General features: G+C 70.6%; 52 protein-coding genes and 3 tRNA genes (1 of these 55 cut by a window edge). 39 read left to right on the top strand and 16 right to left on the bottom strand.

What is annotated here, in order from left to right; genetic code table 11:
- From ssb to ACIWQI_RS09150, 4 genes are all read left to right on the top strand, one after another.
- On the top strand, window positions 1–496 hold the 3' portion of the coding sequence (gene ssb, locus ACIWQI_RS09165; RefSeq protein ID WP_396656850.1) for a single-stranded DNA-binding protein. The gene continues 50 nt to the left of window position 1, outside the view; only the last 496 of its 546 coding nucleotides appear in the window; its start codon lies beyond the left edge, outside the window; it ends in the stop codon at window positions 494–496.
- A gap of 50 nt (window positions 497–546) precedes the next feature.
- The gene (locus ACIWQI_RS09160) at window positions 547–1032 is read left to right on the top strand and encodes a DUF6993 domain-containing protein (protein ID WP_396656849.1); all 486 of its coding nucleotides are present in this window, start codon (window positions 547–549) and stop codon (window positions 1030–1032) included.
- 66 nt (window positions 1033–1098) lie between these two features.
- Entirely contained in the window at window positions 1099–2781 is a 1683-nt protein-coding gene (gene ettA, locus ACIWQI_RS09155) for an energy-dependent translational throttle protein EttA (RefSeq protein WP_396656847.1), read from the top strand.
- Between the two features lie 5 nt (window positions 2782–2786).
- The gene (locus ACIWQI_RS09150; RefSeq protein ID WP_396656846.1) at window positions 2787–3269 is read left to right on the top strand and encodes an acyl-CoA thioesterase; all 483 of its coding nucleotides are present in this window, start codon (window positions 2787–2789) and stop codon (window positions 3267–3269) included.
- Here ACIWQI_RS09150 and ACIWQI_RS09145 read toward each other — a convergent pair.
- Complete coding sequence (locus ACIWQI_RS09145) at window positions 3262–4134, bottom strand: acyl-CoA thioesterase (RefSeq protein WP_396656975.1); 873 nt, start codon at window positions 4132–4134, stop codon at window positions 3262–3264. The two genes, ACIWQI_RS09150 and ACIWQI_RS09145, sit on opposite strands and share 8 nt — an antisense overlap.
- A 45-nt stretch (window positions 4135–4179) precedes the next feature.
- Between ACIWQI_RS09145 and ACIWQI_RS09140 the strand changes: the two genes are divergently transcribed.
- The gene (locus ACIWQI_RS09140) at window positions 4180–4854 is read left to right on the top strand and encodes a hypothetical protein (RefSeq protein WP_396656845.1); all 675 of its coding nucleotides are present in this window, start codon (window positions 4180–4182) and stop codon (window positions 4852–4854) included.
- A 6-nt stretch (window positions 4855–4860) separates the two neighbouring features.
- On the opposite strand, the gene ACIWQI_RS09135 is transcribed toward ACIWQI_RS09140, so the two are convergent.
- From ACIWQI_RS09135 to ACIWQI_RS09110, 6 genes are all read right to left on the bottom strand, one after another.
- Window positions 4861–6525: an FAD-binding dehydrogenase gene (locus tag ACIWQI_RS09135; RefSeq protein WP_396656843.1), complete on the bottom strand. Its 1665-nt coding sequence runs from the start codon at window positions 6523–6525 to the stop codon at window positions 4861–4863.
- 19 nt (window positions 6526–6544) lie between these two features.
- A complete protein-coding gene (locus ACIWQI_RS09130; RefSeq protein WP_396656841.1) occupies window positions 6545–6955 on the bottom strand; it encodes a globin in 411 nt (136 codons plus the stop codon).
- Window positions 6952–8001: a mechanosensitive ion channel family protein gene (locus ACIWQI_RS09125; protein WP_396656840.1), complete on the bottom strand. Its 1050-nt coding sequence runs from the start codon at window positions 7999–8001 to the stop codon at window positions 6952–6954. The genes ACIWQI_RS09130 and ACIWQI_RS09125 overlap by 4 nt, the downstream gene beginning before the upstream one ends.
- Window positions 8002–8038: 37 nt before the next feature.
- Window positions 8039–10606 (bottom strand): aminopeptidase N, encoded by a 2568-nt coding sequence (pepN, locus tag ACIWQI_RS09120; protein ID WP_396656839.1) that lies wholly within the window; start codon window positions 10604–10606, stop codon window positions 8039–8041.
- A gap of 67 nt (window positions 10607–10673) precedes the next feature.
- A complete protein-coding gene (locus ACIWQI_RS09115) occupies window positions 10674–12347 on the bottom strand; it encodes a SulP family inorganic anion transporter (RefSeq protein ID WP_396656838.1) in 1674 nt (557 codons plus the stop codon).
- Window positions 12344–12703 carry an ArsR/SmtB family transcription factor gene (locus ACIWQI_RS09110; RefSeq protein ID WP_396656837.1) on the bottom strand — a complete coding sequence of 120 codons (360 nt, stop codon included), beginning with the start codon at window positions 12701–12703 and terminating at the stop codon, window positions 12344–12346. The genes ACIWQI_RS09115 and ACIWQI_RS09110 overlap by 4 nt, the downstream gene beginning before the upstream one ends.
- Window positions 12704–12752: 49 nt before the next feature.
- On the opposite strand from ACIWQI_RS09110, the gene ACIWQI_RS09105 reads away from it, so the two are divergent.
- Genes ACIWQI_RS09105 through ACIWQI_RS09090 form a run of 4 tightly spaced genes read left to right on the top strand, consistent with a single transcriptional unit; the run spans window position 12753 to window position 16412 of the window.
- Window positions 12753–13241, top strand: a complete 489-nt coding sequence (locus tag ACIWQI_RS09105; protein ID WP_396656836.1) for a ribose-5-phosphate isomerase — start codon at window positions 12753–12755, stop codon at window positions 13239–13241.
- Window positions 13241–14236 (top strand): Fpg/Nei family DNA glycosylase, encoded by a 996-nt coding sequence (locus ACIWQI_RS09100; RefSeq protein WP_396656835.1) that lies wholly within the window; start codon window positions 13241–13243, stop codon window positions 14234–14236. The genes ACIWQI_RS09105 and ACIWQI_RS09100 overlap by 1 nt, the downstream gene beginning before the upstream one ends.
- A 20-nt stretch (window positions 14237–14256) precedes the next feature.
- Window positions 14257–14907: an FMN-binding negative transcriptional regulator gene (locus ACIWQI_RS09095; RefSeq protein ID WP_396656834.1), complete on the top strand. Its 651-nt coding sequence runs from the start codon at window positions 14257–14259 to the stop codon at window positions 14905–14907.
- Window positions 14904–16412, top strand: coding sequence for an amidohydrolase family protein (locus ACIWQI_RS09090; protein WP_396656833.1), 1509 nt, complete (start codon window positions 14904–14906; stop codon window positions 16410–16412). Before ACIWQI_RS09095 ends, ACIWQI_RS09090 begins: the two co-directional genes overlap by 4 nt.
- Before the next feature lie 17 nt (window positions 16413–16429).
- Here the strand turns inward: ACIWQI_RS09090 and ACIWQI_RS09085 are convergent, their stop codons facing one another.
- A complete protein-coding gene (locus ACIWQI_RS09085) occupies window positions 16430–16912 on the bottom strand; it encodes a Dps family protein (RefSeq protein ID WP_396656832.1) in 483 nt (160 codons plus the stop codon).
- A gap of 117 nt (window positions 16913–17029) precedes the next feature.
- Here ACIWQI_RS09085 and ACIWQI_RS09080 point away from each other — a divergent pair, with 117 nt between their 5' ends.
- From ACIWQI_RS09080 to ACIWQI_RS09065, 4 genes are read left to right on the top strand one after another with little or no spacing between them, the layout of a single operon-like run.
- Window positions 17030–19165, top strand: coding sequence for an acyltransferase family protein (locus tag ACIWQI_RS09080; protein WP_396656831.1), 2136 nt, complete (start codon window positions 17030–17032; stop codon window positions 19163–19165).
- Between the two features lie 10 nt (window positions 19166–19175).
- Complete coding sequence (locus ACIWQI_RS09075; RefSeq protein ID WP_396656830.1) at window positions 19176–19715, top strand: gamma carbonic anhydrase family protein; 540 nt, start codon at window positions 19176–19178, stop codon at window positions 19713–19715.
- Window positions 19712–20089 (top strand): hypothetical protein, encoded by a 378-nt coding sequence (locus ACIWQI_RS09070; protein ID WP_396656829.1) that lies wholly within the window; start codon window positions 19712–19714, stop codon window positions 20087–20089. The genes ACIWQI_RS09075 and ACIWQI_RS09070 overlap by 4 nt, the downstream gene beginning before the upstream one ends.
- A 1-nt stretch (window position 20090) precedes the next feature.
- On the top strand, window positions 20091–20363 hold the full coding sequence (locus ACIWQI_RS09065) for a hypothetical protein (RefSeq protein ID WP_396656828.1): 273 nt from the start codon (window positions 20091–20093) through the stop codon (window positions 20361–20363).
- Window positions 20364–20401: 38 nt separating this feature from the next.
- On the opposite strand, the gene ACIWQI_RS09060 is transcribed toward ACIWQI_RS09065, so the two are convergent.
- Window positions 20402–20475 (bottom strand) — tRNA-Gly (locus ACIWQI_RS09060).
- Window positions 20476–20569: 94 nt separating this feature from the next.
- On the opposite strand from ACIWQI_RS09060, the gene ACIWQI_RS09055 reads away from it, so the two are divergent.
- The 7 genes from ACIWQI_RS09055 to ACIWQI_RS09025 all read left to right on the top strand — a co-directional run bounded on the left by ACIWQI_RS09055 (window position 20570) and on the right by ACIWQI_RS09025 (window position 26468).
- Window positions 20570–20980: a nuclear transport factor 2 family protein gene (locus ACIWQI_RS09055; protein WP_396656827.1), complete on the top strand. Its 411-nt coding sequence runs from the start codon at window positions 20570–20572 to the stop codon at window positions 20978–20980.
- 49 nt (window positions 20981–21029) lie between these two features.
- Window positions 21030–21103, top strand: a tRNA-Pro gene (locus ACIWQI_RS09050).
- A 72-nt stretch (window positions 21104–21175) separates the two neighbouring features.
- Entirely contained in the window at window positions 21176–22540 is a 1365-nt protein-coding gene (tig, locus tag ACIWQI_RS09045; RefSeq protein ID WP_396656826.1) for a trigger factor, read from the top strand.
- Window positions 22541–22692: 152 nt separating this feature from the next.
- Window positions 22693–23277, top strand: coding sequence for an ATP-dependent Clp protease proteolytic subunit (locus ACIWQI_RS09040; protein WP_396656825.1), 585 nt, complete (start codon window positions 22693–22695; stop codon window positions 23275–23277).
- A 28-nt stretch (window positions 23278–23305) separates the two neighbouring features.
- Complete coding sequence (locus tag ACIWQI_RS09035; protein ID WP_396656824.1) at window positions 23306–23980, top strand: ATP-dependent Clp protease proteolytic subunit; 675 nt, start codon at window positions 23306–23308, stop codon at window positions 23978–23980.
- 84 nt (window positions 23981–24064) lie between these two features.
- Window positions 24065–25333 (top strand): ATP-dependent Clp protease ATP-binding subunit ClpX, encoded by a 1269-nt coding sequence (clpX, locus tag ACIWQI_RS09030; RefSeq protein ID WP_396656823.1) that lies wholly within the window; start codon window positions 24065–24067, stop codon window positions 25331–25333.
- Window positions 25334–25361: 28 nt separating this feature from the next.
- Window positions 25362–26468: an epoxide hydrolase family protein gene (locus ACIWQI_RS09025; RefSeq protein WP_396656822.1), complete on the top strand. Its 1107-nt coding sequence runs from the start codon at window positions 25362–25364 to the stop codon at window positions 26466–26468.
- Here ACIWQI_RS09025 and ACIWQI_RS09020 read toward each other — a convergent pair whose 3' ends face one another.
- On the bottom strand, window positions 26469–28523 hold the full coding sequence (locus ACIWQI_RS09020) for a M3 family metallopeptidase (RefSeq protein WP_396656821.1): 2055 nt from the start codon (window positions 28521–28523) through the stop codon (window positions 26469–26471).
- A 93-nt stretch (window positions 28524–28616) separates the two neighbouring features.
- Here ACIWQI_RS09020 and ACIWQI_RS09015 point away from each other — a divergent pair, with 93 nt between their 5' ends.
- Genes ACIWQI_RS09015 through ACIWQI_RS09005 form a run of 3 tightly spaced genes read left to right on the top strand, consistent with a single transcriptional unit; the run spans window position 28617 to window position 30762 of the window.
- Window positions 28617–29228 (top strand): helix-turn-helix domain-containing protein, encoded by a 612-nt coding sequence (locus ACIWQI_RS09015; protein WP_396656820.1) that lies wholly within the window; start codon window positions 28617–28619, stop codon window positions 29226–29228.
- Window positions 29225–29440, top strand: coding sequence for a hypothetical protein (locus tag ACIWQI_RS09010; RefSeq protein ID WP_396656819.1), 216 nt, complete (start codon window positions 29225–29227; stop codon window positions 29438–29440). The genes ACIWQI_RS09015 and ACIWQI_RS09010 overlap by 4 nt, the downstream gene beginning before the upstream one ends.
- Window positions 29437–30762 carry an MFS transporter gene (locus ACIWQI_RS09005; protein ID WP_396656818.1) on the top strand — a complete coding sequence of 442 codons (1326 nt, stop codon included), beginning with the start codon at window positions 29437–29439 and terminating at the stop codon, window positions 30760–30762. The genes ACIWQI_RS09010 and ACIWQI_RS09005 overlap by 4 nt, the downstream gene beginning before the upstream one ends.
- A 21-nt stretch (window positions 30763–30783) precedes the next feature.
- Here ACIWQI_RS09005 and ACIWQI_RS09000 read toward each other — a convergent pair whose 3' ends face one another.
- Window positions 30784–33252, bottom strand: coding sequence for an ATP-binding protein (locus ACIWQI_RS09000; protein WP_396656817.1), 2469 nt, complete (start codon window positions 33250–33252; stop codon window positions 30784–30786).
- A gap of 156 nt (window positions 33253–33408) precedes the next feature.
- On the opposite strand from ACIWQI_RS09000, the gene ACIWQI_RS08995 reads away from it, so the two are divergent.
- Complete coding sequence (locus tag ACIWQI_RS08995) at window positions 33409–34821, top strand: FAD-binding oxidoreductase (RefSeq protein WP_396656816.1); 1413 nt, start codon at window positions 33409–33411, stop codon at window positions 34819–34821.
- Between the two features lie 17 nt (window positions 34822–34838).
- On the opposite strand, the gene ACIWQI_RS08990 is transcribed toward ACIWQI_RS08995, so the two are convergent.
- Together ACIWQI_RS08990 and valS are read right to left on the bottom strand one after the other, a co-directional pair.
- The gene (locus tag ACIWQI_RS08990; RefSeq protein WP_396656815.1) at window positions 34839–35078 is read right to left on the bottom strand and encodes a hypothetical protein; all 240 of its coding nucleotides are present in this window, start codon (window positions 35076–35078) and stop codon (window positions 34839–34841) included.
- Window positions 35078–37654: a valine--tRNA ligase gene (gene valS, locus ACIWQI_RS08985; protein ID WP_396656814.1), complete on the bottom strand. Its 2577-nt coding sequence runs from the start codon at window positions 37652–37654 to the stop codon at window positions 35078–35080. The genes ACIWQI_RS08990 and valS overlap by 1 nt, the downstream gene beginning before the upstream one ends.
- 325 nt (window positions 37655–37979) lie before the next feature.
- Between valS and ileS the strand changes: the two genes are divergently transcribed.
- From ileS to ndk, 4 genes are read left to right on the top strand one after another with little or no spacing between them, the layout of a single operon-like run.
- Complete coding sequence (ileS, locus tag ACIWQI_RS08980; protein ID WP_396656813.1) at window positions 37980–41363, top strand: isoleucine--tRNA ligase; 3384 nt, start codon at window positions 37980–37982, stop codon at window positions 41361–41363.
- Window positions 41360–42697: a bifunctional folylpolyglutamate synthase/dihydrofolate synthase gene (locus ACIWQI_RS08975; RefSeq protein ID WP_396656812.1), complete on the top strand. Its 1338-nt coding sequence runs from the start codon at window positions 41360–41362 to the stop codon at window positions 42695–42697. Before ileS ends, ACIWQI_RS08975 begins: the two co-directional genes overlap by 4 nt.
- Complete coding sequence (locus ACIWQI_RS08970; RefSeq protein WP_396656811.1) at window positions 42697–43122, top strand: DUF4233 domain-containing protein; 426 nt, start codon at window positions 42697–42699, stop codon at window positions 43120–43122. The genes ACIWQI_RS08975 and ACIWQI_RS08970 overlap by 1 nt, the downstream gene beginning before the upstream one ends.
- 1 nt (window position 43123) lies before the next feature.
- Window positions 43124–43540 carry a nucleoside-diphosphate kinase gene (gene ndk, locus ACIWQI_RS08965; protein ID WP_396656810.1) on the top strand — a complete coding sequence of 139 codons (417 nt, stop codon included), beginning with the start codon at window positions 43124–43126 and terminating at the stop codon, window positions 43538–43540.
- Here the strand turns inward: ndk and ACIWQI_RS08960 are convergent, their stop codons facing one another.
- The gene (locus ACIWQI_RS08960; protein ID WP_396656809.1) at window positions 43541–44314 is read right to left on the bottom strand and encodes a hypothetical protein; all 774 of its coding nucleotides are present in this window, start codon (window positions 44312–44314) and stop codon (window positions 43541–43543) included. It abuts the gene before it with no gap.
- Between the two features lie 27 nt (window positions 44315–44341).
- Entirely contained in the window at window positions 44342–44965 is a 624-nt protein-coding gene (locus tag ACIWQI_RS08955; RefSeq protein WP_396656808.1) for a vitamin K epoxide reductase family protein, read from the bottom strand.
- A gap of 318 nt (window positions 44966–45283) precedes the next feature.
- Here ACIWQI_RS08955 and ACIWQI_RS08950 point away from each other — a divergent pair, with 318 nt between their 5' ends.
- The gene (locus ACIWQI_RS08950) at window positions 45284–47572 is read left to right on the top strand and encodes an Rne/Rng family ribonuclease (RefSeq protein ID WP_396656807.1); all 2289 of its coding nucleotides are present in this window, start codon (window positions 45284–45286) and stop codon (window positions 47570–47572) included.
- On the opposite strand, the gene ACIWQI_RS08945 is transcribed toward ACIWQI_RS08950, so the two are convergent.
- On the bottom strand, window positions 47569–47847 hold the full coding sequence (locus ACIWQI_RS08945; RefSeq protein ID WP_396656806.1) for a DUF4031 domain-containing protein: 279 nt from the start codon (window positions 47845–47847) through the stop codon (window positions 47569–47571). The two genes, ACIWQI_RS08950 and ACIWQI_RS08945, sit on opposite strands and share 4 nt — an antisense overlap.
- Before the next feature lie 183 nt (window positions 47848–48030).
- Here ACIWQI_RS08945 and rplU point away from each other — a divergent pair, with 183 nt between their 5' ends.
- The 10 genes from rplU to ACIWQI_RS08895 all read left to right on the top strand — a co-directional run bounded on the left by rplU (window position 48031) and on the right by ACIWQI_RS08895 (window position 54688).
- On the top strand, window positions 48031–48339 hold the full coding sequence (gene rplU, locus ACIWQI_RS08940) for a 50S ribosomal protein L21 (protein ID WP_396656805.1): 309 nt from the start codon (window positions 48031–48033) through the stop codon (window positions 48337–48339).
- A gap of 19 nt (window positions 48340–48358) precedes the next feature.
- On the top strand, window positions 48359–48616 hold the full coding sequence (rpmA, locus tag ACIWQI_RS08935) for a 50S ribosomal protein L27 (RefSeq protein WP_396656804.1): 258 nt from the start codon (window positions 48359–48361) through the stop codon (window positions 48614–48616).
- Window positions 48617–48700: 84 nt separating this feature from the next.
- Window positions 48701–50209 carry a GTPase ObgE gene (obgE, locus tag ACIWQI_RS08930; RefSeq protein ID WP_396656803.1) on the top strand — a complete coding sequence of 503 codons (1509 nt, stop codon included), beginning with the start codon at window positions 48701–48703 and terminating at the stop codon, window positions 50207–50209.
- On the top strand, window positions 50206–51018 hold the full coding sequence (gene proB / locus ACIWQI_RS08925; protein ID WP_396656802.1) for a glutamate 5-kinase: 813 nt from the start codon (window positions 50206–50208) through the stop codon (window positions 51016–51018). Before obgE ends, proB begins: the two co-directional genes overlap by 4 nt.
- Before the next feature lie 2 nt (window positions 51019–51020).
- Window positions 51021–52280 carry a glutamate-5-semialdehyde dehydrogenase gene (locus ACIWQI_RS08920; protein WP_396656801.1) on the top strand — a complete coding sequence of 420 codons (1260 nt, stop codon included), beginning with the start codon at window positions 51021–51023 and terminating at the stop codon, window positions 52278–52280.
- A gap of 61 nt (window positions 52281–52341) precedes the next feature.
- Window positions 52342–52569: a hypothetical protein gene (locus ACIWQI_RS08915; protein WP_396656800.1), complete on the top strand. Its 228-nt coding sequence runs from the start codon at window positions 52342–52344 to the stop codon at window positions 52567–52569.
- Between the two features lie 9 nt (window positions 52570–52578).
- Window positions 52579–53178: a nicotinate-nucleotide adenylyltransferase gene (nadD, locus tag ACIWQI_RS08910; RefSeq protein WP_396656799.1), complete on the top strand. Its 600-nt coding sequence runs from the start codon at window positions 52579–52581 to the stop codon at window positions 53176–53178.
- On the top strand, window positions 53175–54173 hold the full coding sequence (locus ACIWQI_RS08905; protein WP_396656798.1) for a hypothetical protein: 999 nt from the start codon (window positions 53175–53177) through the stop codon (window positions 54171–54173). Before nadD ends, ACIWQI_RS08905 begins: the two co-directional genes overlap by 4 nt.
- A gap of 23 nt (window positions 54174–54196) precedes the next feature.
- Entirely contained in the window at window positions 54197–54547 is a 351-nt protein-coding gene (gene rsfS / locus ACIWQI_RS08900; RefSeq protein WP_396656973.1) for a ribosome silencing factor, read from the top strand.
- 65 nt (window positions 54548–54612) lie between these two features.
- A tRNA-Ala gene (locus ACIWQI_RS08895) sits at window positions 54613–54688 on the top strand.

Genomic DNA, 54688 nt, shown 5'->3' with positions numbered 1-54688 from the left:
GATCACGCCCAACGGCGTGGAGATCCTCAACTTCCGCATCGCCAGCACCCAGCGGCGGTACGACAGGGAAGAGGAGAAGTGGACCGACGGCGCGACGAGCTGGTACAGCGTCTCGGCGTTCCGCCGGCTCGCAGCCCATGCCCACCGGTCGCTCCGGAAGGGCGACCGGGTCATGGTCACCGGCCGGCTGCGCCTGCGCGACTGGGAGACGCCTGTCAAGAAGGGCGTGACGGCCGAGATCGACGCCGACGCAGTCGGACACGATCTCCTGTGGGGCACGACCACCTTCCACCGCGACGGCGCGCAGGGCCGGCAGAATGCGCCCGACGGGTCCAGCAGCCCGTGGGGGACCGCAGCCGCCGGGGACGAAGCACCGGTGTCCGCGTGGCCGGCCGCCGCCCCGGCGAGCGAGGGCGATCAGGATGACGACGGCCGGGACGGAGCCGGCGAGGCGGCGGATCAGCGCGAACCGGTCGAGGCAGGCTCGCCGTTCTGAGCGGGCGTGCGGCACGGGGAGCGCAGAGTGCCCTGGCCTAGACTCTCCCCGTGCCGACCCGCCCATCCCATCGCCGCAGCGGGATGGCGGTGTGGGCGGCGGGAGCCGCGCTCAGCGTGCTCGTCCTCGCCGGATGCACCCCGGCGCCCGCGCCGACCGAAGCGGTGCCGAGCAGCCCCGTCACGCCGGCGCCGACGCAGACCCGCGGCGCTGTGCACCCCGACGGCTCCGCGGCCGACAACCTCGGACTGTTCACCGCGGTGACGCTCGAGGTGTGGGGGTCGGCGGACAGGGCGCGGGGCCGCGCATACATCGACGCGCTCGCTGCGGCGGGGTTCGATCGGTCCGCGATGCAGGTCACCGCCGACGCCTCCACCGTCGGCAACGCGGCGGAGAGCCTGCAGTTCTCGGTGCGCTGGGGCGACGAGTGCCTCGTCGGGCAGGTGGGCGCCGCCACCGGCGAACCGGTCACCGCCGTCCTGCCGGGGCTCGCCGACGGGGCCTGTCTGGTCGGCCGCACCCAGCCGATCGACTGACCCGGCGCCCGACGAAGGTAGGCTGGTTGGCTGACGTCGTCACGCAGAGGAGAGCGTTCAAGATCTATGGCTGAGTACATCTATCAGATGGTCCGTGCCCGCAAGGCCGTGGGTGACAAGGTGATCCTCGACGACGTGACGATGGCGTTCCTGCCGGGCGCCAAGATCGGCGTCGTCGGTCCGAACGGCGCGGGCAAGTCCACGATCCTGAAGATCATGGCGGGCCTGGACCAGCCCTCGAACGGAGAGGCGAAGCTCTCGCCGGGCTACAGCGTCGGCATCCTCATGCAGGAGCCCGAGCTCGACGAGGACAAGACCGTGCTCGAGAACGTCGAGCAGGGCGTCGGACCGATCAAGGGCAAGCTCGACCGCTTCAACGAGATCTCCGGTCTGATGGCCGATCCGGACGCGGATTTCGACACCCTGCTGGCCGAGATGGGCACCCTGCAGGAGGAGATCGACGCCGCCGACGCGTGGGACCTCGACTCCCAGCTCGAGCAGGCGATGGACGCGCTGCGCACGCCACCCTCCGATGCCCTCGTGGCCAACCTCTCCGGCGGCGAGAAGCGCCGGGTCGCGCTGTGCAAGCTCCTGCTGCAGAAGCCCGACCTGCTGCTGCTGGACGAGCCCACGAACCACCTGGACGCCGAGAGCGTCCTCTGGCTCGAGCAGCACCTGGCGAAGTACCCCGGGGCCGTGCTCGCCGTCACCCACGACCGGTACTTCCTCGACCACGTCGCGGAGTGGATCTGCGAGGTGGACCGCGGCCGGCTGTACCCCTACGAGGGGAACTACTCGACCTACCTGGAGAAGAAGCAGGAGCGCCTGCAGATCCAGGGCAAGAAGGATGCCAAGCTCGCCAAGCGCCTCGCATCCGAACTGGAATGGGTGCGCAGCAACCAGAAGGGGCGCCAGGCCAAGTCCAAGGCGCGTCTGGCCCGCTACGAGGAGATGGCTGCCGAGGCCGAGCGCACGCGCAAGCTCGACTTCGAGGAGATCCAGATCCCGCCCGGGCCGCGCCTGGGCCAGCTGGTCATCGAGGCGAAGAACCTGCAGAAGGGCTTCGACGGCCGCAGCCTCATCTCCGGCCTGAGCTTCTCGCTGCCGCGCAACGGCATCGTCGGCATCATCGGGCCCAACGGCGTGGGCAAGACGACCCTGTTCAAGACGATCGTGGGACTTGAGCCCTTGGACGGGGGCGAGCTCAAGATCGGCGAGACCGTCAAGATCTCGTACGTCGACCAGTCGCGCGCCGGGATCGACCCGAACAAGACCCTGTGGGAGGTGGTCTCCGACGGCCTCGACTTCATCCAGGTGGGGAAGGTCGAGATCCCTTCGCGGGCCTACGTGTCGCAGTTCGGCTTCAAGGGCCCCGACCAGCAGAAGAAGGCCGGCGTGCTCTCCGGAGGAGAGCGCAACCGCCTGAACCTGGCACTGACCCTCAAGCAGGGCGGCAACCTGCTGCTGCTGGACGAGCCGACGAACGACCTCGACGTCGAGACGCTGGGATCGCTCGAGAACGCGCTGCTCGAATTCCCCGGGTGCGCGGTGGTCATCACGCACGACCGGTGGTTCCTCGATCGCATCGCCACGCACATCCTCGCGTGGGAGGGCACCGACGACAAGCCCGACCAGTGGTACTGGTTCGAGGGCAACTTCCAGGCCTACGAGGAGAACAAGATCGAGCGGCTCGGACCCGACGCCGCGAAGCCGCATCGCTCCACATACCGCAAGCTCACCCGCGACTGACCGCCATGCGGCTGCACGTTCCGATTCCGCTGCGATGGGGTGACCTCGACGCGTTCAACCACGTCAACAACACCGCCATGCTCAAGCTCCTCGAGGAGGCGCGCGTCCGCGCGTTCTGGATCCCGGATGCCGGCGAGCCGGCGCCGGACACGGCGGTCCTCGAGTCCAGCGTGCGCAGCGGCGTGCTCACGCTGATCGCGCGGCAGGAGATCGAGTACCTCGCTCCCGTGCCGTACCAGCGGCATCCACTGGACATCCAGCTCTGGTTCAGCGCGCTCGGCGGCTCCAGCATCGAGGTGTGCTACGAGGTATGCAGTCCCGTAGAGGCGGGCGAGCAGACGGTCTACGCGCGCGCCGCGACGACCGTGGTCAAGGTGGATGCCGCCAGCGGCCGCCCGCTGCGACTGAGCGCGCGGGAGCGGGCCGCCTGGACTCCCTACCTGGGTCATCCGGTGCGGTTCTCCCGCGGTCGGCGAGTCGTCAGCTAGAGTCGCGCGCGCCGTCCGGCACCCGGACCATCACCTCCTGCGCGACGCTGGCCAGCAGGCGTCCGTCGCGTGCGTAGATGCGTCCGAGGCCGAGTCCTCTTCCCCCGATCGCGTTGGGCGACTGCTGCGCGTAGAGCACCCACTCGTCCACGCGACCGAACCGATGCCACCACATGGCATGGTCGAGGCTCGCGACCTTGATCCCGGGTGTCGCCCAGGGCACGCCGTGGGCGCGCAGGATCGGCTCCTGGATGGTCAGGTCGCTCATGTACGCCAGCGCCGCCCGGTGCAGCGCGGGGTCATCGGGAAGGCGCCCCCGCGTGCGCATCCACACCGCCTGGTGCGGCTGCCGTCGGGCCACCTCGAGGTACACCGGGCCGGGGACGTGACGCAGGTCGACCGGTCGGTCGGCGAACTGCCGCCGGCTCATCGGGTGCAGGCCAGGCAGGTGGTCCTCCGCGTCGGGGAGATCCTCCGGCTCGGGGATGTCGCCGGGCATCGGCTCCTGGTGATCCAGACCCGGGTCCTCGTCCTGGAAGGAGGAGATCATCGAGAAGATCGGCTCGCCATCCTGATAGGCCTGCGTGCGGCGGGTGGAGAAGGAGCGGCCGTCGTGGATGCGATCCACCGCGAACGTGATCCCCTTGGAGGAGTCTCCCGGACGCAGGAAGTAGCCGTGCATGGAGTGCACGATGCGATCCGGCGGCAGAGTCCGCGACGCGGCGACGATGGATTGGGCGAGGACCTGGCCGCCGTACACGCGGCCCAGCGGCATCGTCTGCGAGACCCCGGTGAAGATGTCCTCCCGGGTGCGGGCGTCTGATCCGGCCAGTTCGAGCACCGCCAGCAGCCCGTCGATGTGCATTCCGTCGCCGGAGGTCCGATCCGTCACCCTTGGTAGCTTAGGGCCGTGCCCGAGCCCCTGCTGTTCGCCGATGCCCAGTTCGCCGCGGATGCGCTGACCTTCGCCGGCCGCGCTTCGCGGCTCGGCGAGGATGCGGTGCGCCTGCAGGCCCGAGGCGGCGTGCTGGCCATGACGGCGGCGGCGCTCGCCCCGCGCGGGCTCGGCGACGCGACGCCGACCGTGCTCGGGATGCGCGCGCTCTCGGTCGATCCCGACCTGATCTGCGACCTCGTCGTCACGGCATCCTCGCTGCGGCTCGATGAGGAGGACTCGCGGGCGGTCGTCCTGCCCGAGACGGCGGTGTCGGCGGCGTGGTCGGGCATCGCACCGCCACGGACGGGCTGGGCCGCGGTCGAGGGCATCGAGGCGGCGACGCTGGCTGAGAAGGCGCACGGCGGCATGGCACGGGTCGCGCGTGCAGTGCCGACGGATGCCGGCGAGGAGGCGGTGCGGGCGGTGCGGGCGACGATCTGGGGCGCACCGGAGCCGGAGCTGGGCGACCTGCCCCTGGGGGCCGCGTTCGCGGCGGTGAGCTTCGGCTTCATCAGCGGCGAGGAGACCGTGCGCGTGTTCACCGCGCCGCGGTGGACGCGGCTGTCGCTGCGACGCGGGCACGTGCTGGTGCGGGGGCCGGTGGCATCCGGTCTCACGGCCGTGCGGACGACCGGCGCCCGCGACTGAGCCGGATCAGACCGCGCCCGCGGCGGCGCGACCGGCGGCGCGGCCGGAGAACAGGCAGCCGCCGAGGAACGTCCCCTCCAGCGCCCGGTACCCGTGCACGCCACCTCCGCCGAACCCGCTGGCCTCACCCGCCGCGTACAGGCCGGGCACCGGCGCGCCGTCGGCGCCGAGGGCCCGCGCCTGCAGGTCGGTCTCGATGCCGCCCAGGGACTTGCGGGTGAGCACATGCAGCTTGACGGCGATGAGAGGGCCGTTCGCCGGATCGAGGATGCGGTGCGGCGTCGCCGTGCGCACGAGCCGGTCGCCGCGGAACGACCGCGCCGATCGCAGCATGGCGATCTGCGCGTCCTTCGTGAAGTCGTTGTCCATCTCGCGATCGCGCGCTTCGACCTCGCGCACCACCCGATCCGGCTCGAGGACGTCGCCGCCCGGCAGCGCCTGCATGGCCGCGACGAGATCGCCCAGGGTCTCGCGGACCACGAAGTCCGCGCCGTGATCGAGGAACGCCTGGACCGGCCCCGCCGCTCCCTTCCCGAGCCGGGACTTCACGAGCAGCTTGACGTCCTTGCCGGTGAGATCGGGATTCTGCTCGCTGCCCGAGAGGGTGAACTCCTTCTCGACGATCTTGTACGAGAGCACGAACCACGAGTGGTCGTGTCCGGTGCGACGAAGGTGGGCGAGCGTGCCCAGCGTGTCGAAGCCGGGGAACAGCGGAACGGGCAGGCGGGCCCCGGTGGCGTCCAGCCAGATCGACGACGGCCCGGGGAGGATGCGGATGCCGTGGTTCGGCCAGACCGGATTCCAGTTCTGGATGCCTTCGACGTAGTGCCACATGCGGTCGCCGTTGATCAGGCGCGCGCCGGCGGCGGCCGCCACCGGCTGCATCGAGCCGTCGACGTAGGCGGGCACGCCGCTGACCATCGTGCGCGGCGGGGAGCCGAGGCGCTGCGGCCACTGCGCACGGACGAGCTCGTGGTTGCCTCCGATGCCCCCCGACGAGACGATCGTGGCGCCGGCGCTGATCTCGAAAGTTCCGACCGCCTCCCGCGAGCTCGCCACCCCACGGGCCGCACCGGAGGGGGCGAGGATGTCTCCGACGACGCCGACGACGGCGTCGCCGGAGCGCAGGAGCCCGGTGACGCGGTGGCGCGGCAGGATCGTCGCGCGCCCGTCCGCTTCGGCCTTCTCGACGAGCGCCTGGAACGGAGCGACGATTCCCGGACCGGTGCCCCAGGTGATGTGGAAGCGGGGGACGGAGTTGCCCGGGCCGATCGCGGTGTACCCGCCCCGCTCCGCCCAGCCCACGATCGGGAAGAAGCCCACCCCCAGCTGTCGCAGCCACGCCCGCTTCTCGCCGGCCGCGAAGTCGAGGTACGCCTCGGCCCAGCGCCGGGGCCAGGCATCCTCGTCCCGGTCGAAGCCCGCATTGCCGAACCAGTCCTGCCCCGCGAGGTCGCGCGAGTCGGTGATCCCCATGCGGCGCTGCTCGGGCGAGTCGACGAAGAACAGGCCGCCGAACGACCACCAGGCCTGCCCGCCGAGATTGGTCCGCGGCTCCTGGTCGACGATGGTCACCCGCTTGCCGGCGGTGAGCGCCTCGGCCGCCGCAACCAGTCCGGAAAGGCCCCACCCGACGACGAGCACATCGGTGGAGTGGGTGGATGCGGTCATGTCGGCTCCTTCGTCGGGATCAGCGGGTCGTGGGATCCGGCGTGGGCTCGAACGTGTTCACCATGGCGTGCGCCGCCCTGTCGAGATAGTCCCACAGGGTCGCCGCGTGCAGCTCGGACAGGTCCAGCGCATCGACCGCGGTGCGCATGTGGGCGAGCCAGCGATCGCGGGCCTCGGGATTGACGTGGAAGGCGACGTGCCGCATGCGCAGGCGCGGATGGCCGCGGCGCTCGCTGTAAGTGGACGGGCCGCCCCAGTACTGCTCGAGGAACATCCGCAGCCGCTCGGCGGCGGGGCCCAGATCCTCCTCCGGGTACATGGGCCGCAGCACGGGGTCGTCGGCGACACCGCGGTAGAAGACCTCGACGAGCCGCACGAAGGTGTCGTGCCCGCCGATCTGGTCGTAGAAGCTCACCGGCGCGTCGCTCATTCCGCATCCTTCTCCCGGTCGCCCTTGCCCTTGCGCGGTCTCCAGGACGGGCGCTCCGGCGGCGGCGTGACCGGCTGCGGCTTGGTCTTCGGCGGGTTCGCCCCGCGCACGCGCCGAGCACCCTCGATCCCGGTCGGGGTGACGGTGGCGAGGGCAGGCAGCGGCACTCCCAGCGAGTCGGCTGTCCTCTTGATGCGCATGCGCAGCTCACGTGCGACGTCGTCCCGGGCGTTGGCACGCGTCTTCATCACGAGACGGATGATGAGCGCGTCGCCGTCGATCGACTCCAGCCCCCACACCTCGGGCTTCTCGAGGATGCGGCTGCGCCACTTCGGGTCGTTCTGCAGCTCGACGGCTGTGGCCAGCAGCGCCGCCTCCACCTCGTCGACGTCGACCTCGACCGGCAGGGAGAGATCGACGATCACGCGCGACCAGCCCTGCGACATGTTGCCGATCCGGGTGATCTCGCCGTTGCGGACGTACCAGAGCGTTCCGTTCACGTCGCGGACGTGGGTGATCCGGATGCTGACGTACTCGACGATGCCGGTGGCAAGGCCCACGTCCACGACGTCGCCGATGCCGACCTGGTCCTCGGCGACGATGAAGATCCCGTTGAGGACGTCCTTGACGATGTTCTGCGCGCCGAAGCCGAGCCCCGCACCCACGGCGGCGGTGAGCAGCGTCAGCGAGCCCAGGACGCTCGGGGCGAACACGTTCACGATGAGCACGATCGCGATCACCACGAGCGCCACGTTCGTGATGTTCTGAAGGATCGTGCCCAGCGTCCGGGTGCGCTGGATGATGCGCACCTTCGCGAGCGGCGACGCGTCGATCGCCCGCGTGTCGTCGACGTTCGCCTTGCTCTTGGCCCCCGAGACGATCCGGTTGACCACGCGACGGATCACGAAGCGCAGCAGCCACGCCAGCAGGAGGCAGACGACGATGATCACCGCCGTCCAGATCAGCTTGCCGCCGGCGTCCGCCACGATCTGGCCGACGCGCTCCCAGAAGGACGGATCGGCGGCGCTCAGGGGACGAATGGACATCGAACCGATCCTAACGACGGAACCGCGGATGCCGGGCTCAGCTCATCGCGTCGCGCTCCTGGGCGCTCAGGGCCCGCTCCACTCCGGCGAGGTTCTCGCTGACCAGCCGGCGCAGCGCGGGGATGTCTCGGTGTGCATCCAGCCACGCCAGGGTCGCGTCGCGCAGCGCGGCGTCGGCCAGCGAAGCCGGGTAGAGGCCGGTGATGAGGTACTGGGCGATCTGGTAGGTCCGGGTCTTCCAGATCGGCTCGAGCGCGGCGAAATAGGGCTCGATGAACCCGGCGGCAAGGTCCCGGCCGGTGGGATGCTGCAGTCCCAGCGTCGTGGCGCGCACGATCGTGTTCGGCAGGTCGTCGCTGTCGACCACGGAGTCCCACGCCGCCTGCTTCGCCTCGGCCGTCGGGATCGCCGCCTTCGCGGTCGCGGCGGCCTCGGCGCCCTTGGCGGTGTTGTCGGATTCCAGGGCGGCGTCGATGTCGGCGACCGTCGCCGCGCCGCCGGCGGCGAGGCCGATGAGCAGCTGCCAGGACAGATCCGTGTCGATCTCGAGTCCGTCGAGGGTCAGCTCGCCGTCGCGCAGCCGCCGCAGCGTCTCGGCGTGCTCGGGCGTGGCCACGGCCTGTGCGAACGCGGTCACGAACTGGAACTGGCTGTCGCTTCCGGCGGGCGCCTCCTGGGCGAGCTGCCAGAGGCCGTCGGCGACCTTCCGCCGTGCGGCGTCGCGCCGGTCGGGAGCGACGTACGAGTTGGCGGCGAGCTGAAGCTGGGCGAGCGTGGTGCGCACGGTGGTGGACTCGGTCTCGCGGGCGATGTTCCCCAGCACCAGGTCGATGTAGTCCGAGGCGGAGGCTTCGGCATCCCGTGTCTGATCCCAGGCCGCTCCCCACACGAGCGAGCGGGCGAGGGGGTCGGAGATGTCGGCGAGGTGGGCGATCGCGGTCGCGAGCGAGCGGTCGTCGAGGCGGATCTTCGCATAGGCGAGGTCGTCGTCGTTGAGCAGGACCAGGTCGGGCCGGGGCAGGCCCTTCAGCTCGGGCACCTCGGTGCGGTCGCCGTCCACGTCGAGCTCCACGCGGTGCACGCGCTCCAGCGCGCCGTCCTCGAGGCTGTAGAAGCCCACCGCCAGGCGGTGCGGCCGGATGGTCGGATAGTCGGCGGGAGCGGTCTGCACGATGGCGAACCGCGTGATCTGGCCGTCCACGTCGGTGTCGATGAGCGGGGTGAGCGTGTTGACGCCGGCGGTCTCGAGCCACTTCTTCGACCAGGTCGACAGGTCGCGGCCGCTGGTCTTCTCCAGCTCGGCGAGCAGATCCGTCAGTTCGGTGTTCTGCCACTCGTGCGCGCGGAAGTACGCGCCCACGCCGGCGAAGAACGCGTCGATGCCCACCCAGGCGGCGAGCTGCTTGAGCACCGAGCCGCCCTTCGCGTAGGTGATGCCGTCGAAGTTGACCTGGACGTCTTCGAGGTCGTTGATCTCGGCGACGACCGGGTGGGTCGAAGGCAGCTGGTCCTGGCGGTAGGCCCAGGTCTTCTCCATGGCGTTGAACGTGGTCCACGCTTCGGTCCACTCGGTGGCCTCGGCGGTGGCGATGGTGGACGCCCACTCGGCGAACGACTCGTTGAGCCACAGGTCGTTCCACCACTTCATGGTGACGAGGTCGCCGAACCACATGTGGGCGAGCTCATGGAGGATCGTGACGACGCGACGCTCCTTGATGGCGTCGGTCACCTTGCCGCGGAAGACGTAGGTCTCGGTGAAGGTCACCGCCCCGGCGTTCTCCATGGCGCCCGCGTTGAACTCGGGAACGAAGAGCTGATCGTACTTGGCGAAGGGGTAGGGGTAGCCGAACTTCTCCTCGAAGTAGGCGAAGCCCTTGCGCGTGATGTCGAAGATGTAATCCGCGTCCAGGTGCTGCCACAGGCTCTTCCGAGCGTAGATCCCCAGGGGGATGACCCGGCCCGACGAGCTGGTGAGCTCGGAGAAGACCGACTCGTAGGGCCCGGCCACCAGGGCCGTGATGTACGAGGAGATGCGCGGCGTCGGCTCGAAGGCCCAGGTCGCCTTGCCGGGACCGGCCGGGGTCGGCTCCGGGGTGGGCGAGTTGGAGACGACGCTCCACTGCTCGGGTGCGGTCACGGTGAATTCGAACGTCGCCTTCAGATCGGGCTGCTCGAACACCGCGAACATGCGCCGCGAGTCGGGCACCTCGAACTGGCTGTAGAGGTAGACCTCGCCGTCGACGGGGTCGACGAAGCGGTGCAGACCCTCGCCGGTGTTCGTGTAGAGGCAGTCGGCGTCGATGAGCAGCTCGTTCTCGGCGGCGAGGTCGTCGAGGCGGATGCGCGAGTCGGCGAAAGCGGTGCCGGGATCGACGGTGCGGCCGTTGAGCGTGATGGCGTGGACCGTGCGGGCGATCAGATCGATGAAGGTCGACGCACCTTCGACCGCCCGGAAGCGGACCAGGGTGCGTGAGCCGAACACCTCCGGTCCCTTGGTGAGGTCGAGCTCGACCGCATAGCGCAGCCCGCCCTCCGGGCGGGCCTCGGGGGTGATGATGGCGCGGCGCTCCTGCGCCTCGGCACGCGTGAGGTTCTCTCCAGGCACTGCAAATGCTCCCGTGGGTGAGGGTCCATGCCGCAGGAAGGCGCTGCTGGCGCCGGCGACAACCCTCCTAGCCTACGTGACCGGACCGCTCCCGCCGCACGTGCGTGCGGGCGTGCTCGATGGCGGAGGGGAGGTCGGCGAACAGGTGGTTCTGGTGCCGGAGCGAGGCGAGCACGCCGACGCTGCGGAACAGCTCCTCGTGCCCGGGCTGCACGCCCTTGATGAGGACGGTGACCCCGCGCCGCTCGAGCGACTGCACGATCTCGCTGAGCACGCGCGCACCGGTCGCATCGACGAGCTCGAGCTGCGACATCCGCAGGATGACGACGGACACCTCCCTGGTGCGCATCACCGTCTCGAAGACGCGGTCGGCGGCCGCGAAGAACAGGGGCCCGTCGAAGCGGATGATCGCGATGCGGTCGTCTCCGGGCTCGGTGTCGCCCAGGATCTCCTCGCGGCGCACCCCGGTCGAGCGGGAGAGGCTGCGCAGGGCGAACACCCCCGCCACCAGGACGCCGATGCCGACGGCGACGATGAGGTCGAACGACACCGTGATGACCGCCGTGATCACATAGGCGGCGGCGTCGGCGCGGGTGGAGCGCATGATCGAGCGCATCGTGGCGCGGTGCACCATGCGGACCGCGGTCACCATCAGCACGCCGGCGAGGGCGGCGAGCGGGATGGCGCCGACCGGACCGGATGCCACGAGCACGACCAGCAGCAGAACGACCGCGTGCGTCACCGAGGCGAGGCGGGTGCGCCCGCCGGAGCGGAGGTTCACGGCCGTGCGGGCGATGGCGCCGGTGGCCGGCATCCCGCCGAACAGCCCCGAGCCGAGCGAGGCCAGGCCCTGACCGACGAGTTCGCGGTCGGGGTCGTAGGGACCGGTGTCTGCCAGGGATGCGGCGACCCGCGCCGACAGCAGGGACTCGATGGCGGCGAGGGCCGCCACGGTGAGCGCGGGGAGGGCGAGCTCGGCGAGCGTCGCCGCATCGATCTGGGGAAGAGCCGGGGCAGGCAGCGAGGCCGGCAGCACACCGATGGTCGCCAGCGGCGTGGGCAGGACGACCGCGAGGACGGTGACGATCACGATCCCGATGAGGGAGCCGGGAAGCGACCGGTGGATGCGCGGCGCCAGCAGCATCGACCCACTCACGATCGCGACCGCACCCAGCGCCCAGGGCACGTAGGACCAGTCCGCTGCGCTGATGGCCTGGATCGCGGCGACGACCGCGTTGGGGCTGTGCTCGTCGGCGGCGGCCAGGTGCGCAGAGGTGAGGGAGGGGATCTGCTGCAGGAAGATGATGATCGCGATCCCGAGGGTGAAGCCTTCGATCACCGGCCACGGGATGAACGACACCGCGCGACCGAGCTTGAGCGCGCCGGCGGCCAGGACGATGATGCCGGCGAGCACGCTGACGGCGGCGACCGCACCGACGCCGTGGCTGGCGACGATGGGCAGCAGCACGACGACCATCGCGCCGGTCGGGCCGGAGACCTGGACGTTCGATCCGCCGAAGACGGCCGCGATCATGCCGGCGACGATGGCGGTGACAAGGCCCGCCTCGGCGGATACCCCGGAGCTGACCCCGAAGCCCAGGGCGAGAGGCAGGGCGACGATGCCGACGGTGACGCCCGCCAGCAGATCGCCGCGCCAGGTCCGGGGGAGGGCCCGGTAGTCGGCGAGTGAGGGGACCAGTCCCCGCAGGTACGCCGCGACGCGGCCGGGAGCGTGCCTCACGAGCCCAGCGAGGGGAGGCTGCGCGCGTCGGCGAGCAGCTCCCGGTCTGCCTGCAGGACGTTCACCAGCAGCCGCCGGGCGACGGCCAGGAGCTCGGCGATCGCGGGGTCGGCCAGCCGGTAGAAGACGTGGCTGCCGCGCCGCTCGGACTCCACCAGGCGATGCCGGCGCAGCACCGACAGATGCTGGGACAGATGCGAGGCCTCCAGTCCCGTCTCCTGCTGCAGCTCGGCGACGCTCACCTCGGCGGCGCCGGACAGCAGCTCGAGGACGCGGATCCGGAGCGGATGCGAAAGGCCCTTGAACAGGCCGGCCTTCACCTCGTACAGGGGGCCTTCTCGGGTAGTCAATGGCATGATGAAACCATCATATCAAGGGCTTCCTGTGAGTTCCTAGGATTGGGTCATGCGCATCCACATCGGAACAGACCACGCGGGCCTCGACTTCTCGACGCGCCTGCAGCAGCACCTCGCGGCGCAGGGTCACGAGGTCGTCGACCACGGCCCCGTCTCGTACGACCCGCTCGACGACTATCCCGCCTTCTGCATCCGGGCGGCGCAGGCGGTGGTGCGCGATCAGGCCGACGGAGTGGAGACCCTCGGCGTCGTCTTCGGCGGCTCGGGCAACGGTGAGCAGATCTCCGCGAACAAGGTGGCGGGCGTGCGCGCCGCGCTGGTGTGGAACGAGTCGACGGCGGAGCTGGCACGTCAGCACAACGACGCCAACGTCATCGCGATCGGTGCCCGTCAGCACACGTTCGAAGAGGCTGCGGCATTCATCGACCGGTTCATCGCGACCCCGTTCTCGGGGGAGGAGCGCCATGCCCGGCGCATCGCGCAGATCGCGGCCTTCGAGCGCGACGGATCGCTCCAGCCCGACCCACGGGCCTCCTGATGCCCGAGGGCCACTCCGTCCACCGCATCGCGCGCCAGTTCGACGCGAACTATGTCGGGCGCGTCGTCGCCGCCTCCAGCCCTCAGGGCCGTTTCGCCGAGGGCGCGGCCGTCATCTCCGGCCGCACGGCGACCCGGGTGCGCGCGCAGGGCAAGCAGATGTTCCTCGAGTTCGACGACGAACTCTGGCTGCGCGTCCACCTCGGCATCTACGGTGCGTGGGACTTCTCCGGCGAGATCGTGGTCGATCCGACGATCGCCTCCGCCAACGGACGGATGGGCCAGACGAACCAGCGCGGCACCGACCTCGAGCAGGTGTTCGACGATGCGGGCGAGAACTCGCTCGGATCGATCGGGGCCCCGCGACGCGCACGTGCGCACGTGCGCATGTCCGAGCAGACCACCGGACTCGCCGACGAAGGCGACCAGTGGCCGCCGCCGGTCGTCGGGCAGGTGCGGCTGCGCCTGCTGACCGAGGTGACCTGTGCCGACCTGCGCGGACCGACCGCGTGCGAGCTGCAGACTCCGGACGAGATGCTGGCGACCTTGGCACGGCTCGGTCCCGACCCGATGGTGGACGACCTCGCCGAGGGCGAGGAGCGCTTCGTGGAGGTCGTGCGCCGAAAGCCCACGCCGATCGCGCTGCTGCTGATGGACCAGTCGGTCGTGGGCGGGATCGGCAACGTCTATCGCGCGGAGCTGCTGTTCCGGGCGCGCCTGAATCCGCACACGCCCGGCCGGGACGTACCGGAGGAGCTGGTGCGCGAGCTCTGGCGGGACTGGGTTCACCTGCTGCGCATCGGCGTGGAGACCGGTCAGATGATGACGATGGACGACCTGTCGCCCGATGCCTGGCGACGGGCGATGGCCAGCCGCGACGACCGGCACTGGGTGTATCGCCGGGCGGGACTGCCCTGCCGGGTCTGCGGAACCGAGATCGTCCTCGAGGAGCTCGGCGCGCGCAAGCTCTACTGGTGCCCGTCCTGCCAGCGCTGACCCGCCCCTAGGCTGGTCCCATGCGCCAGAACCCGAGCTTCGCGGTGACCGACGTCGCCGAGCTGCGCCGCCTCATCGACCGCCACCCATGGGTGACGCTGGTCAGCCACACCGATGACGGGCTGGTCGCCTCGCACTACGCGGTGCTGCTGGACGAGACCCGCGACGACCTCACGATCGTCGGACACGTCGGGCGCCCCGACGACCTGATCCACGGCCTCGGCGAGCGCGAGCTCCTGGTCGTGGTGCAGGGCCCGCACGGGTACGTCTCGCCGGGCTGGTACGGCGATGTCGAAGCCGTGCCGACCTGGAACTTCGTCTCCGCCCACCTCACCGGCGTGCCCGAGCTGCTTTCGCCCGAGGAGAATCTGGCGGTGCTCGACCGACTGGTGGAGCGCTTCGAGAGCCGCCTGCCCGACCCTCGCCTGATGTGGCGTCCGCCGAATACGCCGGAGTTCGTCGCGAAGCTGGCGACGGGGACGATCGGCTTCCGGCTGACCCCCACACGCGTCGTGGCCAAGCGCAAGCTCAGTCAGAACAAGCCCGCCGAGATCGTCGAGACCGTCATCGCCGAGCTGTCCGGAAGCGGACCGTTCGCGCAGCCCGAACTGGCGGCCGAGATGCGTCGGGCGCACGATCAGCGCGCCGCCGCCCGCGGCGCCCGATCGTGACGCCCGCGCGCGGCGAGGGCATCGCGGTCATCGCCGATGCCCGCCTGACCGGCCGGCACCGATCCGACCCGTTCGGCGGCGGACTGGTCGATCTGCACATCGTGGACGGGATGATCGCCGACATCGCCCCTGCCGGCGCACTGCACCGGCGGGGCGCGGTGCTCGATGCAGGAGGGGGCTTCGCGATACCGGGGCTGTGGGACCATCACGTGCACACCGTGCAGTGGGCGCTCGCTGCGCAGCGACACCCCCTGGACTCAGCCGCGTCTGCGGTCGAGGCCGCGCACCTGATGTCGTCCGCGCCCGTGCTCGCAGACGGACGCCGCGTCGGCACGGGCTACCGCGACGCCCCCTGGTCCGACCGCCCGGACCTCGCCGTCCTCGACGCGGCGACCGGCGACATCCCGACCTACCTCATCAACGCCGACCTGCACAGCGTGTGGCTCAACACCGCGGCGCTGCGTCGCGAAGGTCACGAACCGGACGGCGTCGGCATCCTGCGCGAGGCGCCGGCGTTCGAGATCTCGCGGCGGCTCAACGACGTCGGGCCGCGTGTCGCGGACCTGGCCGTGGCGCAGATGGCGGATGCCGCGGCGGCGAAGGGGGTCGTCGGGATCGTGGACCTCGACATGGCGTGGAACGAGGGTGCCTGGGCGCGCCGTCTCGCCGGCGGCTTCGACGCGCTCCGAGTCGAGTTCGGCGTCTACCCGGCGGACCTTCCACGCGCCCTCGCGGAAGGCCTGCGCAGCGGAGACCGGGTGCGCGGAACGGACTCCGACCTGGTTCGCGTCGGTCCGCTCAAGGCCATCACGGACGGTTCGCTCGGCACCCGCACCGCCGCGTGCTCGCACGACTACGCCGGCGAGGCGGGCAATCGCGGGGTGCTCACCATCCCGTACGTCGAACTGGTCGAGCTGATGACGGCGGCTGCCGGCGGAGGACTGCGCTGCGCCATCCACGCGATCGGCGACGTCGCGAACAGCTTCGCGCTGGACGCCTTCGGTGCGACCGGCGCCTGGGGCACGATCGAACACGCCCAGCTCGTGGCACATGCGGACATCCCCCGCTTCGCCCGGCTGGGTGTCGCCGCCAGCGTCCAGCCCGAGCATGCGATGGACGATCGCGACATCACCGACACCGTGTGGAGCACCCAGACGGCGATCGCCTACCCCCTGGGCGCCCTCGCGGAGGCGGGTGCCACGCTGCTGTTCGGGTCGGATGCGCCGGTCGCGGCCCTGGACCCATGGGCGGCCATCGCCGCCGCGGTGTGGCGCACCCGCGACGGGCGGGAGCCCTGGCGCCCCGAACAGCGTCTGCCGGCCGCCACAGCGCTGGCGGCGTCGACGCATGCGGGCTCCGGCTCGGATGCCGCCGTCGTCGAGCCCGGCTCGCCCGCCGACCTCACGGTGTGCGAGCACGATCCGCTGCGCGCGGATGAGCCGACCCTGCGCGGCATGCGCGTCGCCGCGACGATGATCGCGGGACGTCTCACGCACGTGGCGTGAGAGGATCGGCCGCCTGCCTACTCGGCGAGGTGGGCGACGAGGAACCAGCGGTCCTTCTCGAGGCCCTCCTTGATGGCGATCGCGATGTCCTGGCTGGTCAGGTCGACCTCGTCGAGCCCGTCGATCGCGGTCTGCAGGTCGGCGACGATGGGGTCGATGTCGGCGATGACGTCGCGGACCATCTGCTCCCACTGCACGAATCCGGCCTGCACCTGCGAGCTGGTCTTGCCGGCGACGGTGCTCACCCGAGCGTCGACGGGCAGCCCCAGGGCGACGATGCGCTCCGCCGCCTCGTCGGCCCAGCCCTGCGCGTGGGACACGACCGAGTCGAGCAGTTCGTGGATGGCGATGAAGTTCGCGCCGCGCACGTTCCAGTGGGCCTGCTTGCCGTTGACCGCCAGGGCCTGCAGCTTCAGCACGACGGGGGAGAGGAATTGAGCGCTGGCGGCGGCGACCGTGGGGTCTACTGCGGCCGTGGGAGTGCTCTGCGTCTTGGTCATGTTCTCGCCTCCGTTCGGGCGATCGCGGACGGATCATGCCCTGTCCACGACAACGCTACTCAGCGCAGAACATTCCGCAAGCAAGCCCAGCCTAGGCTCACACGGTAGGTTCTATGGGTGCCGTCCGCCGATCACGACCTGGGACCTCAGGATCTCGACCAGCCCCGTCGACTGCGGCGACACCTGCCGGCGGACCGGTCGCCGGAGCACGCCGAGCCCTCGCGGTTCATCCCGCACGTGCAGGGGCTGCGCGCGATCGCGGTCATCTTCGTCGTGCTCTATCACTTCTGGCCGGGCCGGCTGCCGGGCGGCTACGTCGGCGTCGACGTGTTCTTCGTCATCTCGGGATTCCTCATCACGGGGCACCTCATGCGTGAGCTGACCGCCACCGGCGGCGTCCGCCTGGCGCAGTTCTGGGCGCGCCGCGCGCGACGGCTGCTGCCGGCATCCCTCCTGGTGCTGCTGTTCTGCGCACTGTGCGTCATGTCGCCCTACCTGATGCCGACCTCGGCGCTGCCGGGTGAGGTGCAGGAGATCATCGCCTCCACGTTCTATGTGGAGAACTGGTACCTCGCCCTCACCTCCGCCGACTATCTCAATCACGGCGGCGACCCGACCACCGTGCAGCACTACTGGTCGCTGTCGCTCGAGGAGCAGTTCTACGTCATGTGGCCGCTGCTCATGCTCCTGGCGGCATGGATCGCGGTGAAGTGGCTGTCGGGGCGGGCCCGCACCGCCGTGGTCGCGACGCTGGGTGTCGTCACCGTGGTGTCCTTCGCCTTCTGTGTCGTCTTCACGCTCACCGACCCGGCGCCCGCCTACTTCGTCACCTTCGGTCGCATGTGGCAGTTCGGGGTGGGGGCGCTCATCGCGCTCGTGCCGCTGCTGCGGATCCGGCAGCCCGGTGCGAGCTTCGTGCTCGGCTGGGGCGGCGTCCTGCTGCTCGTGTACGTCGCCTTCACGTTCGACGCCCTCACCCCGTTCCCCGGCTACGCCGCACTCCTTCCGACGCTCGGCGCCGCGGCCATCATCGCCGCGTCGAACACCGACCGGTGGTGGTATCCGACGCGCGTGCTCGCGCTGCGCCCGGCACAGTTCGTCGGCGACATCTCGTACTCCCTCTACCTGTGGCATTGGCCGCTCATCGTCATCGCGCCCTCGGTGCCGTTCTGGGGTCTGACGATCTACCACCGGCTCGCTCTCCTCGTGCTCTGCTTCGTGCTGGCGTGGCTGACCAAGCGCTTCGTCGAGGATCCGATGCGCCGGTGGAAGGGGCTCACCGCGCGTCGCCCGCGGGTCACGCTGTGGGCGTCGCTGGTGGCGATGGTGCTGGTGGGTGCCACCGCCGGTGCGGCCTGGGCGGTCAACGCTCCCGCGTACCGGGACGGCGTGCAGGCGATCCAGGAGCTGCGCGAGAATCCGCCGGACTGCTTCGGTGCGGCGTTCGTGCTGGAGGAGGCGTGTGCCCAGACCGCCTGGGGCGACGCGATCCTCCCCGCCCCCGGGTTCGCCGGGGTCGACCAGCCCTCCGACGAGCAGTGCTTCATGCAGCTCAACGACGCCCGGCCCGTCTCGTGCGAGTTCGGATCGGACGATCCCGGGGCGCCCCGCATCGCGCTCATCGGCGACAGCCACGCGTATCAGCTGCTGCCCACGTTCCAGCGGATGGCGGACGAGAACGGCTGGAGGCTGGTGACGTTCTTCAAGGGCGCCTGCCCGTGGAGCACGACGCCGATCTCGGCGGCGGGCGCCTTCGGCCAGGCCTGCGGGCAGTGGCGGGACGCGGTGCGGCCGAAGCTGGCGGACATGGAGCTGGATGCCGTCTTCACCGCCTCGCTGGCCACGACCCCGTTCTCGTCGGCGGGCTACGACTCGTCGTTCGACGCCGCCGTGGCCGGGTATCAGCAGGCCTGGGCGGAGCTCGTCGAGCGCGGCATCCCCGTGATCACGGTGGCGGACAATCCGACCTGGGAGACCGACCCCAACAAGTGTCTGCGCACCCGCACGCAGGCCGAATGCGTCGGCGCGCGGGCGGCAGTGCTCCACGAGGACCCCGTCGTCGCGGCGGCTGCCGGCGCGGGCGGGGTGACGCTGCTCGACTTCACCGACGTGTTCTGCGATGAGACCGCCTGCTTCCCGGTGGTCGGCGGCGCGAACCTCTACCGCGACCAGGATCACCTGACGGTGACCTTCGTCGACACGCTCGCGCCCTGGTACACGGCGGCCATCGAGGAGGCGCTCGCCACCGGTTAGGGTCGATGGCATGACGATCGCCGATGGTGCCTCGATTCTCTCGGTCGCGGGAAGGACCCCCCAGCTCGCCCCCGACTCGTTCGTCGCCTCCGGTGCGCGGGTGATCGGCGGCGTGACCCTCGGGCCCGGCGCCAGCGTCTGGTACAACGCCGTGCTGCGCGCCGACGGCGACACCATCACCGTCGGCGCCGGCAGCAACCTCCAGGACAACGTGTCGGTGCATGTGGATGCCGGAAAGCCCGTGGTCATCGGCGAGAACGTGTCGGTCGGCCACAACGCGGTCGTCCACGGCTGCACGATCGGGGACGGTTCGCTGATCGGCATGGGAGCGGTCGTCCTCAACGGCGCGCGCATCGGAGCGGGGTGCCTCGTCGCCGGCGGAGCGGTGGTGCTCGAGGGCGCCGACATCCCGCCGGGCTCGCTCGTGGCCGGTGTCCCGGGCAAGGTCCGTCGCGAGCTCACCGACCAGGAGCGCGCCGGACTCCTGCAGAACGCCGCCGTGTACCGCGAGCAGCACCTCGGCGAACATGTGGAGGCGACGCCGGCGTGACGCGGTACGACTCCCTGGCGCCCGGCGAGGTCTTCGTCTTCGGGTCCAACGCGCACGGCGCCCACGGCGGCGGGGCCGCGCGGCAGGCGCACCGGCAGTTCGGCGCGGTCTGGGGGCGGTCCGAGGGGCTGCAGGGGCAGTCGTACGGCATCGACTCGATGTCGGGGCTGGGTGTGCTGCAGGAGCAGGCCGCGCGCTTCATCGCCTTCGCCGCCCGGCATCCCGAGCTGCGCTTCCTTCTGACCGAGGTCGGCTGCGGGATCGCAGGGCACACGCCGGAGCAGGTGGCGCCGTTCTTCCGCGGGGCGCCCGAGAACGTCGTCCTGCCGGAGCGCTTCCGGCAGGTGCTGGCCGACAGCGACGAGGAGGACTGAGATGCGGATCGACGAGATGATCGCGGCGGACGACCTGCGCACGCTCGCAGCCGAGTTCCACGAGCGGTTCGGGATGTACCTCGTGCTCGACGACCACCTCGCCCTGACCAACCCGCGGCGGATCGCAGCCGGGCTGCGCGAGCTCGCGGGGCTGCTCCAGCTCGCCGAGCTCGAGGAGCAGATCGATCCGGCGGCGATCGACGCGCCGGCGATACCGCCGGGCACCGCTCAGGAGCTGCGGCAGATCGAGGCGCTGTCCAAAGCGCTGCGGTGACGCGAAACGGCCCGGCGATGTCGCGCCGGGCCGTCGCATGGAGGGGATGACGGGAATCGAACCCGCGTTGCCAGTTTGGAAGACTGGGGCTCTACCATTGAGCTACATCCCCGTGCGCCCTCTGACGAGCACCGACCAATCGTAGTACACCGCTGACGACATTCCTTTCATGCCAGTTCGCGTGCGGACTCACGAAGGGGTATGACATGTCGGGCAGGGACACCGTGGAAGCACTCGTCGCGACGCTCAACGCGGGCGATGTGAAGGGAATGGACGACGTCTTCCATGAGGACGCCGTGATGGAGTGGCCGCAGTCGGGCGAGCGGATCGTCGGCGGCGACAACCGCCGCGCGGTCTACGGCTCGTTTCCGCAGCTGCCGACCGTGACGCCGCGCCGGATCGTCGGGGAGGGAGACCTGTGGGTCGCCGAGGCGGACCTCGACTACGGCGACGGCGACCCCTACCAGGCGGTCTTCATCTTCGAGCTGCGAGACGGCAGGATCGCCAAGGAGACGGCCTACTGGACCAAGCCGTTCCCGGCGCCGGAATGGCGCGCGCAGTGGGTCGAGGCCATGCGGCCGGAGCACGGCCACGATGGCCCGGGCGGCGTCGGCTAGACTTGCCGAGGTCGTTTCGGCGTCTGCGCGCATGCGCGGCTCCGGCATCCGGGGCGTAGCTCAGCTTGGCAGAGCGCCCGCTTTGGGAGCGGGAGGCCGCAGGTTCAAATCCTGTCGCCCCGACGACGATCCCCAGACAGACCTTCACCCGCGGCGCGCTCGTGCGCGCGGCACATCTCGAGGAGAACGAACGCAATGGTGAACAGCACCGTCGAGCAGCTCAGCCCCACCCGCGTGAAGCTGCACATCACGGTCACGCCGGACGAGCTCAAGCCGAGCATCACCCACGCCTACGAGCACATCGCGCAGGACGTCCAGGTCCCGGGCTTCCGCAAGGGGAAGGTGCCGGCGCCGATCATCGACCAGCGGATCGGCCGCGGTGCGGTGATCGAGCACGCCGTCAACGAGGGGCTGGACCGCTTCTACCGCGAGGCCGTCGCCGCGCACGGCGTGAAGGTGCTCGGCCGGCCCAGCGCCGACATCGCCGAGTGGCCGAGCGACAAGGACTTCTCGGGCGACCTCGTCGTCGACATCGAGGTCGACGTGCGCCCGGACTTCGAGCTGCCCGACTACGAGGGCATCACGATCACCGTCGACGCCGTCGAGGTCGACGACGCGTCCGTCGATGCCGAGCTGGACCGCCTGCGCGCCCGCTTCGGCACGCTCGTGACCGTCGACCGCCCCGCGTCCACGGGCGACTTCGTCGAGCTCGACCTGGTCGCGACCATCGACGGCGCCGAGATCGACCGCGCCGAGGGCGTGTCGTACGAGGTCGGCTCCGGTGAGCTGCTGGACGGGATCGACGAGGCCGTCGAGTCGCTGACGGCGGGCGAGCAGACGACCTTCCGCTCGACGCTGGTCGGCGGCGACCACGCCGGCGAGGAGGCCGAGGTCTCGCTGACCGTGAAGAGCGTCAAGGAGCGCGAGCTGCCCGAGGCGGACGACGACTTCGCACAGATCGCCAGCGAGTTCGACACCATCGACGAGCTGCGCGCGAGCCTCAGCGAGACCGTGGTCCAGCAGTCGACCTTCACCCAGGGTGCCGCCGCGCGCGACAAGCTCGTCGAGCACCTGCTCGAGTCGGTGGAGATCCCGGTGCCGCCGGCGCTCATCGAGGACGAGGTGCATCGCCACCTCGAGGCCGAGGGGCGCCTGGAGGACGACGAGCACCGTGCCGAGGTGACGGAGGCGAGCGAGAAGCAGTTCCGCACGCAGATCCTCCTCGACGCGGTGGCGGAGAGCGCCGACGTGGACGTGTCGCAGGACGAGCTCACCCAGTACCTCATCCAGTCCGCCGCCCAGTACGGCATGTCGCCGAACGAGTTCGTCGAGATCATCCAGCAGAACAACCAGCTGCCCGTGCTCGTCGGCGAGGTCGCACGCAACAAGGCCCTGGCCGTCGCGCTGGGGCGTGTCACGGTGGTCGACACCAACGGCGCCCCGGTCGACCTCACCGGGTTCATCGCCGACGACACCGAGGCCGAAGCCGAGGCCGAGGTCGTCGAGGAGGCCGAGGAGATCGCCGATGCCGCGGCCGACGCGGAGGACGCCGGCAGGTAGGCGGCACCGACCCGCGATCGGATGCCTCGGCAGCACGTGTGCGCCGAGGCATCCGTCGTCTGACCGGCCCGGCTCTGCCCAGGGCGAACACGCGCGAACCGCCGAATGCGCGCCGGTAGATTCGAAGCCACGCAACCCATTCAGGAGTGAACATGGCCGAACCCCTTGTCGCGCAGAGCGTCTTCGATCGCCTGCTGAAGGACCGCATCATCTGGCTCGGGTCGGAGGTGCGCGACGAGAACGCGAACGAGATCTGCGCCAAGATCCTGCTTCTGGCCGCAGAGGACTCGCAGAAGGACATCTACCTGTACGTCAACTCGCCGGGCGGCTCCATCACCGCAGGCATGGCGATCTACGACACGATGCAGTTCGTGCCCAACGACATCGTCACCGTCGGCATCGGCATGGCGGCGTCGATGGGGCAGCTGCTGCTGACCGCCGGGACCAAGGGCAAGCGCTACATCACGCCCAACGCGCGCGTGCTGCTGCACCAGCCCCACGGCGGCTTCGGCGGCACGGCCAGCGACATCCAGACGCAGGCCCAGCTGATCCTCGACATGAAGAAGCGCCTCGCCGAGATCACCGCGGCCCAGACCGGCAAGACGGTCGAGCAGATCAACGCCGACGGCGACCGGGACCGGTGGTTCACGGCCGAGGAGGCGCTCGAGTACGGCTTCGTCGACCACATCCGCGAGTCCGCCTCCGACGTCATCGGCGGCGGCGGCACGGCGAACTGACCGAAGGCGAAAGAGAGAGACACCCGCAATGATCACCCCCACCTTCGGCACCCCGAGCGCCCCGCAGGGGCTGCAGGTCCCCGGCAGCCGCTACATCCTCCCTCAGTTCGAGGAGCGGACCGCCTACGGCTACAAGCGCCAGGATCCGTACAACAAGCTCTTCGAGGATCGCGTGATCTTCCTCGGCGTGCAGGTGGACGACGCCTCCGCCGACGATGTGATGGCCCAGCTGCTCGTGCTGGAGTCGCAGGATCCCGACCGCGACATCATCATGTACATCAACTCGCCCGGCGGCTCGTTCACCGCGATGACGGCCATCTACGACACGATGCAGTACGTGTCGCCGCAGATCCAGACCGTCGTGCTCGGCCAGGCGGCCTCCGCCGCCGCGGTGCTGCTGGCCGCCGGCGCACCCGGCAAGCGGCTCGCGCTGCCGAATGCGCGCATCCTCATCCACCAGCCCGCGATGGGCGAGGCCGGTCACGGCCAGGCCTCCGACATCGAGATCCAGGCGAACGAGATCCTGCGCATGCGCACGTGGCTGGAGGAGACGCTGGCGAAGCACTCGAACAAGACGGTCGAGGAGGTCAACAGGGACATCGACCGCGACAAGATCCTCTCCGCCGCGGACGCCGTCGAATACGGTCTGGTCGACCAGGTGCTGACCACGCGCAAGCGAGGGCAGCAGGCGATCTCGAGCTGACGCGCGCGCAATGCACGCCGATGTCCCCGCCAGCGATTAGGCTCGGAACGTCCGGCACCGGGCATCCGCATCAGAGGAGGCACGATGGCTCGCATCGGTGAGAGCGCCGACCTGTTCAAGTGCTCGTTCTGCGGAAAGAGCCAGAAGCAGGTGCAGCAGCTGATCGCGGGCCCCGGCGTGTACATCTGCGACGAGTGCGTCGAACTGTGCAACGAGATCATCGACGAGCGGGCCGCCGAGCAGGGGGCCGGCGTCGTCTCGGATTTCGACCTGCCCAAGCCGCGTGAGATCTTCGCGTTCCTCGAGGAGTACGTCGTCGGGCAGGACGACGCCAAACGCGCCCTGTCGGTGGCGGTCTACAACCACTACAAGCGGGTCCGCGCCCACGGGACCCTGCAGACGGCCGAGCAGAAGGCCGAAGAGGTCGAGATCGCCAAGAGCAACATCCTCCTGCTCGGCCCCACCGGGTGCGGCAAGACGTACCTGGCGCAGACCCTCGCGAAGCGGCTGAACGTGCCCTTCGCGGTCGCCGACGCGACGGCGCTCACCGAGGCCGGGTACGTCGGAGAAGACGTCGAGAACATCCTTCTGAAGCTCCTGCAGGCGGCCGACTTCGACACCAAGCGCGCCGAGACCGGCATCATCTACATCGACGAGGTCGACAAGATCGCGCGCAAGGCCGAGAACCCGTCGATCACCCGGGATGTCTCGGGCGAGGGCGTGCAGCAGGCGCTCCTGAAGATCCTCGAGGGCACGGTCGCCTCCGTCCCGCCCCAGGGCGGACGCAAGCATCCCCACCAGGAGTTCATCCAGATCGACACGACGAATGTCCTGTTCATCGTGGCGGGAGCCTTCGCGGGCCTGGAGGACATCATCTCCGCGCGGGTGGGCAGGCACGGCGTCGGGTTCGGAGCATCCCTCCACCGCAAGGACGAAGACCTGAACCTCTTCGGCGAGGTGCGCCCCGAAGACCTGCACAAGTTCGGGCTCATCCCCGAGTTCATCGGTCGTCTTCCCGTCGTCGCGTCCGTCTCGCCGCTGGATCAGGCGGCCCTGATGGAGATCCTCACTGAGCCCAAGAACGCCCTGGTCAAGCAGTATCAGCGGATGTTCGAGCTCGACGGCGTCGCCCTCGAATTCGAGGAGGGCGCGCTCGAGGCGATCGCCGACCTGGCCGTGGCGCGCAAGACCGGCGCCCGTGGCCTGCGGGCGATCCTCGAGGACGTCCTGGGCCCGATCATGTTCGAGATCCCCTCCACCGAGGACGTGGACAAGGCCATCGTGACCCGCGCCTCCGTGGAGGAGGGCGCCGCACCCACCCTCGTGCTGCGGCAGAAGCGCAAGAGCGCCTGACGTCTGAGGGCGCCGCTACCGTGAGCGGGTGCCGCCTCGCCCCTTCCGCATCGACCTTCCCGACCCCGTCCTCGACGACCTGCGCGCTCGCCTGTCGCGGGCTCGTCTCCTCCCGGACTCGCCGAGGCGGCCGGTGTCGGGGATGGACGCCGAGTATCTGCGCGAACTGGTGTCGTCTTGGATCGACTTCGATTGGCGCTCGCGCGAGAGGTGGCTGAACGATCATCCCCAGTTCCTCGCCGAGGTCGGCGACGCGACGATCCACTTCGTGCATCGGCGGGCGGAGCGCGCGAACGCTCCCGCGCTGCTGCTGATGCACGGCTGGCCGCACACCTTCTCCCTCCAGCTGGACTTCGCCGACCTGCTGCCCGACTTCCACGTGGTGGCGCCGAGCCTGCCGGGCTTCGGATTCTCGCCGCCGCTGGGCGATCCGCTGACCGAAGAGCGGATGGCACAGCTGATGCACGCCCTGATGACGGACGTGCTCGGCTACGAGCGCTGGCTGACCTACGGTGAGGACGTCACCGCCAACGTGGGCGACCTCATCGCGGCCAGGCACCCCCGAGCCGTCGCCGGGATCATCGTCACCCACGCCCACTTCCTGCCGAAGGCCGAGCGCGATGCCGCCGACGCGGACGCCCACGCCTTCTACCGGAGGCTGAAGGAGGGGTGGTACGACCAGGCCGGGTACGCCCATGTGCAGGGCACGAGGCCCGACACGCTGGCGGCGGCGCTGAACGACTCGCCGACGGGACTGGTCGCCTGGCTCACCGAGAAGCTCGTGGAATGGAGTGACACGCCGGAGGGTCGGCCACGCGAGGTGGAGCGACGGATCGCGCGCGAGCGGATCCTCACCGAGGCGACCATCTACTGGGCGACGCAGAGCATCGCGACATCCTTCCGCCCCTATTTCGACGGAAAGGACGCGGTCGTGCCGCCTGTGGAGGTGCCCGCGGCAGTCTTCATCCAGCGGCACGAGCACGACAACCCCGAATCGGTCGTGCGCGCCTTCTACCGCGACCTGCGGATGTTCGAGCGGCTCGCCGAGGGTGGTCACTTCACGGTCGCCGAGGTGCCGGCGGCCATGGCTGACCGGACGCGCGCCTTCGCGCGCGAACTCGGCCTGCTGCCGTGATCAGGCCGCGAGGCCGCGCCGTTTCAGGAGCGGATCGATCTCGGCATCCCGGCCTCGGAAGTCGCGATATGCCTCGAGCGGGTCCTTCGAGCCGCCCACGCCGAGCAGCCGCGCGCGGAAGCGGTCCCCGTTGGCACGCTCCAGGCCGCCGTTCTCGCGGAACCACTCGACCGCGTCGGCATCGAGCACCTCGCTCCAGATGTACGAGTAGTAGCCCGCGCTGTACCCGCCCGAGAACACGTGCGCGAAGTAGGTCGACGAGTAGCGCGGGGGCACCGCCGGGTTGTCGAGGCCGATGTCGGCCAGAGCGGATGCCTCGAACGCGGCGACGTCGATGTCGGCCTCCGCCTCCTCCGCGGTCAGCGAGTGCCAGGCCTGATCCAGCCAGGCGGCGGCCAGGTACTCGCTGGTGGCGAAGCCCTGGTTGAACGTCTCGGAGTCGCGGAGTCGGTCGACCACGTCAGCCGGCAGCGGCTCCCCGGTGTCGATGTGCTTCGCGTAGTTGGCGAGCACATCGGGCCAGAAGATCCACATCTCGTTGACCTGGCTCGGGAACTCCACGAAGTCGCGGAAGACCGCGGTGCCGCCGAAGTGCGGGTAGGTGACGGTGGCGAACAGGCCATGCAGGGCATGCCCGAACTCGTGGAACAGGGTGGTCACCTCGTCGAGGGTCAGCAGCGTGGGCTGCCCCGGCGCGGGCTTGGGCACGTTCAGGTTGTTCACGACCACCGGGGCCGTCCCGCGCAGCTCCGACTGGGTCACGATCGAGTTCATCCACGCGCCGCCGCGCTTGGTGTCGCGCGTGTACAGGTCGAGCACGTACAGCCCGAGCGCGGATCCGTCGGCGTTGCGGACCTCGAACACGCGTGCGTCCGGGTGGTACGCCGGCAGCTCGGTCCGCTCGGTGAAGGTGATGCCGTACAGCTGGGTCGCCGCGTGGAACACTCCGTCCTGCAGCACCGACCCGGCCTCGAACCAGGGCCGCAGCGACGCGGTGTCGATGTCGTAGGTCGCGGTGCGAACCTTCTCGGTCACGAACGCCCAATCGTGCGCCTCGAGGGTGAAGGGCTCCGGCTGCTCGTCGATGAGGCGCTGCAGCGCCTCCTGCTCGCGACGCGCGTTGGCGGCCGCCGGGACTGCGAGACGGCGGAGCATGGCGTGCACGGCCTCGGGACTGCCCGCGGTCTGGTCTGAGGTGACGTACTCGGCGTGCGTGGCGTATCCGAGCAGTCGCGCACGCTGGGCACGCAGGCGGACGATCTCCAGCAGCGTCTCTCGGTTGTCGTTCGCGCCGCCGCGCGAGCCGCGTGCGCGGGAGGCATCCATGATCCGCCGCCGGCTCTCGCGATCGGTGAGGCTCGCCAGGTGGGGGTGACCTGTGAACAGGGTGAGCGTCACGGCGTACCTGCCTTCCAGGCCCCGGTCAGCGGCCGCCTGCGCGGCCGCCGAGAGTTCGGCTTCGCTCAGACCGCTCAGCTCGTCGACGCTGTCGAAGACGACCGCAAGCTCGTTCGTGTCGGCGAGCAGGTGCTTCTCGAACGTCGTCGTCAAGGAGGCGAGGCGCTGATTGAGGTCGACGAGCGTCCGCTTCTGGTCCTCGTCGAGCGCGGCGCCCGCATGCGTCATCTCGCGGTGGTGCCGCTCGACGAGGTATCGCTGCTCCGGGCTGAGGTCGAGGCCGTCGAGCTGTTCATGCAGCGTCCGGATCCTCCAGTACAGCTGCGCGTCGAGGCGGATGGCGTCCTCGTGCGCGGACATGAGGGGCGCCAGCGTCTCCTCGATCTCCTGGATCGCCGGCGTCGCGTCGGCGGAGCTGACCGTGTAGAAGGTGCGTGCGACCCGGTCGAGCAGCCCGCCCGCCGCCTCCAGCGGAACCATCGTGTTCTCGAAGGTCGGCATGGACCGCACCCGCGTGATGGCGGCGATCTCCTGCAGGTGCTCGGCGAAGGCCCGCTCGAACGCCGGCAGGTAGTGCTCGGGCCGGATCAGATCGTAGCGGGGGAGGCCATAGGGCAGGTCGCTGGGAGCGAGCAGCGGGTTCTCGGCGTCGGTCATGGCCACCAGCGTAATGGGCGTCGATCGTGCTGCAAAGAAACACTTGCAAAGAAATCCTTGCAAAGGACAAGATGCAAAGGTATCTTTGCAGTCATGGCGGAGAAGAAGCCGGGAGCATCCCACGAAGAGAACGTCCGCGTCCTCGACGCGGGGGCCCTGCGCGCACTGGCCCACCCGCTCCGGGTGCAGATCTACGACATCCTCAGCCAGTACGGCGCGCAGACCGCCAGCACGCTCGCCGAGCGGACGGGGGAGTCGACCGGCGCCACGAGCTACCACCTTCGCGCACTTGCGAAGCATGACCTCATCCGCGAGGTGGAGGGACGAGGCAGCGCGCGGGAGCGCTGGTGGGAGCGTCCGGTCGGTCCGGTCAGCTTCGGCAACCCGGAAGCGCTGAAGACGCCCTCCGGGCGTGCGGCGACCCAGGTCGTGATCACCGAGTACATGAACCGCCGGCACCAGCAGCTGCTGCGATACCTCAGCGAGGGTCTGCGCGGCGCCGACGACGAATGGCGCGAAGTCTCCATGCTCTCCACCGCGACAGCACGTCTGACGCCCGAGCAGCTGAGCGAGCTCACGCAGCGCATCCAGGCGATCATCGACGAGACCGTCGACGCCTATCGACACCAGGACGCAGACAACGTCCGTCCGGTCACCATCCGAGCAGACATCTTCCCGCTTCCGACGGAAGGGAACCTGACATGACCGTCTACATGGACGCGTCGCGCGTGCGCTGCGCCGCCCCCAGCTCCACCGAGCGACTTCTGCTGCGCACGGCCCGCGGCATCGAGGCCTACGCGATCTCGCACCTCGCGCGTCGCGCCTCGGCGACGACGACGGCCGCAGCGCAGACCCGTTCCACCGAGCGTCGGCGCGACGCGCAGGCCCTCGGCGCCGTGGGCATCCTCCCGCGATGAGCGATGCCCCACCGGTGCCCCCGGTGCGCGACGGCGGCCCGTCCGCTGTGCAGGAGGGCTCTCGTCGCGCACCGCTGGGCCGGGCCTTCGGCAAGCTCTGGACCGCAGCCGCCTTCAGCAACCTCGCCGACGGAGTCGGCCGGACGGCGGTGCCGCTGATCGCCACGACGCTGACGCGCGATCCGATGGCGATCGCGGTCCTGGGGGCACTCGCGTTCCTCCCTTGGCTGGTGTTCGGGCTTCCGGCGGGGATGCTCGTGGACCGCTTCGATCGCCGCCGCATCATGGCTCTGGCCAACGGGATCCGCTGCGCGGTGGCCCTCGTGCTCGCCGTCCTCACCGTGACCGGGCAGCTGAGCATCTGGTGGCTGTTCGCCGGCGTGCTGGTGTTCGGGCTCGGCGAGACGCTGTTCGACAATGCGTCCAGCGCCGCAATCCCGAATCTCGTGACCCGCGCGCAGCTGGACCGCGCCAACGGGCGGATGCAGGCGGCGCAGGTGACGATCGACAGCTTCATCGCGACGCCGATCGCGGGCGTCCTGTTCGCGGTGTCGCTGGCCCTGCCGCTGTGGGTCGGGGCGGTGGGCTATGTCGTGCCGGTCGCGCTCGCGCTGCTGCTTCCGCTGAGCGCGGCCCGCCCACTGCGAAACCCCGACTCGGTGCCGGAGGTCGCCGCCGCCGGTGCCGCCCCTGCGCGCGAGGCGCTGCGTTTCCTGTGGCGGCACCGCTACCTGCGCGCGATGGTGATCTTCACCTCCTTCATCGGCAGCGTGTTCGCCTTCGCCCAGGCTGCGAGCATCCTGCTGTTCCTCGACACGTTCGGCATCCCCGAGGTCGCCATCGGCTTCGTCACTGCAGGCATCGGTCTGGGTGCCCTGATCGGCTCGCTGATCGCGGCGAGTCTGGTGTCGCGTTTCGGGCGTGCGCGGGTCATGTTCAGCGCGCATCTGATCGCCGGGGTGGGGCTGCTGCTGACGGGCGTCGCACCCGGTGCCATCACCGGGGTGCTCGCCTACGCACTGCTGGCCTGCGCGATCTCGGTGTGGAACGTGCCCTGGGGCGCGCTGCGACAGCAGCTGGTGCCCGGGCCCCTGTTCGGCCGCGTGCTCGGCATCATCCGAACCGTCACCTGGGGCCTGTTCCCGGTCGCCGCCATCATCGGAGGATTCGTCGCCCGCGTGGATCTGCGCCTGCCCTTCCTCGTCGCGGGCGTGCTGTCGCTGGCCGCCACGGCGGCTGCCGCGCACCTGCTGCTGGTGGGCACCCGCCGCGCGGGTGCGGACGCCGAAGAGAGCCGTCGCGAGAAGACGCCGTCGCGGTGACGTCGTCGCGGGGCGCCTCGATCAGCGGTCGTCGATCGCGTCGACGGCCTGGGCGGCCTCGCGCAGGGCGTCGTCACGGGACAACTGCTCGCCCTCGGCCCAGGCGTGCCGCAGCTCCTCGGCGCGAAGCGCCTGCCCGAGCGCATCCTGGTCGGGCGGCGGGGCCGGCGCGCGGCCCCGCCGCCCGGCACCCCGCAGTGCGTGGGCGGCGCCTGCGAGGCGCGCCGCGCGGTGCGGCTCGCCGCTGCGCAGGAGCACCTCGGCGAGGTCGTCGAGCCCGGTGGGGATCGCACGCTCCACTCGGGCCTCTGCCGCCGCCTCCAGCGCCTCGATCAAGCGCCGCCCGGCCGAGGACAGCATCCCCTCGGCCTCGTCTGCCTTTCCGAGTGCCGTGAGCGCTGCCGCGACACCCCACGCGTCGCGGGTCTGCCGGTGCAGCCGGAGTCCCTCGTGCGCCAGCGATCGCGCCGCCTCGATGTCGTGGTCGCGGACGAGCTGGTCGGCGAGATAGATCGACACCCAAGCCGTGTGCCAGAGGTCGCCCTCCGCGCGGAAGAGCGCGAGGCTCTCCTCGAGGCATGATCGTGCGGTCGCCGAGTCGTCGAGCCGGCCCGCCGCCAGACCGAGGCTGATGAGCGCGATGGCGCTGCCGTGCTGATCGCCCGCACGGCGGAACAGCTCGAGGCTCTCCTGGCACAGCGTCCTCGTGCGCACGGCGTTGCCCTGGTCCCGCGCGATCACGCCGAGGTTGTTGAGGGACACCGCGACCTCCCGCACGAGACCGAGGTTGCGCCGGATCCGGTAGCACTCCTCGTGGTACGCGGTGGCCCGTTCATAGTCGGCGGCATCCCGGGCCAGGTTGCCGGCCGCAGTCAGCGCGTTCGCCCGCATCGTCGGCGCCAGCCCATCCGTCCTGGCGAGAGCCGTCGCGAGCCGGGCGAGCCCCTCGTCGACGAGCCAGCGCATCTCCCAGAATCGCCACAGCGCCGTGGCGAGCCGGAGCCCCGTGGCCGCCCCGTCCGGCGTGCGCTCGGTCCAGTCCAGGGCCGCCCGAAGATCGTCCAGCTCTCGCTCGAGCCGATCCGCCCAGAGGGCCTGATCGGATCTGCCCTCCAGCTCCTGCGCGGCCCGCTCGGCGAGGTCGCAGAAGTAGCGGGCGTGGCGCCGGCGGGTGGATTCGTCTTCGGCGGCGTGCGCCAGCCGCTCCCGGGCGAACTGCCGGATCGGCTCGAGCATTCCGTAGCGCGTCGCGTCACCGCCCCGGCTCACCGTGATCAGGGACTGCCCTGCCAGCGCCTCGAGCAGCTCGAGGACCTCCTCCGCCGCGGGCGGATCATCGTCGCTGACGGCGGCGACCGCTTCCAGCGTCGCCCCCGAGGCGAACACGGACATCCGCCGGAACAGGGCGCCCTCCTCGGGGGCGAGCAGCTCTTCGCTCCAGGCGATGGCGGCGCGCATGGTGCGCTGCCGCTCCGGCAGGTCCCTGGCTCCGCCCACGAGCAGCGGCATGAGGTTGTCGAGGCGCCCGAGCAGCTCTTCCGGCTCCAGGAGCCTGGTGCGCGCGGCGACCAGCTCGAGCGCGAGCGGCAGGCCGTCCAGGCGGCGGCAGATCGCGCCGATGGCCGCCGCCCGATCAGCGGTGAGCGCGAAGTCCGGATTCCGCTGTCGCGCCTGCCAGACGAACAGCTGCACCGCCGCATAGTCCACCGGGTCGCCCTCGAGGGCCCGGGGGTCGGCCGGCGGCACCGCGAGCGGGGGCACCGGGAACTCGCGCTCCCCGCGCACCCCGAGCGGGGATCTGCTGGTGGCCACGGACTGCAGGCCGGGGCAGGCGTCCAGGAGGCGGAGAAGGCCCGGAACGGCGTCGAGGACGTGCTCCACGTTGTCGAGCACCAGCAGCGAGCGCCGGTTGCGGAACCACGAGCCCAGCACGGCCTCGCCGGCATCGGGGCCCGAGGCATCCAGCCCCACGGCGCGCGCGATCGTCGCGATGACCAGGCCGGGGTCGGCAACCGGGGCCAGCTCGACCCAGACCACGTCGTCCGGCTGCTCGGCCGCCGTCAGGTGGGCAAGACGCAGCGCCAGCCGGGTCTTGCCTGCTCCGCCCGGTCCGACAAGCGTCAGGATGCGCGAGCCGGGCTCGCGCAGCAGCTCCCGCAGCTGCGCGATCTCACCGTCCCTGCCGATCAGCGGCGTGGGCTCGCCGGGCAGGACGGCGCGGGCGGGCGCGCTCGCGCCGCGGTCCTGCTCGCGGTCGCCGTCCCGGACGGCGTGGGCCAGCTCCGTGCGCTGGGCATCGTCGAGCCCCAGAGCGTCGGCGAGACGCCGGACGGTGTCGGGGTAGGGCCGGGTCCGCTCGCCGCGCTCCAACGCCCCGACGGCGTTCGCCGAGATGCCGGCGCGCTCGGCCAGGCGCTCCTGCGAGAGCCCCGCGGCCTCGCGGTGGCGTCGCAGCCGTGCGCCGAAGCCGTTCTGCGTTCCGGCCTCCATGGACACACGATAGACGGCGCACGCCGCCGTGTGTTGGTCAAGGTGTGGGCAGGTGTGGGGGACATGTGGGTGGGATGCCGCGGCGCCCGGAAGAACACTGAGAACACCGGCGCTCACGCACCGGTTTCAGACCCGCACCTGATCGGAGCACTCCACATGTTCGACACCGCCACCTCGCTCGCAGACCCCCGGCGCACGACCCATCCGGACCGGTTCGCCGGCCTGCGATCGCAGCTCAGAGGCACGGTCCTCACCATCGGCGACCCCGAGTACGACGTCGCACGACGGACCGTCTCGCTGCGCTCGAACCGCTTCCCCGCCGCGATCGTGCGCGCCGAAGACGCCCAGGACGTCGCGGCGGCCGTCACGTTCGCGCGGACTCATGACCTGCCGATCGCCGTGCGCAGCGGCGGTCACAGCATCCCGCTCCTCAGTGTGGTCGACGATGCGCTGGTCATCGACCTGTCGCAGATGAAGCGCATCCAGATCGACCCCGACACGCGGATCGCTCGGGTCGAGCCCGGGGCGACCTCCGGCGACCTCGCCGGCCCTGCCCACGAGCACGGTCTTGCCCTGACCACCGGGGACACCCAGTCCGTCGGCATCGGGGGACTGACCACGGGCGGCGGCATCGGGTACCTCGTGCGCAAGTACGGCCTCACGATCGACAGCCTCCTCTCGGCGCAGGTGGTCACCGCCGACGGGCGGATCGTCACGGCCGACCCGACCGAGCACGAGGACCTGTTCTGGGCGATCCGGGGCGGGGGCGGCAACCTCGGCATCGTCACGGAGTTCACGTACCGCCTCGCGCCGGTCAGCCACATCCTCGGCGGCCTGCTCGTGCTTCCGGCCACGCACGAGGTGGTCCGCGGCTACCTCGATCACGTGGTGGCCGCTCCCGACGAGCTCACGACGCTCGCCGACCTCACCACCGCCCCGGAGCTGCCGTTCGTGCCCCCCGAGTGGGTGGGAAAGCCTGTCCTCATGGTGCTCGTCGCCTGGTGCGGCACCGCCGAGGACGGCGAGCTGGCGCTGGCCCCGCTGCGGGCGCTGGCGACGCCGATCGCCGACCTCGTGAGCTGGATCCCGTACCCGGCGATCTACGAGTTCACGGCGCATCTGGCCGAACCGCATGCCGCGTCGATCCGGATGATGTTCGCCGACGAGCTCAGCGACGATGCGATCGACGCGATGATCGCCGGCGCCGAGAGCGGGCCGTCCCCGTTCAACCTGATCCACCTGCGCGGCCTCGGCGGCGCCTTCGGGCGGGTCGCACCCGATGCCACCGCGTTCGCGCACCGGCAGCGGCGGTACTTCGTGGCGGCCATCGCTGTGTGGCTCGACGCCGACGAGGATCCGGCACCGCACGAGGCGTGGACCATGGCGATGTGGGACATCCTGCGCACGGAGGGGTCAGGCGTCTACGTCAACTTCCTCGAGAACGAGGGAGCCGACCGGGTGCGGGATGCCTATCCGGGCACGACGTACGACCGCCTCGCAGCGATCAAGGGCCGGTACGACCCGGAGAACGTCTTCCGGTTCAACCAGAACATCCCGCCGGCCGGATGATCCGACCCGCCAGATGCTCAGGCGAACCCGTCGTCCGGGTCGGACCGGACGACGGGTTCGCCGTCGTCGTCCAGCGTGACGATGACACCGGTGTCGAGCTCGGCGATCGGCCTGCCCTCGAGCCAGGTCAGGGTCCAGCGTGGCACCGGGTCGCCCGCCGGGAGGGTCGCCTCGACGGCGGCGAGCTGCGCGTGCAGTCGCTCGGGCACGGCCGACGGGGGAGGTGTGCGCGCGGTCCAGCGCGTCCCCAGGCGCATCAGCCCTCCTCCGCCGGGGCGAGCACGATCTCGCTCACCGCGAGCTCCTCACCGCTGAGATAGACGATCTGCTCGATGCGACCCACCGCCCGAAGATCGCCCTCGGCGAGCCGCAGCGCCGTGATCACGCTCTCGGGCGCGGTGATCGACGCGGTCGTCACCATCGTCTTCTGCGAGACCTTCGCCTCGGTCTTGGCCCGGCGGATGCCCACGAGCGCCGCGCTGACGGCGCTCAGCACGTCGGGGTCGCCGTCGATCTCCAGGGGCGTGGGCCATGCGGCGGTGTGCACCGAGCCCTCCTCGAACCACGACCACGCCTCCTCGGCCGCGAAGGCGAGCACCGGGGCGAGCAGGCGCAGCAGGGTGGAAAGCGCGAGCCGCAGCGCCAGGGCTGCGGACGCCTGGCCGACATCGGCCTGGTTGTAGGCGCGCTCCTTGACGAGCTCGAGGTAGTCGTCGCAGAAGGTCCAGAAGAACGACTCGGTGACCTCCAGCGCCCGGGCGTGGTCGTACGCGTCCAGGGCCCTCGTGGCCTCGCGCACCACGTCGTCGAGCGTGGCCAGCATGCTCGCGTCCAGCGCGTGCGTGATCCGGGCCCCCTCGGGCACGGGGAACGAGAGCACGAACTTCGCCGCGTTGAGCACCTTGATCGCCAGACGGCGACCGATCTTGACCTGGGTCGGGTTCTGCGGGTCGAAGGCCGCGTCCGCACCCAGCCGGCTGGAGGCCGCCCAGTAGCGCACCGCGTCCGTCCCGTGCTGGGCCAGGATGTCGGCCGGTGTCACGACGTTGCCCTTCGACTTGGACATCTTCTTGCGGTCCGGGTCCACGATGAAGCCGGAGATCGCGGCATCCGTCCACGGCGCGCGGTCGTCCTCGAGCGCGCTGCGCACCATGGTCGAGAACAGCCACGTCCGGATGATGTCCTGACCCTGCGGGCGCACGTCGAAGGGCGCCACGAGGTCCCACAGCTCCTCGTCGCGCTGCCAGCCGCCGGCCAGCTGCGGTGTCAGCGACGAGGTCGCCCACGTGTCGAAGATGTCCGACTCGCCGTCGAAGCCGCCCGGCACGCCGCGCTGCTCCTCGGTGAAGCCGGGCGGCACGTCGATGGTGGGGTCCACCGGCAGGCTCGCCGGGTCCGGCGTGAGGACACGGTCGTAATCGCGCTCGCCGTTCTCGTCGAGCGCGTACCAGACCGGAATCGGCACGCCGAAGAAGCGCTGCCGGCTGACCAGCCAGTCACCGGTGAGCCCATTGGTCCAGTTCTCGTAGCGCACGCGCATGAAGTCCGGATGCCACGACATCGATCGGCCCAGTTCGATGAGCCGGTCGCGCAGCGCCTCGTCGCGGGCGCCGTTGCGGATGTACCACTGGCGTGTCGAGACGATCTCGAGCGGGCGGTCGCCCTTCTCGTAGAACTTCACGGCGTGCGTGAACGGCTTGGGCTCGCCGTCCAGCTCCCCGGAGGCGCGGAGCAGCTCGACGGTGGTCTTCTTGGCGCTGAAGACGGTCTTGCCGGCGAGCTGCGCGTACGCCTCCTTGGCGCCGTCGGTGACGATGACGTCCGGCGCCTCCGCCATGATCCGTCCGTCGTGCCCGAGGATCGTGCGGTTGGGGAGGTTCAGCTCCCGCCACCACACGATGTCGGTGACGTCGCCGAACGTGCAGATCATCGCGATGCCGGTGCCCTTGTCGGGCTGCGCCAGCGGGTGGGCGAGCACCGGCACCTCGACGTCGAACAGCGGCGTGCGCACCGTCGTGCCGAACAGCGCCTGGTGCCGCTCGTCGTCGGGGTGCGCGACCAGCGCCACGCACGCGGCGAGAAGCTCCGGGCGCGTCGTCTCGATGAACACGTCTCCCGAGCCGTCCGTGCGGTGGAACGCGACCCGGTGGAACGCGGCCGGCTGCTCGCGGTCCTCGAGCTCGGCCTGCGCGATGCCGGTGCGGAAGTCGATGTCCCACAGGGTGGGGGAGAGGGCCTGATACGCCTCGCCGCGCTCGAGGTTGCGAAGGAACGCGAACTGACTGGTGCGGAGCGTCTCGTCCGAGATCGTGCGGTACGTCTGGGTCCAGTCCACGCTCAGTCCGAGCAGCCGGAACAGCTCCTCGAAGTGCCGCTCGTCTTCGACCGTCAGGCGCTCGCACAGCTCGATGAAGTTGCGGCGGCTGATCGGCTTCTGGTCGGCAGCGCGGCTGCTCTTGTTGTCGCCGCCCTCGTAGGGAGGGGTGAACTCGGGGTCGTAGGGCAGCGACGGATCGCAGCGCACCCCGTAGTAGTTCTGCACGCGCCGCTCGGTGGGAAGCCCGTTGTCGTCCCACCCCATCGGGTAGAAGACGCACTTGCCCCGCATCCGCTCGTACCGCACCTTCAGATCGGTGTGGGTGAACGAGAACACATGGCCGATGTGCAGCGAGCCCGACGCGGTGGGCGGGGGCGTGTCGACCGAGTACACGCCGGCGCGGCCCTTCGCCTTCGCCGCCTCGCGGTCGAACAGGTACGTGCCGTCGGCCTGCCAGACCGCATCCCACTTCTTCTCGAGACCTTCGAGGGCGGGCTTGTCCGGGATCGTGGCCATGAGGGTCTCCTTGTGCGATATGTGCGGCACTGTGTGAGCGTGCCTGAGTGTGGGATGTGCCGCTCATTCTAGCCGGGAGCGCTCCACGGCCCGCGTGCGTGGCCATGAGGGGGCGCAGCGGGCGGCTACAATCGTGGGGGAAAGCATCGATCCGGCCATCACCGGGGAGCTCTCGGAAGAACGGCGCAAGCTCACTAGAACCGAGCGGGTCAGGCCCGTCACAGCCGCAGTGAAAGAGGGTGGATGCCGCGGGCATCCGTCAAGCGGGGTGGTACCGCGGTCGCACGATCGTCCTCGCAGGAGCACACGACCCTGCGAGAGACACATGACCTACCCCCTCAACGCGGACGAGCCGGTCTCGCCCAGCCCGCGCTTCCCCGAGATCGAGCTCGAGACGCTCGCGTTCTGGAAGCGCGACGACACATTCCGCGCATCGATCGCGAATCGCGAGGGCGCGCCCGAGTGGGTCTTCTACGACGGGCCGCCGTTCGCCAACGGCCTGCCCCACTACGGGCACCTGCTGACCGGCTACGCGAAGGACCTCTTCCCGCGCTTCCAGACGATGCGGGGCCACAAGGTCGATCGCGTCTTCGGCTGGGACACCCACGGTCTTCCGGCCGAGCTCGAGGCCATGAAGCAGCTGGGCATCACCGAGAAGGACGAGATCGAGCGCATGGGCGTGGCCGCCTTCAACGAGAAGGCGCGCGCGTCCGTGCTCGAGTACACGCGGGAGTGGGAGGAGTACGTCACCCGCCAGGCGCGCTGGGTCGACTTCGAGCGCGGCTACAAGACCCTCGACGCGGGGTACATGGAGTCGGTCCTCTGGGCGTTCAAGACGCTGTACGACAAGGACCTCGCCTACGAGGGCTACCGTGTGCTGCCGTACTGCTGGCGCGACGAGACGCCGCTGTCCAACCACGAGCTGCGCATGGACGACGACGTCTACAAGATGCGGCAGGACCCGTCCGTGACCGTCACGTTCCCCCTCGTCGGCGTGAAGGCCGAGACGCTCGGGCTGACCGGGGTGCGGGCCCTGGCGTGGACGACCACGCCGTGGACGCTGCCCACGAACCTCGCGCTCGCGGTCGGACCCGACATCCGGTACGTCGTCGTCCCGGGCGGGCCGAACGGCGCTGCCGACGTCGCCGCCGGCGACGACCCCGGCTCGGCGGCCGCTCATCGGTATCTGCTGGCGGAGGAGCTGCTGGCCGGCTACGCCAAGGACCTCGGCTACGACGCGCCCGAGGATGCGCACGCGGCGGTCGAGCGCACCCTCCTCGGCTCCGAGCTGCAGGACGTCGCATACGACCGGCTCTTCGACTACTACGCGGACGCCGAGACCTGGGGCACGCAGCGGGCCTGGCGCATCCTCGTCGACGACTACGTGACCACCAGCGACGGCACCGGGATCGTCCACCAGGCACCGGCCTTCGGTGAGGACGACCAGCGTGTGGCAGAGGCCGCCGGCATCCCCACGATCCTCTCGGTGGATGACGGCGGGCGGTTCCTGCCGCAGGTGACCGATGTCGCCGGGCAGCTGTGGATGGACGCGAACCGGCCCCTGATCCGTCTCATGCGTCAGTGGGGGAGACTGCTGCGCGAGGCCAGCTACGAGCACTCGTATCCGCACTGCTGGCGCTGCCGGAACCCCCTCATCTACCGGGCGGTGTCGAGCTGGTTCGTGCGGGTCACCGCCTTCAAGGACCGCATGCTCGCGGGCAACGAGCAGATCACGTGGGTGCCGGCCAACGTCAAGCACGGCCAGTTCGGCAAGTGGCTCGAGGGCGCCCGCGACTGGTCGGTGAGCCGGAACCGGTATTGGGGGACGCCCATCCCGGTGTGGCGCAGCGACGATCCTGCGCATCCGCGCGTCGACGTCTACGGGTCGCTGGAGGAGCTGGAGCGTGACTTCGGCCGCCTGCCGGTGGGGGCCGACGGCGAGGTGGATCTGCACCGGCCGTACATCGACGAGCTCACCCGGCCCAACCCGGACGACCCGACCGGGCGGAGCACGATGCGCCGCATCGAGGACGTCTTCGACGTGTGGTTCGACTCCGGCTCGATGCCCTACGCCCAGGTGCACTACCCGTTCGAGAATCACGAGTGGTTCGACTCGCACTCTCCGGCGGACTTCATCGTCGAGTACATCGGCCAGACCCGCGGCTGGTTCTACGTCATGCACGCGCTGTCGACCGGCCTGTTCGACCGCCCGGCGTTCACCGGCGTGTCGTGCCACGGCATCGTGCTCGGCAGCGACGGGCTGAAGATGTCGAAGTCGCTGCGCAACTACCCGGATGTCAGCGAGGTGTTCGACCGCGACGGCTCGGACGCGATGCGCTGGTTCCTCATGTCGAGCTCGGTGCTGCGCGGGGGCAACCTCGTCGTGACCGAGGAGGGGATCCGCGCCGGGGTGCGCGAGTTCCTGCTGCCGCTGTGGAACGCGTGGTACTTCTTCGCGACGTACGCGAACGCTGCGACGGGCTCAGCGGGGTCCGCGGCCCGCCCCGGCGGCTATCGGGCGACCTGGCGCACGGACTCGGCCGATGTGCTCGACCGGTACATCCTGTCGCTGACCGGCGACCTCGTGCGCGACGTGGCCGCCGACCTCGAGGGGCTCGACTCCACGACCGCGTCGGCCCGGCTGCGCGACTTCGCCGAGGTGCTCACCAACTGGTACATCCGCCGATCGCGCGACCGCTTCTGGGCGGGCACCGACACCGACGCCTTCGACACGCTCTACACCGTGCTCGAGACGCTCACCCGGGTGGCGGCGCCGCTGATCCCGCTCATCTCGGAGCGCATCTGGCAGGGTCTGACCGGCGGCCGCAGCGTGCATCTGCAGGACTGGCCCGACCCGGAGGCCTTCCCGGCCGCGACCGAGCTGCGCGCTGCGATGGACGCGGTCCGCGAGGTGTCGTCGGTGGCCAACGCCCTGCGCAAGAAGGAGGGCAAGCGCGTGCGCCTGCCCCTGCCGCGGCTGACGGTGGTGACGACGGATGCCGCGGCCCTGGCTCGCTTCGAGGACATCCTGCGCGACGAGCTCAACGTGAAGCGCGTGGAGCTGGTCGAGCACGGGGAGTCGACGGCGGCCGAGTACGGGATCACGCACCGGCTTTCGGTCAACGCCCGCGCGGCGGGGCCGCGCCTGGGCAGGCAGGTGCAGCAGGCGATCCAGGCAGCCAAGGCGGGCGACTGGACCGAAGCCGACGGCGTGGTGTCAGCCGGCGGGATCGTCCTGGAGCCGGCGGAGTACGACCTCGTGCTCGAGACCTCGGGCCGCCCCGACGGGGAGGCCCTGGCGCTGCTTGGCGGCGGCGGCTTCGTGCTGCTGGACACCACGACCGACGACGCGCTGGAGGCTGAGGGTCTCGCGCGGGACGTCATCCGCGCCGTCCAGGACACCCGCAAGGCCGCCGGCTTCGACGTCAGCGACCGGATCCGGCTGCAGCTGCTGTTCGCCAGTCACGAGGACGGCGATGCGGTGGCCTCCGCGTTCGAGCGGGCCGACGTGGCAGGCGAGACGCTCGCCGTCGAGCACTCCCTGCTCGTCGACGGCCACGGCGTGCACATCCCCGCGGATGCGCCGCCGGAGGTGTGGCACCCGCTCGTGTTCGGGCAGGAGCCCGGCCACGTCGGCTACGTGCCCGCGGGCACCTACGCCAACCGGGCCGGCTTCCACGTCGCGGTCACGAAGGTGGGGAAGCCGTGAGCGATCGGGCGCGCGCGGACGCGGTCTACGCCGAGCTGCTCAAGCGCCAGGGCGAGCGGTGGGTGCAGCCGCGCGTCGAGCGCACCCGTCGGGTGCTCGAGCTGCTCGACGACCCGCAGCGCACCTACCGGGTGGTGCACATCACCGGCACCAACGGGAAGACCTCCACCGCGCGGATCATCGAGAGCCTGATCCGGGCGCACGGGCTGCGCACCGGCATGTTCACCAGCCCGCACCTGGAGCGGTTCACCGAGCGCATCCTGGTCGACGGCGAGCCGGTCGGCGATGCGGCGGTGGCCGACGCCTGGGACGAGATCGCGCCGTTCATCGACATCGTGGATGCGGAGCTGGCCGCCCAGGGGGATGCCGCACTGACCTTCTTCGAGATCCTCACCGTGCTCGCCTTCGTGGTGGCCGCCGACGCTCCGGTGGATGTGCTGGTGCTGGAGGTGGGCATGGGCGGCTCGTGGGACTCCACCAACACCGCGGACGGCGACGTCGCCGTGTTCACCCCGATCGACATCGACCACGCCGACCGGCTGGGCGAGACGATCCGTGAGATCGCCACCATCAAGGCCGGCATCATCAAGCACGGGGCGGTGGCGGTCTCCGCCCGCCAGGACCCGGCTGCGGCGCTCGTGCTGAAGGAGGCCGCCGCCGCGCAGGATGCTCGCATCGCGTTCGAGGGCGAGGACTTCTCGCTCACCGAGGACCGGCTGGCGGTCGGGGGTCAGGTCATCACGGTGCGCGGCCTTGCCGGCGACTACGCCGACGAGTATCTGCCGCTGTACGGCGAACACCAGGGAGCGAACGCGGCCCTGGCGATCGTGGCGGTGGAGGCGCTGATCGGCGGCGGCGAGCGCCCGATCGACGAGGGCATCGTCGCCGAGGGCCTGGGGGCTGTCACCTCGCCCGGAAGACTGCAGCTCATCGGGATCGAGCCGACCATGGTCGTGGATGCCGCGCACAACCCGCACGGCGCCCGGTCGTTGGCCACGGCGCTCGATGAGGCGTTCGACTTCGACGAGTGGGGCTGGGTGTTCGGCGCGTTCTCCGACAAGGACACCGTCGGGGTCGTCGCCGCGCTCGCGCCGGCGGTGGCACGGGTGTTCACCACGCCGCTGCCGTCCGAGCGCGCCGCCGCGGCCGGCGAGCTGGCTGCGGTCACCCGCGCGGCGGGGCTCGAGACCTCGGTGCACGACGACCTCTATGACGCCGTCACCGCCGCGCGGGAGTGGGCCGGCGAATCCGACCGGAGGGCGGTCGTGATCGCCGGATCAGTGGTCCTGGCGGGCGAGGCGATCGGATTGGCCGGAGACGAGGGGTACAAGTGATGGCACAGGCGCAGAGGCCCCCGGCATCCCCCCGTCGCCGGCGCGGCGCCGCCGAGTCGCTGGGGTCGATCGTCCTCGGGTTCGAGTCGGTCGTCGTGTTCCTGGCGGGACTGGTGGTCTACGGGCTGGGGGCCCTGCCGGCATCCATCCCGTCGTGGTCGGGGATCGTCGCCGGAGCGGTCCTGGGACTGCTGATGATCGTCACCGCCGGACTGCTGCGGCACCGCTGGGCCTTCTGGGTCGGCTGGGCGCTGCAGCTGCTGCTGGGGCTGGGGGCGTTCCTGGTGCCGGCGATCCTGCTCGTCTTCCTGATTTTCGGCGGGCTGTGGGCGTATGCCACCATCAAGGGGATGCAGCTGGATGCGCGCAACGCCCGGCTTGCGACCGAGACCGACCCCCGACCCGACGCCGCGAACGGAGACTGACATGCCCACGGAAGAGACCCTCGTCCTCGTCAAGCCCGACGGCGTCGCGCGCGGCCTCACCGGCGCGATCCTGCACCGCATCGAGACCAAGGGCTACTCGCTCGTCGACATCCGCCTGGTCGACCCGGATCGGGAGCGGCTGGAGCGCCACTACGCCGAGCACGCGGGCAAGCCCTTCTACGAGCCGCTGCTGGAGTTCATGATGTCGGGGCCGGCCGTCGCCATCCGCGTGGCGGGGGACCGGGTCATCGAGGGGTTCCGCTCACTCGCGGGCGCCACCGACCCGACTGTCGCGGCCCCGGGCACGATCCGCGGCGACTTCGGGCGGGACTGGGGGCTGCCCGTCCAGCAGAATCTCGTCCACGGCTCGGACAGTCCCGAGTCGGCCGCGCGCGAGCTCGCGATCTGGTTCCGCTGATCAGTCGGTGACCTGAAGGCGGACGGTGACGTCCGCGCAGTCGGCGCCCGGCGCGCACGGCACGAGCTCGAAGAAGTTCACGACCTCGACCAGGACTGCACCGGCCGGGGTGCCCGCGGGCACCACGAGCTCGGCGCGCAGCGCTCCGTCGGCGGCCAGCGGCGCGTCGACCGACGCCAGCTCCGTCAGCGTGCGGTCGTACAGGGCGAGACGGTAGACGACCGAGCTCAGATCCATCGCCTCGGATGCCTCGCGGCAGTCGCCCGGCGCACCGGTGACGACGATCCGCTCGCCCGCGGACACGGAGGCGGTCTCGACGGCGATCTCGCCGGGCAGGCACCTGGTCAGCAGCTGCGATCGACCCTGCCCTTCGTACTGCTCCACGACGAAGTCGCCGGAGGCGCTCGCACAGGTCGCCCCGGGGTCTTCGCAGTCCGCGTAGTCCCAGTTGTCGATGGCCACGAACGCCTCGCCGATCGGCATGTCGACAGGGACCATCAGCTCGGCGGTGAAGCCCTCGCCGGTGGTGGCCTGGACGGTCGTGCGCACGCCCTGCTCGGGCGATCCCGCGGGGGCGAGCAGCAGGACCCAGCCGCCTTCGGGCACCTCCGCGTCGCACTCGTCGACCGTCGAGACGGTGACCATGCTGCCGGGGGCAGCGCTCTGCGGGGCGATGTCGAGGCGGTGGACACAGGACTGCCCGCCGAAGCTGCAGGCGACGAGCGTCAGGGCGGCCACGGCCAGGACGGTGAGCAGGGCGGCGATGCGATGCATCTGCTTACGGTACCGGTCGGCGCCGACTCAGCCGAACAGCGTGGCGAAGATGTTGTCGAGCGCGTTCAGGCGCACCTGGGCGAGGAGGACGATCACCGCGTAGCTGACGATGGCCATGAGCGGAACCCATGCCATCAGCCGTGCGGCGCCGCGGCGGACCGATGCCGGAGCCGGCAGGATGCCGGTGCGCAGCAGGTGGAGCGTGACGGCGTAGAACGACGGGATCGTGACCGCCCACGTGACCATGCACCAGGGGCAGAGGGTGCCCAGGCTGAAGATGCTCTGGGCGATCAGCCAGCACACGAACACGAATGCGAACAGCATCCCGAGCTCGAACAGCCACCAGAACCAGCGTGCGAACCGGGCACCGGCCAGGATCGCGCAGCCGACGACGATGGGGGCCACCCAGCACGCGAGGCCGATGAGGGGGTTGGGGAACCCGAAGACGCTGCCCTGCCACGAGTTGAGGTTCGCCGTGCACTGGACGAGGACGCTGAAATCGCACGCCGCGCTGTGGTCGGGGTCGGCGAGGACCTGGATCTTCTCCAGCGTGAGCTGGAAGGCCGCCCACCAGCCGATCGCTCCGGCGATGATCAGCCACACGGCCAGGGCCGTCGGTCGGGTGGGGCTGTGCGGACGGGCCTCGGGCATGGTTGCGATTATCGCAGGTGCAGCTGCGGGCTCGTGCCGCACCTCGCCTCCGAACCGCCTGCGCGCCGCACACCGCGCGCCGGCGGCGCCTTCATGCGATAATGGCTGTCGATGCATCGCGCGGCCGCGCCGCGCACCGCATCGCCACAGAGACTTCGGGCGACGAACGCCCAAGCAGCGATGCCGGCCACAGGGGCCGGATCGGCTGCAGACCGAGTGAGTTCGCGGCACCGAACCCCGTTCCGCACGGGCCGGGGCGGCACCGCACGATTTTCGCCGGGCGACGCGCGGTGTCGTCCCGCAGGGAGTGCGCCAGAGATGGCTGATGACACGAATGACAACGACAACCAGCACCCCGAGACACAGCCGGAAGGCGCGGATCTGACCCTCGAGTCCGCCGAGGACACGCCGTCGGAATCCGAGACGCCGGAAGGGGATGCCCCCGGAGCCGAGCCGCAGAGTGAAGGCGAGCCTGCCGCCGCGGAGCCCGACACCGGGGACGAGCCGGCGGCCGCGTCGGAGGCCGGGAACGAGCCGGAGCCGGCGGCCGCGTCGGAGACCGAGGACGAGGCGGAGCCGGTCACCGCGGTGACGCTGGGCCTGCTGCCCGAGGTGTTCGTCTCGCAGGTCTCGACGCAGCTGCACTTCTACGCTCCGGAGATCACGCCTCTGCCCGCTCTGCCGGGGCCGGAAGCCCCGGATTCCGGATCGGGTTCGCGCCGCCGTCGTCGGCGCGGTGGGGGCGACTCCTCGGACTCGTCGTCCGGCGGCGGTTCGGATCGCGGCCGGCAGCGCGCCGTCGAGTACGTCACCGAGCCGCAGCGCATCAAGGGATCGACGCGTCTCGAGGCGAAGAAGCAGCGGCGACGCGACGGCCGGGAGGCCGGCCGGCGGCGCCCGGTGGTCACGGAGGCGGAGTTCCTGGCACGCCGCGAGGCGGTCGACCGGGTGATGGTCGTGCGGTCGAAGAACGGTCGCATCCAGATCGCGGTGCTCGAGGACGACGTCCTCGTCGAGCACTACGTCGCGCGCGCCCAGGACGCCTCCCTGATCGGGAACGTCTACCTCGGGCGTGTGCAGAACGTGCTGCCGAGCATGGAGGCCGCGTTCGTCGACATCGGGCGCGGACGAAACGCCGTGCTCTACTCCGGCGAGGTCGATTGGGATGCGGTGGAGACCGGCAACCAGCCCCGCCGCATCGAGCTCGCACTCAAGACCGGTGACAAGGTGCTCGTGCAGGTCACGAAGGACCCGGTGGGCCACAAGGGTGCGCGCCTGACCAGCCAGATCTCGCTGCCCGGCCGCTACCTGGTCTACGTGCCGGGCGGAGCCATGAACGGCATCTCGCGCAAGCTTCCCGACACCGAGCGGGCACGCCTGAAGAAGATCCTCAAGGAGGTGCTTCCCGAGTCCTCCGGCGTCATCGTGCGCACTGCGGCGGAGGGGGCCACCGAGGAGCAGCTCACGAGGGACGTGAACCGCCTCACCACCCAGTGGGAGTACATCGCCCGGCAGACCGAGACCCAGCAGGCTCCGGCGCTGCTGCACGCGGAGCCCGATCTGCTCGTGAAGATCGTGCGCGACGTCTTCAACGAGGACTTCTCGAAGATGCTCATCCAGGGCGAGGACGCGCGGCACACGATCACCAAGTACCTGGAGAGCGTGGCACCGGATCTGCTCGACCGGGTGCTGACCTATGAGGGCGACGGCGACCCGTTCGACGAGTTCCGCATCACCGAGCAGATCGAGAAGGCCCTGGACCGGAAGGTCTGGCTGCCCTCGGGCGGGTCGCTGGTGATCGACCGCACCGAGGCCATGACGGTCATCGACGTCAACACCGGGAAGTTCGTGGGCACCGGCGGGAACCTCGAGGAGACCGTCACCAAGAACAACCTCGAAGCCGCCGAGGAGATCGTCCGTCAGCTGCGGCTGCGCGACATCGGCGGGATCATCGTCGTCGACTTCATCGACATGGTCCTCGAGTCCAACCGCGACCTCGTGCTGCGGCGACTGGTCGAGTGCCTCAGCCGCGACCGCACCAAGCACCAGGTCGCCGAGGTGACTTCGCTCGGACTCGTGCAGATGACGCGCAAGAAGCTCGGCCTGGGCCTGTTGGAGACCTTCAGCGAGCCGTGCGAGGTGTGCGCGGGTCGCGGCGTCATCGTTCATCACGACCCCGTCGTCAAGCACCGGGGCGGATCGAGTGGATCGGGGCGTCGTTCCCGCTCCGGCTCGGGGGCGCCTGCGACGCCGGCCAACGGCACGCACGTCATCACCGAGGGCGTGAAGTCGGCGCTCGCGCAGATCGCGGCATCGACGATCCAGCCGCACGACGTCCCGTCCCAGGACGAGGAGACCGGCACCGAGGCGGCGACCACGCCGGTGATCGAGCTGCCCACGCCCGTCGAGGACGCACCGGCGCCGGAGCGCAAGAAGCGCAAGAAGCGCCAGGAGCCGTCGCGCCCGAAGTCGGAGGCGGAGCTCCTGCTGGACTCGGTGCTGGACGCGCTTCCCGAGCCGAAGGCACCCGGACAGGGGCGTTCGCGTCGGCGGGTGACCACTGCGGCGCTCACCGGTACCCCGGTGGTGCGTCCGGAGGGCGACTAGCGCTCCGGCAGGCGGCGCTCCCGGGCGGTGATCCGCAGTCCTGAGGCGATGAGCCGGCGCACGAGAGTGTGCCCGTCGACGTGCTGCGCGCCCGCGGCGACGAGCCTGTCGAACGACTCCGCAGGCACGTCGTAGTGGTCGAGATCGAACCCGCGCCGTGGGATGCCGTTGGCCGCGGCGAACCCGTGCAGCTCGTCCAGACTCGCGTCGCTGACCAGGTGCGACCACAGCCGCCCGTGCGCGGGCCAGCGGGGGTCGTCGATGAGGATCGCCACGCGCCTGAGTCTAAGCATCCTGTGAAAGCGCACAGACCGAGGGTCGGAACCGGCGTCGCTTTGCGCGTGTGGTCCCGGATCCGGTAAACTCGCTCGATGGTGCGTCGAGACATCCGCACCGGGTCGTCGGACCTCCCCGAGCAGGAATTCGAGCGCGTGCGCTCCCGAAGAAACAGGTATGAAGTGGTTTACGCAGTTGTGCGCGCCGGTGGTCGCCAGGAGAAGGTCGAGGTCGGCACGGTCATCCAGCTCGACCGTGTGAAGGCCGCCCAGGGCGAGACCATCGAGCTGCCGGCGGTTCTGCTGGTCGACGGCGACGCCGTCACCACCGACGCCGACAAGCTCGCGAAGGTCACGGTGACCGCTGAGGTCCTCGGCGACCTGCGCGGCCCCAAGATCGTCATCCAGAAGTTCAAGAACAAGACCGGCTACAAGAAGCGCCAGGGCCACCGCCAGGAGCTCACGCGCGTCAAGGTCACCGGCATCAAGTAAGCGGAAGAGGCACGAAGAGATGGCACACAAGAAGGGCGCAAGCTCCACCCGCAACGGGCGTGACTCCAACGCACAGCGACTCGGCGTCAAGCGCTTCGGCGGTCAGACCGTCAACGCCGGCGAGATCCTCGTCCGCCAGCGCGGAACGCACTTCCACCCGGGCGCGAACGTCGGTCGCGGCGGCGACGACACGCTGTTCGCCCTGGCCGCCGGTGCGGTCGAGTTCGGCACGAAGGGCGGCCGCAAGGTCGTCAGCATCGTCGCCGCGGCCGAGTGAGGCACTCGAGCACACAGAATTCCTGGTGACGGGGCGGGCTTCGGCCCGTCCCGTCGCTGTTCATCCGGGTACGCAGGAGCAGTCATGGTCACATTCGTCGACGAGGTGACACTGCACCTGCGCGCCGGAAAGGGCGGCGACGGATGCGTCTCGGTGCGCCGCGAGAAGTTCAAGCCGCTGGCCGGTCCGGACGGCGGCAACGGGGGCCACGGGGGCGACATCATCCTGGTCGCCGACCCGCAGGTGACGACGCTGCTCTCGTACCACCATTCCCCGCATCGGCACGCCGGCAACGGCGGATTCGGCATGGGCGACAACCGCTCGGGCGCCGCGGGCGAGTCGCTCGAGCTGCCGGTCCCGGTCGGAACGGTGGTGAAGGATGTCGACGGCACCGTGCTCGCCGACATGATCGACCCGGGCATGCGCTTCGTGGTGGCCCCTGGTGGGCTCGGCGGCATCGGCAACGCCGCCCTGGCGACGCCCAAGCGCAAGGCTCCCGGCTTCGCCCTGCTCGGGACCCCCGGGTGGGAGGGCGACGTCGTCCTCGAGCTGAAGACCGTGGCCGACGTCGCGCTGGTCGGCTTCCCGTCGGCGGGGAAGTCCAGTCTCATCGCCGCGATCTCTGCGGCCCGGCCGAAGATCGCGGACTACCCGTTCACGACGCTGCACCCGAATCTCGGCGTGGTGCAGGCGGGAGACGTGCGCTTCACCGTCGCCGACGTCCCCGGTCTCATCGAGGGCGCCAGCGAGGGTCGCGGGCTGGGCCTGGACTTCCTGCGCCACGTCGAGCGCTGCACGGCGCTCGTGCACGTGCTCGACTGCGCGACGCTCGATCCGGGGCGCGACCCGATCTCCGATCTCGACGTCATCCTCGCCGAGCTCGCCGCCTACCCGGTGCCCGCAGGCGATGTCCCGCTGATCGACCGGCCGCAGCTGGTGGCGCTGAACAAGATCGACGTGCCGGAGGCGAAGGAGCTCGCAGACATGGTCCGCCTCGATCTCGAGGCTCGCGGCTTCCGCGTCTTCGAGATCTCCGCGGTCGCCCACCGGGGCCTGCGCGAGCTCACCTTCGCGCTCGCGGCGCTGGTCGAGGAGCACCGTGCCGCGTCCGCCGCCGCTCCCGTCGAGCCGCGGATCGTCATCCGCCCGCGGGGCGCCGAGCAGGAGTTCACAGTCCGTGTCGAGGGCGGATCGCAGGGCCCGGTCTACCGGGTGCTCGGGGCCAAGCCCGAGCGCTGGGTGCAGCAGACGGACTTCCGCAACGACGAGGCTGTCGGCTTCCTCGCCGATCGCCTGCAGAAGCTCGGCGTCGAGGACGAGCTCTTCCGCGCCGGCGCGGTGCCCGGAGCGACCGTCGTGATCGGTCCCGGGGACGGGGTCGTCTTCGACTGGGATCCGGCGCTCAGCTCCGCGGCCGAGCTCATCAGCTCTCCGCGCGGCACCGACGTGCGCCTGGACCAGAGCACCCGGCGCACGACGGCGCAGCGACGCGAGCACTATCGGGAGCTGATGGATGCCAAGGCCGCTGCGCGCGCCGAGCTCGAGGCAGAGCGGCTGGCGGCGGGGTGGTCGGGCGACGAGGACCAGGCATGACGGCGTGGGAGCGGCGGGACCTCGCCACCGCCCGCCGAGTGGTGGTGAAGGTCGGCTCGTCGTCGATCAGCGGAGAGAACTCGGGCCGCATCGCGGTCATCGTGGACGCCCTGGCAGGCGCCCACACCCGCGGCACCGAGATCGTGCTCGTGTCTTCCGGCGCGATCTCCACGGGCATGCCATATCTCGACCTCGACCTGCGGCCGACAGACCTCGCGACGCAGCAGGCTGCCGCCGCGGTCGGCCAGAACGTGCTGATCTACCGCTATCAGGATGCGCTGCGTCCGTTCGGCATCGTCGCCGGCCAGGTCCTGCTCACCGCCGGCGACCTCGAGAACACCGTGCACCGCTCGAACGCGCAGCGGGCGATGGAGCGCCTGCTCGATCTGCGGATCCTGCCGATCGTGAACGAGAACGACACGGTGGCCACGCATGAGATCCGCTTCGGCGACAACGATCGACTGGCGGCGCTGGTCGCACAGCTGATCGGCGCCGACGCGCTGGTCCTGCTCAGCGACGTGGAGGCGCTGTACACGCGGCCACCGGACGACCCGGGTGCCGAGCCGATCGACCGCATCGGGCACGACGACAACCTCGCCGGGCACGAGTTCGGCTCCGTCGTCGTCAACAGCGTGGGCACCGGGGGAGCGGCGACGAAGGTCTCGGCCGCGCGGCTTGCCGCGGCATCCGGAATCGGGGTGCTGGTCACCGCCGCCGACCTCGTCGCGCAGGCGCTCGCGGGGGATGAGATCGGCACCTGGTTCGCGCCGCGGCCGGCCGCCGTCACGAGCCCCGTCGATACACTGTAGGCATGACGACGACCGCCACGACCGCCCGCGAGCGCATGCAGCTGGCGAAGGACGCCGCCCGCAGCGTGGGACTGCTGACCGACGAGCAGAAGCGCGATGCGCTGCACGCGATCGCGGACGCGATCGAGTCGTCGGCCACCGAGATCATCGCCGCGAACGCGGAGGATCTCGCCCGTGGTCGCGAGGGCGGGCTGTCCGAGGCGCTGCAGGATCGGCTGCGCCTGGACGGCGCGCGCGTCGCCGCCCTGGCCGCCGCGGTCCGCGACGTCGCGGCCCTGCCGGATCCGGTCGGGCGGGTGCTGGACGAGCGCACGCTCCCCAACGGGATGCGGCTCACGAAGGTGTCGGTGCCGTTCGGGGTGGTCGGGTCGATCTACGAGGCACGACCGAACGTCACCGTCGACATCGCGGCGCTGGCGCTGCGCTCGGGGAACGCCGTCGTGCTGCGCGGGGGCTCGGCCGCCGAGCAGTCCAACGCGGCGCTGATCGGCGTGATGCGCGCGGCGCTCGCCGACAGCGGCGTGGATCCCGACGCGATCCAGACCGTCGACGACTTCGGGCGCGACGGCGCACGTGAGCTGATGCGCGCCCGCGGGCTGGTCGACGTCCTGGTGCCGCGGGGGAGCGCGCAGCTGATCGAGACGGTGGTCACCGAGTCCTCGGTCCCTGTGATCGAGACCGGGGCGGGCGTCGTGCACATCGTCCTCGACTCCTCCGCACCGCTGGAGCGGGCCCGCGACATCGTCGTGAATGCGAAGGTGCAGCGGCCCAGTGTCTGCAACGCGGTGGAGACCGTGCTCGTCCACCGGGACGCCGCCGAGCGGATCGTGTCGCCGGTCGTGGCGGCGCTGCAGGATCAGGGGGTCACGGTGCACGGCGACGAGCACGTCGCCCGGCTCGCCGAGGGCGTCGTCGCCGCGACGGACGAGGACTGGGGCACCGAGTACGGCAGCCTCGACCTGGCGATGCGCGTGGTCGACGACCTCGACGAGGCGCTCGATCACATCCGGCGGTACTCGACCCACCACACGGAGTCGATCATCACCGACGACCCGGCCACCGCCGAGCGCTTCCTCGCCGAGGTGGATTCGGCCGTCGTCATGGCCAATGCGTCCACCCGCTTCACCGATGGCGGCGAATTCGGGTTCGGGGCCGAGGTGGGCATCTCGACGCAGAAGCTGCACGCCCGCGGTCCGATGGGTCTGCCCGAGCTCACCAGCACCAAGTGGCTCGCGCGCGGAACCGGACAAGTGCGGCCGTGACGACTAGACTCGAGGGGGTGCCGCCCGTTCCCGGGGCGCCCCCGTCCTGAATGGAGAAACGATGCAGTTCGCTACGATCGTCGCCGCGGCCGCGGAGGGACAGCACGGCAACGTCATGCTCGAGACGATCTGGTTTCCGATCGTCGCCCTTGCGGCGTTCGGGATCGGAGCGCTCGTGACCTTCTCGTACCGGGATGTCTCCAACCGGCACGCCGCGAAGGCCGAGGCCTACGCCCGCAGTCAGACGCTGGTGCGGGCAGGCGAAGCGGACGCGGAGGCCGGCCACTAGGTCGACTGCATGTCGGGCGAGGGGCGCGCTGCGCGGATCGGCGTGATGGGCGGGACGTTCGACCCCATCCACCACGGTCACCTGGTCGCAGCGAGCGAGGTCGCACAGTCTTTCGGGCTCGACGAGGTCGTGTTCGTCCCCACCGGCCGTCCGTGGCAGAAGGACGAGGTCTCACCCAGCGAGGACCGCTACCTCATGACGGTGATCGCGACGGCATCCAATCCGCGGTTCACCGTCAGCCGCGTCGACATCGACCGCGCCGGACCGACCTACACGATCGACACCCTCCGCGATCTGCGCGGGCAGCGACCGGATGCCGAGCTCTTCTTCATCACCGGTGCAGACGCCATTGCGCAGATTCTCAGTTGGAGGGAGCATGATGAACTCTGGAATCTCGCACATTTCGTCGCCGTCTCCCGGCCGGGCCATGTCCTGAACACCGACGGGCTGCCGGAGGGGAAGGTTTCCCGACTCGAGATCCCTGCGCTGGCGATCTCGTCCACAGACTGCCGGCAGCGCGTGCGTCGCGGACACCCGGTGTGGTACCTCGTCCCCGACGGCGTCGTCCAATACATTGCAAAGCACCACCTCTATCGGAGCACGGCATGAGCACACCCGAACAGCCGCACGGTCCGGGACTGACCCGCAAGCAGCTGCGGGAGATCCGCATGACCGGCGCGACGCCTGTCATGACGCCCGCCACGAGCACGGAGCCGGAAGCGGCAGCGCCCGAAGCGCCGCCCGCCCCGCAGCCCCCGGCTCCCGCCGTCCACCTGCCCCGCCCGGCGGAAGAGCCGGTCACCTCCCCGCCGCCGCGGCCCGACGCCCAGGTCGACCTGGGTGTGGCGCCGCTGACGCGACGTCAGGCCCGCGAGCAGGAGCGGATCCGCACGGCGTCGGTGCCGGTCATCTCGCCGATGACCGAGACGACCCCGCCCGCCCCGCAGACCCCCGCTGCGCAGCCCGCCGCGACGTGGAGCCCCGCGCCCGCATCCGCTCCGGTGGCCGAGCGTCCGGCAGCCTCGCCGGTGTCCAGTCCCACGGTGGTCGCCGAGCGCGACCAGGAGCACGAGTCCGCGCCCGAGCCCACCGATGCGGACATCCGGCCGGTGGTCCGCCCCGGGTTCGGAGCGACTCTGCTGGACTCGCCCGAGCCGGCCGCGCCGCTGCCGCCGTCGTTCGACGAGCTCATCGCACGGGGCTCGTCGACGACGGGATCGGTCGCCACGCCGAATGCGCTCATCCTCACGCCGACGGGCGCGCCGCTGACCTCGCCGGTGACGGCGACCGGCGAAGTGCTCATCACGGGCACGTTCGCGCTGCCGGACGGGCTCGGTTCGCAGGGGCACGCGCACGGCGCGGCCGACGGCAAGGACGTGGATGCCGTGCTGATCGACGGTGAGCTGCCGGCGGCATCCTCTCCCACCCCCATCGCCGCCAGCGCCGCGGTGAGCACGGTCAAGGGCACCGGAGACATGATCCGCCCGCCGGCGCCCGAGAAGGGCGGAAAGCTCATGCTCGGGCTCGCGGTGACCGCCGGCGTGCTGGCGGCCGCGCTGATCGGCGTGCTCATCGTCGCGTTCGTCACCGGAGTGTTCTCGTGAGTCCAGGCGCAGGTCCGCGCACGATGCTGGATGTCGCCGCCGCGGCGGCGGATGCCAAGGGCGGCGTGGATCTCGTCGCGCTGGACGTATCGGGACCGCTGCCGCTGGTGGACATCTTCCTGCTGGTCACCGGCCGCAGCGAGCGCAACGTGGCCGCCATCGCCGACGAGATCGAGGACAAGCTGCTCGAAGCGGGCCACAAGCGACTGCGGCGCGAAGGGCGCGAGGAGTCGCGCTGGGTGCTGCTGGATTTCGGAGACCTGGTCGTCCACGTCTTCCATGAGCAGGAGCGGGTGTACTACGGACTGGAGCGCCTGTGGAAGGATTGCCCGGCCGTGCCCATCGAACTGCCGGCGCGGGCGGCGAACGGCTAGCGCATTCGGCGCCGTCGGAGATGTAGTAATCTGGTCGAGTTGCTCCGCACGACGGAGCGGCGTCCGGGCCTGTGGCGCAGCTGGTAGCGCACCTGCATGGCATGCAGGGGGTCAGGGGTTCGAGTCCCCTCAGGTCCACCA

The sequence above is a fragment of the Microbacterium sp. genome (assembly GCF_044508325.1).
In the GTDB taxonomy this organism is placed as follows: domain Bacteria; phylum Actinomycetota; class Actinomycetes; order Actinomycetales; family Microbacteriaceae; genus Microbacterium.
This window is presented reverse-complemented; position numbering and strand designations above follow the sequence as displayed.

Bases quoted from the DNA above. Each gene is read 5' to 3' on its own strand.
- ACIWQI_RS09085 (WP_396656832.1), bottom strand. From the start codon at position 16,912: ATGACCAAGACGCAGAGCACTCCCACGGCCGCAGTAGACCCCACGGTC.
- valS (WP_396656814.1), bottom strand. From the start codon at position 37,654: ATGGCCACGATCCCGGACAAGCCCGCCCTCGAAGGTCTCGAGAAGAAG.
- ACIWQI_RS09015 (WP_396656820.1), top strand. From the start codon at position 28,617: ATGGCGGAGAAGAAGCCGGGAGCATCCCACGAAGAGAACGTCCGCGTC.
- ACIWQI_RS09035 (WP_396656824.1), top strand. From the start codon at position 23,306: ATGATCACCCCCACCTTCGGCACCCCGAGCGCCCCGCAGGGGCTGCAG.
- ndk (WP_396656810.1), top strand. From the start codon at position 43,124: ATGCCCACGGAAGAGACCCTCGTCCTCGTCAAGCCCGACGGCGTCGCG.
- tig (WP_396656826.1), top strand. From the start codon at position 21,176: ATGGTGAACAGCACCGTCGAGCAGCTCAGCCCCACCCGCGTGAAGCTG.
- ACIWQI_RS09065 (WP_396656828.1), top strand. From the start codon at position 20,091: ATGCGGATCGACGAGATGATCGCGGCGGACGACCTGCGCACGCTCGCA.
- ACIWQI_RS09020 (WP_396656821.1), bottom strand. From the start codon at position 28,523: ATGACCGACGCCGAGAACCCGCTGCTCGCTCCCAGCGACCTGCCCTAT.
- ACIWQI_RS08970 (WP_396656811.1), top strand. From the start codon at position 42,697: ATGGCACAGGCGCAGAGGCCCCCGGCATCCCCCCGTCGCCGGCGCGGC.
- ACIWQI_RS09000 (WP_396656817.1), bottom strand. From the start codon at position 33,252: ATGGAGGCCGGAACGCAGAACGGCTTCGGCGCACGGCTGCGACGCCAC.
- ACIWQI_RS09055 (WP_396656827.1), top strand. From the start codon at position 20,570: ATGTCGGGCAGGGACACCGTGGAAGCACTCGTCGCGACGCTCAACGCG.
- proB (WP_396656802.1), top strand. From the start codon at position 50,206: ATGACGGCGTGGGAGCGGCGGGACCTCGCCACCGCCCGCCGAGTGGTG.
- ACIWQI_RS08990 (WP_396656815.1), bottom strand. From the start codon at position 35,078: ATGCGCCTGGGGACGCGCTGGACCGCGCGCACACCTCCCCCGTCGGCC.
- ACIWQI_RS09095 (WP_396656834.1), top strand. From the start codon at position 14,257: ATGCGCCAGAACCCGAGCTTCGCGGTGACCGACGTCGCCGAGCTGCGC.
- ACIWQI_RS08905 (WP_396656798.1), top strand. From the start codon at position 53,175: ATGAGCACACCCGAACAGCCGCACGGTCCGGGACTGACCCGCAAGCAG.
- ACIWQI_RS08950 (WP_396656807.1), top strand. From the start codon at position 45,284: ATGGCTGATGACACGAATGACAACGACAACCAGCACCCCGAGACACAG.
- ACIWQI_RS09105 (WP_396656836.1), top strand. From the start codon at position 12,753: ATGCGCATCCACATCGGAACAGACCACGCGGGCCTCGACTTCTCGACG.
- ACIWQI_RS09010 (WP_396656819.1), top strand. From the start codon at position 29,225: ATGACCGTCTACATGGACGCGTCGCGCGTGCGCTGCGCCGCCCCCAGC.
- ACIWQI_RS09125 (WP_396656840.1), bottom strand. From the start codon at position 8,001: ATGTCCATTCGTCCCCTGAGCGCCGCCGATCCGTCCTTCTGGGAGCGC.
- ACIWQI_RS08955 (WP_396656808.1), bottom strand. From the start codon at position 44,965: ATGCCCGAGGCCCGTCCGCACAGCCCCACCCGACCGACGGCCCTGGCC.
- ACIWQI_RS09130 (WP_396656841.1), bottom strand. From the start codon at position 6,955: ATGAGCGACGCGCCGGTGAGCTTCTACGACCAGATCGGCGGGCACGAC.
- ACIWQI_RS09040 (WP_396656825.1), top strand. From the start codon at position 22,693: ATGGCCGAACCCCTTGTCGCGCAGAGCGTCTTCGATCGCCTGCTGAAG.
- nadD (WP_396656799.1), top strand. From the start codon at position 52,579: ATGTCGGGCGAGGGGCGCGCTGCGCGGATCGGCGTGATGGGCGGGACG.
- ACIWQI_RS09135 (WP_396656843.1), bottom strand. From the start codon at position 6,525: ATGACCGCATCCACCCACTCCACCGATGTGCTCGTCGTCGGGTGGGGC.
- ACIWQI_RS08915 (WP_396656800.1), top strand. From the start codon at position 52,342: ATGCAGTTCGCTACGATCGTCGCCGCGGCCGCGGAGGGACAGCACGGC.
- ileS (WP_396656813.1), top strand. From the start codon at position 37,980: ATGACCTACCCCCTCAACGCGGACGAGCCGGTCTCGCCCAGCCCGCGC.
- ettA (WP_396656847.1), top strand. From the start codon at position 1,099: ATGGCTGAGTACATCTATCAGATGGTCCGTGCCCGCAAGGCCGTGGGT.
- ACIWQI_RS09005 (WP_396656818.1), top strand. From the start codon at position 29,437: ATGAGCGATGCCCCACCGGTGCCCCCGGTGCGCGACGGCGGCCCGTCC.
- ACIWQI_RS09110 (WP_396656837.1), bottom strand. From the start codon at position 12,703: ATGCCATTGACTACCCGAGAAGGCCCCCTGTACGAGGTGAAGGCCGGC.
- rpmA (WP_396656804.1), top strand. From the start codon at position 48,359: ATGGCACACAAGAAGGGCGCAAGCTCCACCCGCAACGGGCGTGACTCC.
- ACIWQI_RS08960 (WP_396656809.1), bottom strand. From the start codon at position 44,314: ATGCATCGCATCGCCGCCCTGCTCACCGTCCTGGCCGTGGCCGCCCTG.
- rsfS (WP_396656973.1), top strand. From the start codon at position 54,197: ATGCTGGATGTCGCCGCCGCGGCGGCGGATGCCAAGGGCGGCGTGGAT.
- ACIWQI_RS09075 (WP_396656830.1), top strand. From the start codon at position 19,176: ATGACGATCGCCGATGGTGCCTCGATTCTCTCGGTCGCGGGAAGGACC.
- ACIWQI_RS08920 (WP_396656801.1), top strand. From the start codon at position 51,021: ATGACGACGACCGCCACGACCGCCCGCGAGCGCATGCAGCTGGCGAAG.
- ACIWQI_RS09145 (WP_396656975.1), bottom strand. From the start codon at position 4,134: ATGCACATCGACGGGCTGCTGGCGGTGCTCGAACTGGCCGGATCAGAC.
- ACIWQI_RS09100 (WP_396656835.1), top strand. From the start codon at position 13,241: ATGCCCGAGGGCCACTCCGTCCACCGCATCGCGCGCCAGTTCGACGCG.
- ACIWQI_RS08995 (WP_396656816.1), top strand. From the start codon at position 33,409: ATGTTCGACACCGCCACCTCGCTCGCAGACCCCCGGCGCACGACCCAT.
- obgE (WP_396656803.1), top strand. From the start codon at position 48,701: ATGGTCACATTCGTCGACGAGGTGACACTGCACCTGCGCGCCGGAAAG.
- clpX (WP_396656823.1), top strand. From the start codon at position 24,065: ATGGCTCGCATCGGTGAGAGCGCCGACCTGTTCAAGTGCTCGTTCTGC.
- ACIWQI_RS09150 (WP_396656846.1), top strand. From the start codon at position 2,787: ATGCGGCTGCACGTTCCGATTCCGCTGCGATGGGGTGACCTCGACGCG.